The 57,671-nt window shown below is 50.9% G+C and carries 57 protein-coding genes (1 of these 57 only partly in view); 7 read left to right on the forward strand and 50 right to left on the reverse strand.

Annotation, left to right across the window (positions count from 1 at the left end):
* Positions 1 to 41: 41 nt before the first annotated feature.
* On the reverse strand, positions 42 to 1,685 hold the full coding sequence (locus C2I18_RS29300) for a hypothetical protein (RefSeq protein WP_249899202.1): 1,644 nt from the start codon (positions 1,683 to 1,685) through the stop codon (positions 42 to 44).
* Positions 1,686 to 1,970: 285 nt separating this feature from the next.
* Here C2I18_RS29300 and kduI point away from each other — a divergent pair, with 285 nt between their 5' ends.
* The 3 genes from kduI (at position 1,971) to kduD (ending at position 4,419) form a co-directional block, all read left to right on the forward strand.
* Entirely contained in the window at positions 1,971 to 2,804 is an 834-nt protein-coding gene (gene kduI, locus C2I18_RS29305; protein WP_249899203.1) for a 5-dehydro-4-deoxy-D-glucuronate isomerase, read from the forward strand.
* Between the two features lie 35 nt (positions 2,805 to 2,839).
* The gene (locus tag C2I18_RS29310; RefSeq protein ID WP_249899204.1) at positions 2,840 to 3,595 is read left to right on the forward strand and encodes a DeoR/GlpR family DNA-binding transcription regulator; all 756 of its coding nucleotides are present in this window, start codon (positions 2,840 to 2,842) and stop codon (positions 3,593 to 3,595) included.
* A 68-nt stretch (positions 3,596 to 3,663) separates the two neighbouring features.
* Positions 3,664 to 4,419, forward strand: a complete 756-nt coding sequence (gene kduD, locus C2I18_RS29315) for a 2-dehydro-3-deoxy-D-gluconate 5-dehydrogenase KduD (RefSeq protein WP_249899205.1) — start codon at positions 3,664 to 3,666, stop codon at positions 4,417 to 4,419.
* 95 nt (positions 4,420 to 4,514) lie between these two features.
* On the opposite strand, the gene C2I18_RS29320 is transcribed toward kduD, so the two are convergent.
* Positions 4,515 to 5,036, reverse strand: a complete 522-nt coding sequence (locus C2I18_RS29320; RefSeq protein WP_249899206.1) for a hypothetical protein — start codon at positions 5,034 to 5,036, stop codon at positions 4,515 to 4,517.
* 108 nt (positions 5,037 to 5,144) lie between these two features.
* The gene (locus C2I18_RS29325) at positions 5,145 to 6,236 is read right to left on the reverse strand and encodes a stalk domain-containing protein (protein WP_249899207.1); all 1,092 of its coding nucleotides are present in this window, start codon (positions 6,234 to 6,236) and stop codon (positions 5,145 to 5,147) included.
* A 164-nt stretch (positions 6,237 to 6,400) separates the two neighbouring features.
* On the opposite strand from C2I18_RS29325, the gene C2I18_RS29330 reads away from it, so the two are divergent.
* A complete protein-coding gene (locus C2I18_RS29330) occupies positions 6,401 to 7,024 on the forward strand; it encodes an NUDIX hydrolase (protein ID WP_249899208.1) in 624 nt (207 codons plus the stop codon).
* Here the strand turns inward: C2I18_RS29330 and C2I18_RS29335 are convergent.
* Positions 7,021 to 7,695 (reverse strand): HAD family hydrolase, encoded by a 675-nt coding sequence (locus C2I18_RS29335; RefSeq protein WP_249899209.1) that lies wholly within the window; start codon positions 7,693 to 7,695, stop codon positions 7,021 to 7,023. The two genes, C2I18_RS29330 and C2I18_RS29335, sit on opposite strands and share 4 nt — an antisense overlap.
* Before the next feature lie 110 nt (positions 7,696 to 7,805).
* Positions 7,806 to 9,881 (reverse strand): beta-galactosidase, encoded by a 2,076-nt coding sequence (locus C2I18_RS29340; RefSeq protein WP_275100949.1) that lies wholly within the window; start codon positions 9,879 to 9,881, stop codon positions 7,806 to 7,808.
* Positions 9,882 to 10,070: 189 nt separating this feature from the next.
* Between C2I18_RS29340 and C2I18_RS29345 the strand changes: the two genes are divergently transcribed.
* Positions 10,071 to 10,940: a helix-turn-helix domain-containing protein gene (locus tag C2I18_RS29345; protein WP_249899210.1), complete on the forward strand. Its 870-nt coding sequence runs from the start codon at positions 10,071 to 10,073 to the stop codon at positions 10,938 to 10,940.
* 45 nt (positions 10,941 to 10,985) lie between these two features.
* Here the strand turns inward: C2I18_RS29345 and C2I18_RS29350 are convergent, their stop codons facing one another.
* The 5 genes from C2I18_RS29350 to C2I18_RS29370 form a co-directional block, all read right to left on the reverse strand.
* A complete protein-coding gene (locus tag C2I18_RS29350; protein WP_249899211.1) occupies positions 10,986 to 11,327 on the reverse strand; it encodes a DMT family transporter in 342 nt (113 codons plus the stop codon).
* Positions 11,324 to 11,653, reverse strand: a complete 330-nt coding sequence (locus C2I18_RS29355; protein ID WP_249899212.1) for a DMT family transporter — start codon at positions 11,651 to 11,653, stop codon at positions 11,324 to 11,326. Before C2I18_RS29355 ends, C2I18_RS29350 begins: the two co-directional genes overlap by 4 nt.
* Positions 11,650 to 12,201: a TetR/AcrR family transcriptional regulator gene (locus C2I18_RS29360; RefSeq protein ID WP_249899213.1), complete on the reverse strand. Its 552-nt coding sequence runs from the start codon at positions 12,199 to 12,201 to the stop codon at positions 11,650 to 11,652. Before C2I18_RS29360 ends, C2I18_RS29355 begins: the two co-directional genes overlap by 4 nt.
* Positions 12,202 to 12,344: 143 nt before the next feature.
* Positions 12,345 to 14,084, reverse strand: a complete 1,740-nt coding sequence (locus tag C2I18_RS29365; protein ID WP_249899214.1) for an ABC transporter ATP-binding protein — start codon at positions 14,082 to 14,084, stop codon at positions 12,345 to 12,347.
* On the reverse strand, positions 14,081 to 15,817 hold the full coding sequence (locus C2I18_RS29370; protein ID WP_249899215.1) for an ABC transporter ATP-binding protein: 1,737 nt from the start codon (positions 15,815 to 15,817) through the stop codon (positions 14,081 to 14,083). Before C2I18_RS29370 ends, C2I18_RS29365 begins: the two co-directional genes overlap by 4 nt.
* Before the next feature lie 151 nt (positions 15,818 to 15,968).
* Here C2I18_RS29370 and C2I18_RS29375 point away from each other — a divergent pair, with 151 nt between their 5' ends.
* Positions 15,969 to 16,841 carry a LysR family transcriptional regulator gene (locus C2I18_RS29375; protein WP_249899216.1) on the forward strand — a complete coding sequence of 291 codons (873 nt, stop codon included), beginning with the start codon at positions 15,969 to 15,971 and terminating at the stop codon, positions 16,839 to 16,841.
* A 106-nt stretch (positions 16,842 to 16,947) separates the two neighbouring features.
* Here C2I18_RS29375 and C2I18_RS29380 read toward each other — a convergent pair whose 3' ends face one another.
* From C2I18_RS29380 to C2I18_RS29410, 7 genes are all read right to left on the reverse strand, one after another.
* Positions 16,948 to 17,868 carry an NAD(P)-dependent alcohol dehydrogenase gene (locus tag C2I18_RS29380; protein WP_249899217.1) on the reverse strand — a complete coding sequence of 307 codons (921 nt, stop codon included), beginning with the start codon at positions 17,866 to 17,868 and terminating at the stop codon, positions 16,948 to 16,950.
* Between the two features lie 91 nt (positions 17,869 to 17,959).
* Complete coding sequence (locus C2I18_RS29385; RefSeq protein WP_249899218.1) at positions 17,960 to 18,181, reverse strand: helix-turn-helix transcriptional regulator; 222 nt, start codon at positions 18,179 to 18,181, stop codon at positions 17,960 to 17,962.
* Position 18,182: 1 nt separating this feature from the next.
* The gene (locus C2I18_RS29390; protein ID WP_249899219.1) at positions 18,183 to 18,629 is read right to left on the reverse strand and encodes a hypothetical protein; all 447 of its coding nucleotides are present in this window, start codon (positions 18,627 to 18,629) and stop codon (positions 18,183 to 18,185) included.
* 191 nt (positions 18,630 to 18,820) lie between these two features.
* Entirely contained in the window at positions 18,821 to 20,695 is a 1,875-nt protein-coding gene (gene htpG / locus C2I18_RS29395) for a molecular chaperone HtpG (protein ID WP_249899220.1), read from the reverse strand.
* Positions 20,696 to 20,869: 174 nt separating this feature from the next.
* A complete protein-coding gene (locus C2I18_RS29400; RefSeq protein ID WP_249899221.1) occupies positions 20,870 to 21,562 on the reverse strand; it encodes an MBL fold metallo-hydrolase in 693 nt (230 codons plus the stop codon).
* Between the two features lie 36 nt (positions 21,563 to 21,598).
* A complete protein-coding gene (locus tag C2I18_RS29405) occupies positions 21,599 to 22,051 on the reverse strand; it encodes a GNAT family N-acetyltransferase (RefSeq protein ID WP_249899222.1) in 453 nt (150 codons plus the stop codon).
* Entirely contained in the window at positions 22,020 to 22,970 is a 951-nt protein-coding gene (locus tag C2I18_RS29410; protein ID WP_249899223.1) for a LysR family transcriptional regulator, read from the reverse strand. The genes C2I18_RS29405 and C2I18_RS29410 overlap by 32 nt, the downstream gene beginning before the upstream one ends.
* A 121-nt stretch (positions 22,971 to 23,091) precedes the next feature.
* Between C2I18_RS29410 and dapA (C2I18_RS29415) the strand changes: the two genes are divergently transcribed.
* On the forward strand, positions 23,092 to 23,967 hold the full coding sequence (dapA, locus tag C2I18_RS29415; RefSeq protein ID WP_249899224.1) for a 4-hydroxy-tetrahydrodipicolinate synthase: 876 nt from the start codon (positions 23,092 to 23,094) through the stop codon (positions 23,965 to 23,967).
* Between the two features lie 95 nt (positions 23,968 to 24,062).
* On the opposite strand, the gene C2I18_RS29420 is transcribed toward dapA (C2I18_RS29415), so the two are convergent.
* From C2I18_RS29420 to C2I18_RS29580, 33 genes are all read right to left on the reverse strand, one after another.
* Complete coding sequence (locus C2I18_RS29420) at positions 24,063 to 24,632, reverse strand: YdeI/OmpD-associated family protein (protein WP_249899225.1); 570 nt, start codon at positions 24,630 to 24,632, stop codon at positions 24,063 to 24,065.
* A gap of 10 nt (positions 24,633 to 24,642) precedes the next feature.
* Positions 24,643 to 25,164: a DinB family protein gene (locus C2I18_RS29425; protein WP_249899226.1), complete on the reverse strand. Its 522-nt coding sequence runs from the start codon at positions 25,162 to 25,164 to the stop codon at positions 24,643 to 24,645.
* Between the two features lie 78 nt (positions 25,165 to 25,242).
* Positions 25,243 to 26,160, reverse strand: a complete 918-nt coding sequence (locus tag C2I18_RS29430; protein WP_249899227.1) for a helix-turn-helix transcriptional regulator — start codon at positions 26,158 to 26,160, stop codon at positions 25,243 to 25,245.
* A gap of 133 nt (positions 26,161 to 26,293) precedes the next feature.
* The gene (locus tag C2I18_RS29435) at positions 26,294 to 27,799 is read right to left on the reverse strand and encodes a DEAD/DEAH box helicase (RefSeq protein ID WP_249899228.1); all 1,506 of its coding nucleotides are present in this window, start codon (positions 27,797 to 27,799) and stop codon (positions 26,294 to 26,296) included.
* 206 nt (positions 27,800 to 28,005) lie between these two features.
* Complete coding sequence (pduL, locus tag C2I18_RS29440) at positions 28,006 to 28,578, reverse strand: phosphate propanoyltransferase (RefSeq protein WP_249899229.1); 573 nt, start codon at positions 28,576 to 28,578, stop codon at positions 28,006 to 28,008.
* Between the two features lie 175 nt (positions 28,579 to 28,753).
* The gene (locus C2I18_RS29445; protein ID WP_249899230.1) at positions 28,754 to 29,722 is read right to left on the reverse strand and encodes a dipeptidase; all 969 of its coding nucleotides are present in this window, start codon (positions 29,720 to 29,722) and stop codon (positions 28,754 to 28,756) included.
* A 211-nt stretch (positions 29,723 to 29,933) separates the two neighbouring features.
* Positions 29,934 to 30,194, reverse strand: coding sequence for a stage V sporulation protein S (locus tag C2I18_RS29450; protein ID WP_068723905.1), 261 nt, complete (start codon positions 30,192 to 30,194; stop codon positions 29,934 to 29,936).
* A gap of 201 nt (positions 30,195 to 30,395) precedes the next feature.
* The gene (locus C2I18_RS29455) at positions 30,396 to 31,190 is read right to left on the reverse strand and encodes a TIGR00282 family metallophosphoesterase (RefSeq protein ID WP_249902295.1); all 795 of its coding nucleotides are present in this window, start codon (positions 31,188 to 31,190) and stop codon (positions 30,396 to 30,398) included.
* An 89-nt stretch (positions 31,191 to 31,279) separates the two neighbouring features.
* Positions 31,280 to 32,821, reverse strand: coding sequence for a ribonuclease Y (gene rny, locus C2I18_RS29460; RefSeq protein WP_249899231.1), 1,542 nt, complete (start codon positions 32,819 to 32,821; stop codon positions 31,280 to 31,282).
* A 309-nt stretch (positions 32,822 to 33,130) separates the two neighbouring features.
* Positions 33,131 to 33,865 (reverse strand): regulatory protein RecX, encoded by a 735-nt coding sequence (locus tag C2I18_RS29465; RefSeq protein ID WP_249899232.1) that lies wholly within the window; start codon positions 33,863 to 33,865, stop codon positions 33,131 to 33,133.
* Between the two features lie 84 nt (positions 33,866 to 33,949).
* The gene (recA, locus tag C2I18_RS29470; protein WP_275100950.1) at positions 33,950 to 35,014 is read right to left on the reverse strand and encodes a recombinase RecA; all 1,065 of its coding nucleotides are present in this window, start codon (positions 35,012 to 35,014) and stop codon (positions 33,950 to 33,952) included.
* 298 nt (positions 35,015 to 35,312) lie between these two features.
* Positions 35,313 to 36,602, reverse strand: coding sequence for a competence/damage-inducible protein A (locus C2I18_RS29475; RefSeq protein ID WP_249899233.1), 1,290 nt, complete (start codon positions 36,600 to 36,602; stop codon positions 35,313 to 35,315).
* A gap of 48 nt (positions 36,603 to 36,650) precedes the next feature.
* Positions 36,651 to 37,238 carry a CDP-diacylglycerol--glycerol-3-phosphate 3-phosphatidyltransferase gene (gene pgsA / locus C2I18_RS29480; RefSeq protein WP_249899234.1) on the reverse strand — a complete coding sequence of 196 codons (588 nt, stop codon included), beginning with the start codon at positions 37,236 to 37,238 and terminating at the stop codon, positions 36,651 to 36,653.
* Between the two features lie 89 nt (positions 37,239 to 37,327).
* Positions 37,328 to 37,819, reverse strand: coding sequence for a YajQ family cyclic di-GMP-binding protein (locus C2I18_RS29485; RefSeq protein ID WP_249899235.1), 492 nt, complete (start codon positions 37,817 to 37,819; stop codon positions 37,328 to 37,330).
* A 209-nt stretch (positions 37,820 to 38,028) separates the two neighbouring features.
* Positions 38,029 to 38,235 carry a hypothetical protein gene (locus C2I18_RS29490; protein ID WP_249902323.1) on the reverse strand — a complete coding sequence of 69 codons (207 nt, stop codon included), beginning with the start codon at positions 38,233 to 38,235 and terminating at the stop codon, positions 38,029 to 38,031.
* A gap of 39 nt (positions 38,236 to 38,274) precedes the next feature.
* Positions 38,275 to 39,258 (reverse strand): RodZ domain-containing protein, encoded by a 984-nt coding sequence (locus C2I18_RS29495; protein WP_249899236.1) that lies wholly within the window; start codon positions 39,256 to 39,258, stop codon positions 38,275 to 38,277.
* A 31-nt stretch (positions 39,259 to 39,289) separates the two neighbouring features.
* Complete coding sequence (locus C2I18_RS29500) at positions 39,290 to 40,057, reverse strand: DUF3388 domain-containing protein (RefSeq protein ID WP_249899237.1); 768 nt, start codon at positions 40,055 to 40,057, stop codon at positions 39,290 to 39,292.
* Positions 40,058 to 40,228: 171 nt separating this feature from the next.
* On the reverse strand, positions 40,229 to 40,489 hold the full coding sequence (locus C2I18_RS29505) for a DUF3243 domain-containing protein (RefSeq protein ID WP_249899238.1): 261 nt from the start codon (positions 40,487 to 40,489) through the stop codon (positions 40,229 to 40,231).
* A gap of 152 nt (positions 40,490 to 40,641) precedes the next feature.
* Entirely contained in the window at positions 40,642 to 41,409 is a 768-nt protein-coding gene (gene ymfI, locus C2I18_RS29510) for an elongation factor P 5-aminopentanone reductase (protein ID WP_249899239.1), read from the reverse strand.
* On the reverse strand, positions 41,409 to 42,689 hold the full coding sequence (gene yfmH, locus C2I18_RS29515) for an EF-P 5-aminopentanol modification-associated protein YfmH (RefSeq protein ID WP_249899240.1): 1,281 nt from the start codon (positions 42,687 to 42,689) through the stop codon (positions 41,409 to 41,411). The genes ymfI and yfmH overlap by 1 nt, the downstream gene beginning before the upstream one ends.
* Before the next feature lie 2 nt (positions 42,690 to 42,691).
* Complete coding sequence (gene yfmF / locus C2I18_RS29520) at positions 42,692 to 43,930, reverse strand: EF-P 5-aminopentanol modification-associated protein YfmF (protein WP_249902297.1); 1,239 nt, start codon at positions 43,928 to 43,930, stop codon at positions 42,692 to 42,694.
* A 188-nt stretch (positions 43,931 to 44,118) separates the two neighbouring features.
* Positions 44,119 to 44,985, reverse strand: coding sequence for a spore cortex-lytic enzyme (gene sleB, locus C2I18_RS29525; RefSeq protein ID WP_249899241.1), 867 nt, complete (start codon positions 44,983 to 44,985; stop codon positions 44,119 to 44,121).
* Between the two features lie 182 nt (positions 44,986 to 45,167).
* Positions 45,168 to 47,822 carry an FtsK/SpoIIIE family DNA translocase gene (locus tag C2I18_RS29530; protein ID WP_249899242.1) on the reverse strand — a complete coding sequence of 885 codons (2,655 nt, stop codon included), beginning with the start codon at positions 47,820 to 47,822 and terminating at the stop codon, positions 45,168 to 45,170.
* Positions 47,823 to 47,949: 127 nt separating this feature from the next.
* A complete protein-coding gene (locus C2I18_RS29535; protein ID WP_249899243.1) occupies positions 47,950 to 48,165 on the reverse strand; it encodes a YlzJ-like family protein in 216 nt (71 codons plus the stop codon).
* Positions 48,162 to 48,944, reverse strand: coding sequence for a ClpP family protease (locus tag C2I18_RS29540; RefSeq protein WP_275100951.1), 783 nt, complete (start codon positions 48,942 to 48,944; stop codon positions 48,162 to 48,164). Before C2I18_RS29540 ends, C2I18_RS29535 begins: the two co-directional genes overlap by 4 nt.
* Before the next feature lie 207 nt (positions 48,945 to 49,151).
* Positions 49,152 to 50,834 (reverse strand): ribonuclease J, encoded by a 1,683-nt coding sequence (locus C2I18_RS29545; RefSeq protein ID WP_249899244.1) that lies wholly within the window; start codon positions 50,832 to 50,834, stop codon positions 49,152 to 49,154.
* 536 nt (positions 50,835 to 51,370) lie between these two features.
* Positions 51,371 to 52,246: a 4-hydroxy-tetrahydrodipicolinate synthase gene (gene dapA, locus C2I18_RS29550; RefSeq protein WP_249899245.1), complete on the reverse strand. Its 876-nt coding sequence runs from the start codon at positions 52,244 to 52,246 to the stop codon at positions 51,371 to 51,373.
* 16 nt (positions 52,247 to 52,262) lie between these two features.
* The gene (gene dapG, locus C2I18_RS29555; protein ID WP_249899246.1) at positions 52,263 to 53,483 is read right to left on the reverse strand and encodes an aspartate kinase; all 1,221 of its coding nucleotides are present in this window, start codon (positions 53,481 to 53,483) and stop codon (positions 52,263 to 52,265) included.
* Positions 53,484 to 53,674: 191 nt separating this feature from the next.
* Positions 53,675 to 54,271 (reverse strand): dipicolinate synthase subunit B, encoded by a 597-nt coding sequence (locus tag C2I18_RS29560; protein WP_249899247.1) that lies wholly within the window; start codon positions 54,269 to 54,271, stop codon positions 53,675 to 53,677.
* Positions 54,272 to 55,168, reverse strand: a complete 897-nt coding sequence (dpsA, locus tag C2I18_RS29565) for a dipicolinate synthase subunit DpsA (RefSeq protein ID WP_249899248.1) — start codon at positions 55,166 to 55,168, stop codon at positions 54,272 to 54,274. It lies immediately after the preceding gene.
* A 199-nt stretch (positions 55,169 to 55,367) separates the two neighbouring features.
* A complete protein-coding gene (dut, locus tag C2I18_RS29570) occupies positions 55,368 to 55,814 on the reverse strand; it encodes a dUTP diphosphatase (protein ID WP_249899249.1) in 447 nt (148 codons plus the stop codon).
* Entirely contained in the window at positions 55,792 to 57,057 is a 1,266-nt protein-coding gene (locus C2I18_RS29575; protein WP_249899250.1) for a M16 family metallopeptidase, read from the reverse strand. Before C2I18_RS29575 ends, dut begins: the two co-directional genes overlap by 23 nt.
* A gap of 78 nt (positions 57,058 to 57,135) precedes the next feature.
* Positions 57,136 to 57,671, reverse strand: the 3' portion of a protein-coding gene (locus tag C2I18_RS29580; RefSeq protein ID WP_249899251.1) for a polysaccharide deacetylase family protein. It continues 448 nt past the right edge of the window; only the last 536 of its 984 coding nucleotides appear in the window; its start codon lies beyond the right edge, outside the window — the gene reads right to left on this strand; the stop codon is at positions 57,136 to 57,138.

Consider the following 57,671-nt stretch of genomic DNA (forward strand, 5'->3'; position numbering starts at 1 on the left):
GCTTCTATACTGATTCCCGCCTGCAGACTCCTCCGGATAAATTAAACCGTGTAATCCTCCAAGGAGATGCTTTGACCGTTCAAACGGGCCTGTGATTTCCCCCCAACAGCTGCATTCCCGGCATCCGTAACTGCCAGCCGCAGCTGCTCTCCTCCTACCGTATTGTAATCCACCGCAAGCAGGTCCCCCGGTGTAAATACCGGTGTCTTGGCCGCCATGGCTGCTACAAAATCATCCAGCCCGTCTATCCCTTTTTCCACTGCCTGCTCCGGCAAAACCGCCTCTACCACTACGCCACCCGGCATTCCTTTAACCTGTACCTCCAAATAATCCGCACGTTCGATCAGCTCATAGTCTTGTGACAGGTAAACTGCAAAATATACGTTACCTGCAAGTCCGAACAGCGCCTGATCTGCCTCACGCCAATCTCCTTTGGGAAGCACGCCAATCAGCGTATCTGCTTCTCCTTCGGGGACCGGATAGAGGGTCATCACTGTGCCTTTATGATACAGAACTTCCATATACGGACTCTGATGCCGCGGATCGCCTTCATGATAACCTTTGCCCGGATGGAAAAAATACAGCTGGTTGGCTCCGCCATCAGGTGTCACCGGCAGGGAATACGTCCAGCGGAGCTGCTCATTGTCGAATTCTTCCACACGTTCCCACAGGCCGCCCACAGCATAATCCGCAGTAAAATATCCGTATGAATGCAGCAAAGGCTGCGGATTCGGATCATCCGGCACAACCTTTTGCGTTAGCTTCTTCACCTCTGACGGTGCAGTACGGTCCAGCGCCGTTGTCCGCGCCTGCTGAGGTACTTCATAGAACAGGAAACCCGCATATTCCGTACGCGGCATTCCGTCCGGCAGCCCAAAATCCCCGAACTGGACATAATCATTCAGCACATTTCTGTCCCCCGGAACATCATGCGGCCAGCCTCTGGAGTGAGCGCCGGCCCAGGCACCGCGGAAATAGAATGCTGCCCGTACGCTCCACAGATGGTCCAGCATCTCCGCAAGGACAGCTTTTACCCCGCCATCCTGCTCCAGTTCCCAAGCACAGGTAAACGCCTGAACCCAATGCCAGAACCAGGGCAGACTGCCATACTCGGGCATGCCCTTCTCTCTAATATATGCAAGCGTCTTCTCCAGGCTGTCCCGCCCGTCTTCCCGCAGCTCTTCATCTTCAAAGACAGTGCCGAAAATCAGCTTCGCTGCCGTATACTTGGCCTCATGGTGACCAAACGTCACCACAGGCTTGCGGAAAAACCCGCTGCGGTATATATGGCCGATTGCTGTATGAAAGGCAATTCTGAGGCTGGCGCTGAACTGGCTGTTGTAATGTTTGCAGAACCAGACCATCAGGCTGCCCATAATCTCCACCGGGAGCTCGTGCGGCTTGGCCTCACGCGGATTTGGTCCCAGACCGAGCGGCCAGTGTCCGTACAGCTCCGTGCCCGGCTGCCTGTTCTGCAGCAGTACCGTTTCCAGCATTACCGCTTCGGCTTTGCGTTTGGCTTCCTCCCGGCTGAAAGGCACCTCAAGCGACTCATCAGATGCGGCGGCGAAGAGATAAGAAGCATAATAGAAGTTATTGCGCACATCATCATGGAACCAGAGACCGCTGTCAAGCAGCGGCCGGCGCTCCGCTTCCAGCGCTATTCTATAGATAATTTCGTTCATGCGAGCCTGATAAGAATTCAATATATGCTTGCTGTCCCCCACTTCCGTTCCCCTCCAAAAATGTTTTCTGTTGTTCTGCCTTTGCTTTCCCGCTGTACACCCGCTGTAAAATCCTTCTATCCAGCTCTATTGTGCACGCTTTCGGTTCATATGGCAATCCATAAAAACTATAAATAAACTAAAATAAACGCACTAAAAAAGATTACCTCTTGCCAAATGAACGAATATGGATTAAATTGAACTCATACGAACGAAAATACGACTACGAAGGAGATTGAATAATCAATGGAAAGACGTTTCGCATCCCACCCCAACGAAGTTAAGCAGTTTGATACCGAGCGCCTCCGCAAAGAGTTCCACATTCCTGTTATTTTTGCGCCGGATGAACTGAAGCTTGTGCTGACACACGAAGACCGCATGATCGTGGGCGGTGCCAATCCGGTTAACGGCGAGGTTGCCCTCACTACTGATCTGAAAGAGCTTGGTGTGACTTACTTCCTGGAACGCCGTGAACTGGGTGTCATCAATGTTGGCGGCAAAGGTTTGGTTGTGGTAGACGGCACAGAATATGAAATCGGCTTCAAAGAATGTCTGTATGTAGGACAAGGCGCCAAGGATGTTGTGTTCAAAAGCGCTGACAGCGCAAAACCGGCGAAGTTCTATCTGAATTCCGCTCCTGCCCACCAGTCTTACCCTACCACCAAAACTACGCTGGAAGAATCCGAATCCGGTGCACTGGGCGGTCTGGAGAATTCTAACGAACGTACCATTCACCGCTTTATTCATACTAACGGCGTTCAGAGTGCCCAGCTGGTTATGGGTATGACCCAACTGAAGCCGGGCAGCATGTGGAATACAATGCCGGCACACACGCATCCCCGCCGGATGGAAGCTTACTTCTATTTCGATCTTCCCGAAGACTCTGTGGTATTCCACCTGATGGGTGAGCCAACAGAAACACGCCACATCGTTATGCACAACGAGCAGGCTGTTATTTCCCCAAGCTGGTCGATCCACAGCGGCGTAGGCACTCATAACTATACATTCATCTGGAGTATGGCCGGAGACAACAAAAGATATGATGATATGGACCCCGTATCCATGAAGGAATTACAATAGACTTAACAACAACTACGGAAAGATGAGGCAGCCGGATGAACCCGATACGACGACACGAGATGATTATGGAAGTTATGCTGAACCAGAAGGATGTAACGGTGAATGAGCTTAGCGACAAGCTCCAGGTAACAGGAAAAACCATCCGCGAGGATCTCAGTAAGCTGGAAGAACAGGGACTTATTGTCCGTGTGCACGGCGGAGCTGTACTGGCGCAGAGCGACCAGTTTGGCATTCTGCCGTCCAAGACCCCGCTGGATAAGTATTCCGACGAGAAAACGGAGATCGCAGGGCTTGCGCTGGCCCATATCGAAGAGGAGGACATTATCGCACTGGACGGCGGAAGCACCACGCTTGAGATCGCCAGGCGGCTGGACAATATGCCTCTGACGGTAGTCACCAATGATGTTTACATCATCAGCGAGCTGGTTCCCAAAGACAACATCCGTCTGGTCGTTCCCGGGGGTTACCGTGTCCGCAATATGCTGGCCGGTCCCGAAGCTGTCTCTTATGTGCAAAAGCTAAATATACAAAAAGCATTTCTGTCGGCTACTGCCGTGCATATCGAGCATGGGCTGTCCATTTATACCGGTGATTTGATCGATTTCAAGCAGGCTTTGGTGTCCACTGCCCGTAAAGTGTTCGCCGCCTGCGATCACCACAAGTTCGGGCATACCGCCCTGCGCACCTTCGCTTCCCTTCAGGAAGTGGACGTGCTGCTGACAGACAGCGGGCTTCCGCCCGGGACGGTTGAGCAGTTCCGCCGTGCCGGTGTCAACATCGAATGCGGGTAGTTAAATACTTTTTTTGATAGATACTGCATCATCAATATATTTCATACGCTAAAGGAGCGAATTTCATTATGTCATCATTATTCAGTCTGGCAGGTAAAACAGCAATTGTAACCGGAGCAGCGCAAGGCCTTGGACAAGGCATCGCCCTGGCATTTGCCGAAGCAGGTGCGGATGTCGTTTCCGTCTCCCTTAATACCAGTGAAGAAACAGTAACTGCAGCTCAAGCTTTCGGTGTCAAAGCACTGGGTATTGAAGCGGACCTGAGTGACCACACACAGCTGCAAAGCGTGTTCGATCAAGCGCTCCAACTCACCGGCAAAGTAGACATTCTCGTTAACTGCGCAGGTATGATCCGCCGTACTCCTGCTAAAGACCACAGCGAAAAAGACTGGTTCGATGTAATCAACCTTAACCAGAACACAGTATTCCTGCTGTCGCAGATCGCTGGCCGCCACTTCCTGGAAAGAGGATCCGGTAAAATCATCAACATCTGCTCCATGCTCTCCTACCAAGGCGGTATCAATGTTCCTGGTTACACTGCCAGTAAGCATGCTGTTGCCGGCTTGACCAAAGCCTTCGCTAACGAGTGGGCACAATACGGCTTGAATGTTAACGCCATCGCTCCTGGATACATGGCCACTGAGAACACTGCACCAATCCGTGCCGACCAAAGCCGTTCCGATTCCATCCTTGACCGCATCCCTGCCGGACGCTGGGGTACTGCCGATGATGTTAAGGGACCCGCTGTATTCCTGGCATCCGAAGCTTCTGATTATCTGAACGGCCATATCCTGGCTGTTGACGGCGGATGGCTGGCAAGATAATACTTGCTGCAACCAATGATGTAAATACAACGAACCCGGATGCTATGGCATCCGGGTTTCTTTTGGTGCTATATTGAACTGGTACCCTAGTTAGGTTAATCCGTAAGCTCCACGTACTCTTCCGGATGGTTACGGATATAATCTGCGATAACAGCATGGGTAACCGGACCTGTCTGCTGAAACTGTTCGTAGAACCCGTCTATTGCCTGCCTCAGCTCCGGATCACGGTCGGGATCACTAAGGACAGCCTCTCCCCATTCCAGCCCCCGTCTGCGGTTCCTATCTTCTAAATATTTCCGTGTATCTTCCAGCAGCGGTAACATGCCGGATGTTTCAAAGAAGCGGATTCCTTCTATTACTCGGTCCCAATATCCGGGTATGGCCAGCATATAAGAAATCCAGGCATAATATTCGTTTGCAGATTTATGGCTGTGATCATACATTACCCGAAACATGCAAAGGGACTGCTGCCCTCTGCTCAGCTGCGAGATTACCTCCGCTTTTACTGCAGGTGACTTTCCGCGGATGAGCTCAAATGTTGGCTCCATGCACTCCCTGCCGAGTCTTTCATCGCTTAGTGTTAAAAAGTCCTCCCGGCTCATTGGCGGCAAACTCATTGCACAGCTCCCTTCCCTATTTATTTGGCACTATTGACGCACGCTTCCATACAAGGCTTCCCGCCTGAATCATTCCCAGCAGCAAGAAGTGCAGCATCAGCATGCCTATTATGACTGCAACAGCACCTTAATCTTCTTTGCCAGCTGCTGGTCCTGCTTATTAAGCGGATCCAGCGTAAAGCTGTCCGAAATCATGATCAGGCCTTTATAATAGAAAATCTGCTTTCCAAACACATCCATCACTGTTCTTAGCGGGACAAAGGTTCTTCCATTTACAATCTCCATCTCTTTTCTGCTCTCGCTGAATACAATCTTCCGCTCATTATATTCAACTGTAACTGCAGAAGTGGTGGAGTTGATTCCGATTGACGCATTAAACTTGTCTGAGAGAAAACGCAGGGGAACCATCGTTTTTCCTTCCCTGATGTAAGGCTCCACTTTACGGTTAGCAGGATCAACCTGCGCTTTACTGCCCTGGACTAATACATTGGCGTGTCCCACTGAGAGCACGACAGTCTTTTGCAAAATATGATCCATCCGCGTGTCTGTACCTCCGCTCTGCTCTGATCCACTCTGACACGGGCTGCCTTTGTACAGCTCCATATACTCCACAATGATCTCAACCGCTTCCTGCCGGATATCCCGATTCAGCCCCGTGTCGGCCAGAACCTTCTCGGTGTTGTTCCAGCTGCAGTCCATATTGTGCTGGGAAACGCCCAGCATATGGATCAGCGCCACGGTCCGGCTGTCGGGAAGTTCCTGCTGCGCCAGAGTCATCCAGGACAAATCAGGCTCCAGATAGCGGTCCAGTATTTTCATATAACCAATCACAAAAATCTCTTCCGGAGCAAGCTCCTTTTTATCCAGAACATCCGTCTTCTTCCCGTAAGTGAGCTGCGAATACTCTTCCGCAAGGTTCCTGTCTGACCACACCTGGCCGGAATACAGTGCATTGACTGCCGCTGCCTTCTCATCCAGTGGAGTGTAGGGGGATTGCAGGAAATCCGCAACAGCTTTGTTCAGACCGTCACTCTCAGCCTCGGCCACCATATCTACATCCAAATAAGCCCTATAAATCTGCGTTGAAGTTAACGGTGAATCTGCGTGGACACGGCTCTGTCCGATGGCAAAGCTTCCTGTAACGATCAAGAATGAGACCAGGATTACCTTGCACCAATGAGCATATTTACTTGTAAACATAATAACCCTCCCGGTTACATGCATTTTGTGTTACCTGCTGTGTCAGTGCCGCGGGACTCTTCCCATCGATTGCCTGAAAAACATGGATTATGATATATTTACCCGATAAACTTAGCATAGTGCAGTAATGAAGCCATAGCCGGATAAATAAAGGAGCATAAGAAATGAACTCAGAAATACTGACTACTTTTGATGAGCACGGTAATATTACCGGTTCCGCCCCGCGTGATGAGGTACACCGGCTGGGACTTTGGCATGAGACCTTCCACTGCTGGTTTGTCGCCAGAGAACACCATTCGCTGCAGATCTATCTTCAGCTGCGCAGCCAGCATAAAAAAGACTATGCAGGTCTTCTTGATATTACTGCTGCCGGCCACCTGCTGGAGAGTGAAAGTCCGGAAGACGGAATCCGTGAAGTGCAGGAGGAGCTGGGGATTGATGTTGCTTTTGAGGACCTCATTCCGCTGGGTATCGTCCCCTATACTATGGATAAGGCAGGATTTATGGACCGTGAGCGCGCGCATGTCTTCTTGTATGAGAACCATGCTCCGTTCAGCCAGTTTCAGCTGCAGCAGGAAGAAGTCGCTGGAATGGTCACGGCAGGCTTCAGCGAATTCCGCAGCTTTTGGCTCGGGGAGCGCAGCGATCTTCATATTCAGGGTTTCCGCGTGGAAGACAGCGGAGAGCGGAGCCGGATTGACCAATTGGTGGACATCAGCCATTTTGTGCCGCATGAGCACTCTTATTACCTGCGTATTCTGGAGGGGATTGAAGAAGCTTTTGGCTAATCCATGTTTTTTTCCAGCAATACAATATCAATTAATTCCTTTAAATCATGGATGACAGCGTCTGCTTTAACAACAGACTCCACATGACCCGTTCTTTTCCAGACCGTCTTCATTCCGGCGTCACGGCTGGCACGAATATCGTTATCAGGATGATCACCGACAAACAGGGCATTTTCGGCAGCAATATTCAGTCTGTTCAAGGCAAGCTTGAAAATGGCCGGATCAGGTTTGCGCAGCCCCTCCCATTCAGAGATCAATACTTCATCAAATAAATGGGTGATTTGCAGTGACCGGAAATTATCATATTGAAACTGCCCATACCCGTTGGAGACCAGAGCCAGCTTAATATCATGGTTCTTTAGCTCTGTAAGCATATCCAGCAGATTCGGGAAACCTATACAATGCGCTTGAAAATTATGTATGTAATCATCTAACAGCAAAGACCAGTCCATATCCGGAACCGGGAACTCCTGAAGGATCTGCTGGTAGACCTTGTCCTTCCATACATAACCGTGATTATCAAGTTCTATCAGACGTTGAATGAATCTTTCCTTGCCGATAATTTGGAGCTCAGGATACCGCTCGTATTGATTTCCTGCAAACGCTAATAGTGATGAGTCACGGTCCAGCAAGGTTCCGTCCAAATCAAACAATACCGCCTTTATGTTCACATCCATCCGCCCCTTTCACGTACATATTCGTCCTTATTGCATAAATTCCCTGCCAAAGAAATACAAAAAGCAGAACCCTGCACTCAGGGTCCTGCTTCTTTATTTCCTGCCTAAGCCTGTGCCTTGCGTTTCAGTATAGCCAGTCCGTTAACCGGAAGTGTAATCTCTGCCGGAACCTCTGCGCCCGATTCCATATCCGTGTAGGCGCGTCCGTCCAGGACAACCGTCTGCTCGCTGCCGCTGAAATTCTGTACAAAGATGTAGTCCTGTTCACCGTCTGTACGCGGCTGTGCAGTTACACCTGCCGGCAGTTCACTGTCCAGGGTGCGGATAATTCCCGCATTGGCAGTAATGGCTGCATACAGCTCCACATAGAAAGCCGGATCCTTCACGCGTGTAGCCAAATGATAAGCTTTACCTGCACCCAGCTTGTTCAGCGTCAGGGCCGGACGGCCGGCGTAGAAATCACTGCGGTAAGTTCCAAGCGCTTCTGCGCCTTCCAGGTGGATCAGTTCGGCAATCTCGTGGGCATCGTAGTCACCGGACAGGTTAAGGGCATTGCCTTTCTCAAGTACAAGGCCGTTCAGATCCCGGTCGTGCAGCCCTTCTGTCTCTTCCGCCCAGATTCCCAGCGTCTTGCGCAGCGGTCCCGGGAAGCCGCCCAGATGGCACAGATCATTCTCTCCGACAACTCCCGACCAGTAAGTAGCCAGGAAGTTTCCGCCCTGCTCCACATAGTTCTCAATGTTACGGCCGTTTTCTTCTGTAATAAGGTACTGCATCGGAGCGATAACCAGCTTATAGCGGGACAGGTCATCCCCGGAGCCGACAACATCCACCGGTATCCCCAGCTCCCACAGCGCACGGTAATGCTGAGCTACAGTCTCTTCATATTTCAGCCCGGAATTGCGGATACCCTGCGCATCCTTGATCGCCCAGCGGTTATCCCAGTCAAACAGGATCGCGGTCTCTGCAGGAGTAGAAGTGCCTACTACATCTGTCAAGCCAGCCAGTGTTTGGCCTACTTCAGCAACATCCTGGAACACACGGGTGTTCTCGTGTCCGCTGTGATCCACAACTGCACCGTGGAATTTCTCACTGGAGCCCCGGCTTTTACGCCATTGGAAGTACTGTACGGAATCCGAGCCGTGGGCCACGGCCTGAAGTGAAGACAGCTTATGCATGCCCGGGCGTTTCAGCTTGCTGACCGACTGCCAGTTCAACAGCGAAGGTGTGCTCTCCATCAGCAGGAACGGTTTGTTCTTGAAGCTGCGGAACATATCATGGTGCATGGCTGTCCAGGCGGCAAGACGGGAATCGTCATTGTCTGCGGTATAGCCCCAGTCCGGATAAGCATCCCAGGAGACCACATCCAGAATTTGGGCCAGCTTGCGGTAGTCGATGCCGTCAATATTGTGCATATTTGTCGTAATCGGCAGCTCCGGGTTGTAAGAGCGCACTGAATCCATTTCATGACGGCAGAAATCAATCGTCTGGTCGCTGACAAAACGCCGCCAGTCGAGGTTCATGCCGTGTACCTGTGTCTCGCCGTGCGGAGCCGGAGATTCAATCTGATCCCAGGAAGTATAGGTATGGCTCCAGAATGTCGCCCACCAGGCATGGTTAAGCTCATCCAGACTGCCTTTGTATTTCGCCTTCAGCCAATCTCTGAATGCATCCTGGCAGTAATCACAGTGGCATTCGCCGCCGAACTCATTGGAAATATGCCAGCCGATTACAGCCGGATGATGGGCATAACGCTCCGCGAGCTTCGTATTGATCAGCGCTGTTTTTTCCCGGTAGACCGGAGACGTAAAGCAGTGATTGTGCCGGACCCCGTGCAGATTACGCACACGGTTGCGTTCGATACGCAGCACTTCAGGATACTTTGCTGACATCCAGGCCGGACGTGCGCCGCTCGGGGTAGCCAGGAATGCATATATACCATTTTCGGCAAAGGTATCGAGCACATGGTCCAGCCATTCGAAGGTGAACACGCCTTCTTCCGGTTCAAGTGACACCCAGGAGAAAATACCGACGGACATTACATTGCAGCCCGCCAGCTTCATCATCCGGATATCCTCATTGAACACTTCAGGGTACTTCAGCCATTGCTCGGGATTATAGTCGGCACCGTGCAGCATTACAGGGGCCTTGCTGCTGATTGCAGGGGATTTGAGACTCATAAGGGTAGATTCATCCTCTCATTATCTGTCCGTGTCAGGATGGGACTTTTCTCTGATTATACTTCTCCAGAAGTCCTGTCCATATTGCGGATTATCATTTATACTATTTATAATAAAGGATAATTGTTTGTTAACAGTAGGAATATTCTCGCGACTGCATAGCACTAAATGAACATGAGGTGAATTACTTTGCTGCCCTTTTCCCTGGTTGAGCTGCCCCGCAAGGCTGATGCCTTTCCGCTCTACCCTTATTCGGTAGGCCACCATATCCAGTATCATCATGTCCGGCCGACCGGCTTTCCCGTGCACCAGGTATTTCTGATCCGCAGCGGCAGCGGCCTGTTCCGCGATCTGGCGGACGGTACCGAAACTGTACTGGCTCCGGGCATGGTATTTGCTTTTCCGCCTGACCGGGGCCATGAATATTATCCGCTGTCCCATGAGCCCTGGCATGTGGCCTTTATCGGCTTCTACGGCAGCCAGTCCGGTCCGTTGCTCGAAGGATTGCGTCTCCTGCCCTACGCCCCGTTCAAAGTGGATCAATTCGAAGAGTGCTGGGATCTCATCTCCGGGATCTGGCATACCGTTGACAGGCATAATGCTGCCCGGCTGGATGAAAACACGATGCAGGAGCTGTCCATCACCCTGTACCGGCTGCTGCTCATGCTCCGCAGGGGAGATTCTGCCTTTAGCCCGGCTGAGCGCCCGGAGACCGAAACGGTCCGGAATGATGCGCTGCAAAAAGCAGTCAGCCTGATCAATGAGCATTTCACCGAACCGCTCCTGATCGCTAACCTGGCGGCAGCCGTGGGTTATTCCGTCCAGCATTTTCAGCGGCTGTTCCTGCAGGAATTCGGTGTCACTCCGCATAAATATCTCCAGAATCTGCGGCTGCAGCGGGCGATGCAGATGATTACCGAGAGCCCTGAACGGCCGGTGCAGGATCTCGCGCTGAACGTGGGCATGGAGACGAATTATTTTATCAGAGTCTTCCGCAAAACCTATGGCTGTACACCGGGGGTTATGGGACAACGCCTGCGCAGCGGCAGCAGTATGTAGTACTTTTCAGCAAAGTGTCAGACCGTGTATGATCAAAAGCTCCTGTCAGACCGGCGGAGCTTTTTCCGGCTGGTTGGAGGCGTTCAGCAGTACCACACCGGCGATGATTGCGGCAATAGCGATAAATGAAACCACAGTAAAATGATCCTTCCATATCACCACGCCAAGCAGTGCCGTAACCGCCGTCCCTACTCCTGACCAGACCGCATAAGCGAGACTTAACGGAATGACCTTGAGACTCATCGACAAGCAATAAAAGGATAACCCCATGCCAAAAACAACGCCTACCCCCGGCAGGAGATTGCTAAAGCCGTCCGATAATTTAAGCATGGTTGTGCCGAAAATTTCAAAACAGATAGCCAGTGCCAGATAAATATAACTTTTCATAGCGTCCCCCCGGATGCAAGCTTCAGTGCAATTACACCGCCGATAATCAGCAGCAGACCGAGTATTTTTTTGGCATTCATCCGTTCTTTATAAAAGAATACCCCCACCATTGCCGTTAACGCCGTACCTGCTCCCGACCATATGGCATAGGCCGTGCCGAGTGAAATGGATTGAAGCGCCAAAGACAAAAAATAAAAAGCTGAACCCAGGCCGGCGATTACACCAAGGGAGGGATACAGCCGTTTAAATCCGTCCGATAATTTCAGCAGCGAGCTGCCGCATACCTCGGATACAATGGCAATAGCCAATAATACAAAAGGATTCACAGTCCCTTTTCCTCCTTATCCGTCATTTTGAGCAGTTCCCGGATCACTTGTTCACGCAGCGCCGGTTCCAGCTTCCCGAAGCCGAACATTTCCGAGAACCAGAGGCCGTCAGCCGCCAGCCGGACAATGGTTGAACGCACAGGATCTATTCCGTCGTTTTCGATATTTTTCTGCCATAAGGTATACTGCTCCTGCAGCTTTTCAAGCAGTTCAGGCTTGCTGAAAAGGGCTGCGGTAAGCGCTGTACTGATCCCGTTACCCTCCTGTATATCATAAGCCACCGATTCCGTGTAAGCCCTGCTCCACCTGCCCTGCTCGACCGCGGATTGTGCCGCCCTTCCCTGCACATCTGCAACAAAACCATCCGTCAGCTCTTCGACCAGTCCCTGAATCAATGCATTTTTGTTCGGAAAATGGTGCAGCAAGCCGCCTTTGCTGACGCCTGCTTCCCGGGCTGCTGCTTCAAGAGTAAGCTTCTCCACGCCCTGATTTCTGATAATTTCAGAAGCTGCGGCTAATATAAGCTGCCGTTTCGAATTGCTGTTCAAATTCATCACCCCCGAATTTACTATACCGTCTGGACGGTTTTTATGTCAAAATCATTTTTCCGTGCAACATAAACGGCAGCCGCCGGAACCTGATCGCTCAAGTTCCGGCGGCTGCCGCTCTTATTGTAAGGCTATTGTACTGACTATACTGCAGCAAACTGGCTGTTATACAGCCGGGCATAATATCCGCCTTGTTCCAGCAGGCCTTCATGCGTACCGCTCTCGACGATATCCCCGTCTTTCATGTACAGGATCATGTCTGCCTCACGGATGGTAGACAGCCGGTGGGCGATGACAAAGCTGGTGCGGCCGGACATCATGGTCAGGAAGGCCTTCTGGATGCGGATTTCCGTCAGTGTGTCGATACTGCTCGTCGCTTCATCCAGAATCAGCATCGGCGGATCCGCCAGCATAACCCGGGCAATGGTCAAGAGCTGCTTCTGGCCCTGGGAGAGGCTGTCTCCCGAGCCGGAAATTCGGGTATTATAGCCTTCAGGCAGCCGCCTGATAAAGCTGTGCGCATTGGCTGCTTTTGCCGCGGCAATGACCTCCTCTTCCGTAGCCTCCGGCTTTCCGTAGGCAATATTGTCACGGATGGAGCCGCCGGTCAGCCACGTATCCTGCAGCACCATGCCAAAGTTCCGGCGCAGGCTGTCACGGGTGATCTCCTTGATATTTCTGCCGTCAATTCTGATCTCGCCGCTGCCCACATCGTAAAAGCGCATCAGCAGGTTGACCAGTGTTGTTTTTCCCGCCCCGGTCTGTCCGACAATTGCTACCCGGGTGCCCGGCTTCACCTCCAGGCTGAAGCTCTTGATCAGCGGGCGTTCCGGGTTATAGGCAAAGCTGATCCGGTCAAAAACAATCGTACCGGGCTCCGTGCCCAGGATATGTGCCTGAGGGCTGTCCGGCGTTTCCTGCGGCAGATCGAGTATGGCAAAGATCCGCTGTGCGGAAGCCGTTGCAGACTGCAGCTGTGTGATCACTCCGGTAATCTCGTTGAACGGCTTCGCGAACAAATTGGAGTAGATCAGAAAGCTGGATAAATCCCCTACAGACAGATGCCCCCCGATGACAATCGCACTGCCGATCATCGCAATAACCGAGAAGGTAATGTTGTTCACGAGTCTTGTCGTCGGATTAGCCAGGGAACCGTAGAACTGTGATTTGACTCCTGTACGGTATAATTGATCGTTGTGTTCCGAGAAGCGGGCGAATGAACGCTCTTCATAATGAAAAGCCTGAACCACCTTTTGCCCGCCGACAATTTCTTCTGCATAGCCGTTCAAACTGCCTACAATTTTCGCCTGCTCCCTGAACATCTGCTGGGAACGGGTAGTGATGAACCGGGCTACATAGTATGTAACCGGCGCCGAGAGCAGGACGACCAGTGTCATCACCGGACTAATGTAGAGCATCAGGCCGATGGCTCCAACTATCGTAACGATGCCGGTCAGCAGCGTGGAGAAGCCCTGCAGCAGCCCGTCTGACACGGCATCCATATCATTGACAAAGCGGCTGATGCTGTCTCCCTGCGGATGGTTGTCGTGGAACTTCAGGGGCAGAGCATCCAGCTTGTCAAACAGCTCACGGCGCAGTTCATACACTGTGCGATAAGCCATCCGGTTGGTGTAGTAAGTCAGCAGCCAGCCGAAGAAGCTCCCGGCAAGATACACTGCTCCCAGAATGAGCAGCAGCCGGAGAACGGCAGGAAAGTCGACGTTCCCCGGACCAATCATCTGATCAATCGCCCGCCCGATAAGCAGCGGGCCAATCAGGCTGGATATCACACTAAGCACGGCGCTGACCGCTGCGGCTACGGCAATTCCTTTATGCTGCCTTGTATATGTGATTATTCTTTTCCAGGTTGCTGTACTGGTCATTGTCCTGCCTCCTTACCTGACAGCTGGGACTTGCAGATCTCCTGATACACACTGCAGCTCTCCAGCAGCTCGTCATGACTGCCGGTGCCGGCAATCCGCCCTTCATCAAAAACAATAATCCGGTCTGCCTGCTGCACCGTGCTTACCCGCTGCGAGACGAGCAGTACGGTCGTATTCCCGCTGTACGCCTTCAGCGCACGGCGCAGCGCGGCGTCAGTGGCGAAATCCAGCGCGCTGGAGGAATCATCAAGGATAAGGATAGGCGGCTTCCCGACCACAGCACGGGCAATCGTCAGCCGCTGCTTTTGCCCGCCGGACAAATTTCTGCCGCCGCGGGCTACAGCGGTATCGAGTCCCTCCGGCAGCTTGGCAATAAACTCCTCCGCCTGGGCCACTGCAGCAGCCTGCATAAGCTCATCCACGGATGCATCCGCCTTGCCCCAGCGGATATTATCGGCAATGGTTCCGCTGAACAGCAGCGCCTTCTGGGGAACCATACCGATTCTGCCCCGCAGCTGTTCCAGCGGAAACTGCTTTACGTTCACGCCGTCAATTCTGACTTCTCCTGCGGCAGCATCATAAAAGCGGGAAATCAGGTTCACGAATGTGGACTTGCCCGAGCCGGTGCTGCCGATCAGTCCGACCGTTTCCCCGCGGTTAATCGTCACCGAAATATCATTCAGTGCCAGTTCACCCGTAGCATGATATCTGAAGGACACATGCTCAAAGGCAACAGCCGGCGCATTCCTGTCTTCCTGCGGGAGTGCAGGATTGCCGGCATCAGCGATCGAGGTCACCGCAGCCAGCACTTCATTTACCCGGTTTGCCGAGGAAGACGCTTTGGTGAACAGGATGACCAGATTGGACACCACGATCAGGGCAAGCAGAATTTGAGTGACATAGTTGATAAAAGCAATAATCTCGCCCTGGGACAGCCTTCCTGCATTGATTTGGAACCCGCCTGCCCAGAGAATGGCGATAATTGCCGCATTCACTACTAGGGTAGTCAACGGTCCCAGCCAGGCGGCAATCCGTCCGACCCGGATCGCCGTTGCCGTCAAATCCTCCGAAGCCGCATCAAAACGCTGCTTTTCGCGCCTGGACTTGGCAAAGGCGCGGATGACCCGGATGCCGGACAGATTCTCGCTGAGCACCAGCGCCAGGCTATCCAGCTTCTGCTGGTATTTGCGGTACAGCGGCGCGCTGCGGGTGATTATATAATACAAAATGATCCCGAACACCGGAGTCGCCGCAAGCAAAATAAGCGACAGCCGGAAATCAAGAATCATCGACATGATTATCGCCCCGATGCAGATGAACGGCGCACGGACAACGAGCCGGATCAGCATGGCCACGGCAACCTGCAGCTGATTCACATCGTTCGTCAGCCGGTTGATAAGCGAAGGGGTACCGAACGTGTCCAGTTCAGCATAAGACAGCGAAGAAATATGCTTGAACATCTTGTTGCGCAGCGAAGTTCCAAAACCCTGGGAGGCCCTGGCCGCATAATACTGGCAGATCATGGAGCAGCCGAAGCCGAGCAATGTCATGACGATCATCAGCGCACCCATCCGGTATACATATCCGCTGTCACGGTTACCGATCCCGTGATTAACGATCAGGGCCACTACAGTAGGCAGCAGCAGTTCCAGGATCGCCTCCAGCAGCTTGAAGATCGGCCCCAGGACCGTTTCTTTCCTGTAGGGCTTAAGAAATACAGCAATTTTAAACACAGCAATCCTCACCTAACTTCTTGAATTATGTAACAGCTATGAATCCTGTAAAAGACACGTTATGATTATGTCATATCTGTTATCATATTAATAATATTGGTTTCGTATCCCTGCGATACGAATTACATATGTTATGACCCGGAGGTTAGCTATGGACATAAGACAGCTCAAATATTTTTTGGCTATTGCCGAGGAAGGACAAATCACTTCAGCAGCACGCAAGCTGCAGATGGCACAGCCGCCGCTCAGCCAGCAGTTGAAGCTGCTGGAGGAAGAGCTTGGCGTCAAGCTGGTGGAGCGGGGACCGCGCAGTATTCAGCTGACTGATGCCGGAATTATTCTGCGGGAACGGGCTCAGCAGATTCTGGAGCTGACCGATTCTACTGCACGGGAGCTTAAAGATTATGTAAAGGGCGTATCGGGCACGCTTTCTCTCGGCACCGTCTCTTCTTCGGCATCGACTTTGCTTCAGGAGCGGCTGCTGGAGTTCCATCACCGCTATTCCGATGTGAAGTTCGAGATTCATGAGGGCAACACTTACCGGATCCTGGATCTGCTGCACAAAGGCATAATAGAGGTCGGAATCGTCCGTACACCTTTCAGCAGTGCGGGCCTGGATTGTATCTATACGGCAACGGAACCTATGATTGCCGTAATGTCTCCAGAGTATGACTGGACCGGGGAACGGACAGTCATTGACATCAGTGAGCTGCAGCATCAGCCGCTGATCATTTACCGGCGGTTCGAGCGGCTTATCCGTGAGACCTGTCTGGAGCACGGCTTTGACCCGCAGTTCTTCTGCATGAATGATGATGCCCGCACCACCCTGCTGTGGGCCAATGCCGGCTTTGGTGTCGGTATTATTCCAAGATCTGCTTACAGACTTGCTGACAACAGCAACCTGGCCGCCAAAGAAATCCGCAGCGACTCGCTGAACACCCGGATCGCTGCCGTCTGGCTCAAAGACAAATACCTGTCCGCTCTGGCGGTGAAATTTATCGGGATTTTTCAGCCTAAGCATTAGCTGAGCGATCCTCTATAAATGAAACAGCGACAGCAAAGGACTGGAGAATAAAGTCCTGAACCGTCGCTGTTTCATTTAACTAACTTGTGAGTGAAGGACGTTTATATTAAGTGCCGTCCATTCGTGTTACAGTTATAACCACATTGCCCTTCTTATGTTTTTGCTCGACATAACGATGGGCATCTGGAATTTGTTCTAACGAATAGCGTCTATCAATGACGGGTTTAATATGTCCCGCTTCAAGCTGCTCCTGCAGAAAGATAAGGTCTTCTACGCGGGGCTTTTGTGACATATGCACACTAACATAATTTCCGTCCGGACGCAGTGCTTTTTTGAATGTTGATTTATTGATATTCGATACCGGTTTCCCGACGGCATCAAAGATTAAATCATAGGTTTCTTCAAGCGCCAAGAAATCCTGCTTCGTATAATCTACGACCCGGTTCGCTCCTATAGAGCTTACCATCTCAAGATTGGCAGTACTGCATACCGCTGTTACATCTGCCCCGTAATATTTGGCAAGCTGCACCGCATAAGTACCCACACTTCCAGAGGCTCCATAAATAAGAACCTTCTTTCCGCTCGCGATATTCCCTTGCCTTAGAAAGTTCAATGCAGTTGTTCCCCCGACAGGAACAGCCGCAGCCTCCTCAAAGCTCACATTGGCCGGTTTGATGGCCACCATACCATCTTCAGGCAAACATTTGTACTCGGCATAGGCACCGAACCCAAAACCGCACGACGCAAATACTTGATCACCGGCTTTAAATCTTGATACATCTTTGCCTGCAGCTTCCACTTCCCCAGCTAACTCAAACCCCAATATGGTAACTTTTTTGGGTCTTAAGAGACCATTGTACAATCTTGCAAGGTAGGGTTCGGCCTTACGCATGCGCCAGTCACCCGCTGATACCGTTGTTGCATATATTCTGACCAGTATTTCATGATCTCCGGGTGCGGGTTTCTCCAGCTCCTTCAGATGAAGAACATCGGGCGGCCCGTATTTGGCATATACAATTGCTCTCATCCTTTCCCCTCCTTGATTGTACTTTTTCCATATTACAAGAGCGGGAACATCGCGGCAGCAGTGTCGCTGAACAACCCTTTTCTCTCCTTTGCTAATCTATGCTATCTCCATAAAAGAATATTTCTTCCAAAGGCAAGCTAAAGGCATGGGCAATGCGAAAGGCCAGTTCCAGTGAGGGGGAGTAGTTTCCTTTTTCAAGAGCCACGATCGTTTGCCTGGTTACACCCACCTTGTCGGCCAGCTGCTGCTGGGTCATTTCATCATGATTGAATCGCAGTTTTCTGATGTGATTGCCAACAAGAACTTTACCCATCTTAGACTCCTTTCCTGTAGTAATACAGTCTCGATATTGAACCCGTTACGTCTGAAAAAAATCCGGAGACGATTAGGACGATGAACATCACCTTTAAGGGCTGGTCTATCACCAATGAGCCCATAGCCAGCAGAAAGCCAGTGACAAAGATGGCAAATGAATTCCGGAAGGCCAGCAAGCCGATGCGCTCATCCAGTTCATCCGCAAATGCAGGTTCCTTTTCACCCGTAGTAATCCGGAAGACGATATTAAAAATAATACTGATCACAATATGTGCAGCGACGGAAATAAGGGTCAATACAAGAACGAAGGATCCCCAGTAATGGAAGGTTACTTTAGAATCCAACATTTCATTGGGGTACTCAGGGTACTTGAACAAGCAATACACAGTAAAAATGAGAATGGTGCTGATCAGCGATACGATGCTCTTCTTTTCTTGGTAAGTCATGGATTACACCGCCTTCGACAAGGTAAAGTATACTAAACATAATGTATACCAAACTATACATCATGTCAATTTTATTATACAAAAAAAGGCGATTCACCTTTTCCTCTGAACAACACCAAAAACCCGCCCCGGTCAGCACCGGAGGCGGGTTCTTTCGGTTCAGAAGTCCACACGGCACCTAGCCGCCGACCTCACACCATGATTTTACAAATGTCGTTAGTAAATTGTACAGGATCACTGACCTGCAATCCTTCGATCAGCAGCGCCTGATTATACAGCAGGTTCGTGTACAGGCCCAGCTTTTCCTGGTCGCCTGAGGCAGCCTTCAGCGCTTTGAACACGTCATGATTGATGTTGATTTCCAGCACCTTGTCCGCCTGCACCTCCTGGCCGTTCGGCATGGCCTTGAGGATTTTTTCCATCTCGATCGTCAGCTCGCCTTCTGTGGAGAGACATACCGGATGGGACTTCAGCCGTTTGGAGGCTTTGACTGATTTTACTTTGCCGGCCAGAACGCCCTGCATTGCATCGAACAGTCCTTTGTTTTCGTTCTCTTCCTCTTCAGACGGTTTGTCTGCAGCATCCTCAATGCCGAGGTCACCGCTGGAGACGTTTTTGAATTCTTTTTCCTTATAAGACATGATCATCTTGATCGCGAACTCATCGATATCGTCGGTGAAGTAGAGAATTTCGTACCCCTTGTCCAGAACAAGCTCGGTTTGCGGCAGCTTCTCGATCCGTTCAGCCGATTCACCGGATGCATAGTAGATATACTTCTGGTCTTCCGGCATTCTTTCCACGTATTCAGCCAGTGTCACCAGTTTCTTCTCTTTGGAAGAGGTGAACATCAGCAGATCCTGCAGCGTGTCTTTTTCCATACCGTAGTCATTGTACACACCGAATTTCAGCTGTCTGCCAAAAGCTTTATAGAACGTTTCATACTTCTCTCTCTCATCCTTAAGCAGGCTCAGGAGCTGGCTCTTGATCTTGCTCTTGATGTTCTTGGCAATCAGCGTCAGCTGGCGGTCATGCTGCAGCAGCTCGCGGGAGATGTTAAGCGACAGATCCTCGGAATCCACCATCCCTTTGACAAAGCTGAAGTAGTCAGGCAGCAGATCGCCGCATTTGTTCATGATCAGCACACCGTTGGAATAGAGCTCCAGACCTTTTTCATATTCCTTGGTGTAGTAGTCGAACGGAGTATTCTCAGGGATAAACAGAATCGCATTATAAACCACGGCGCCGTCGGCACTGATATGGATATGCTTCAAAGGCTTATCAAAGCCGTAGCGCTTCTCGTTGTAGAAGTTGTTGTAATCCTCTTCAGTCAGTTCATTTTTGTTCTTGCGCCAGATCGGCACCATGCTGTTGACGGTTTGCTCTTCAGTGGTTTGTTCAAACTCGCCCTCGCTGCCTTCCTTAGGCTTGCTGCTGGTAATATCCATCTTGATCGGGAAACGGATAAAATCGGAATACTTCTTGATGATGGATTTCAGGCGGTATTCTTCCAGGAACTCATCGTAGTTGTCCTCTTCGGAGTTCGCTTTAATCTTAAGAATAATATCCGTACCTACGGTTTCCTTCTCGTAAGGCTCAATTGTATATCCGTCTGCACCCTGGGATTCCCATTTGAACGCCTGGTCGCTGCCCAGCGCTTTACTGATTACGGTAACATCGTCAGCCACCATAAAAGCGGAATAGAAGCCGACCCCGAACTGCCCGATAATGTTGTGGCCGTCCTTCGCTTCGTTATCCTTCTTGAAGGCAAAAGATCCGCTGTTCGCAATAATCCCGAGGTTGTTCTCCAGCTCCTCCTGGGTCATCCCGATCCCTGTATCAGAGATGGTCAGCGTGCGGCTGTCCTTATCGGCAGTGACTTTAATGAAATAGTCCTCTTTATTGAACACCAGGCTGTCGTCGGCCAGTGCTTTGTAATAGATTTTGTCGATGGCATCGCTTGCATTGGAAATCAGCTCCCGCAGGAAAATCTCCCGCTGTGTGTAAATGGAGTTAATCATCATTTCCAGCAGTCGTTTGGATTCGGCTTTAAACTCTTTTTTGACCATGGATAACATAATCTCCTTTCAAAAATAACCCTCTGATATCTTCCGGATGGTTTAGCACTCCAATAAGGTGAGTGCTAACACTCCCTTTTATATATCATATTACCGTTTTTGGTGTCAATATCTTGCTGCATAGCTGTATCCTTTCGACAATAAAAATGCACGGCATTCCGGCCTTTATATATGTAGTGATCCGCCATGGTAGCAGTAATAGTGTCTGGCCTGCAGGCTTTTCAGCAGCTCCAGGGACTTTGCAGCTTCCTGCAGATCCAGGCAGAATTGCGGATTGGCCACCAGCAGCTCCGTACCTCCATCCTCTATGTAAGCCGCATCACCTGTAATGACGCTGCCGAGTTCAGGCAGGTGTAATGAGATATGCCCTGACGTATGGCCTGGTGTAGCCATAATCCGGAAGGCTCCGTCCAGCAGCCAATCCCCGTCCCGTACGGTCCGGTCAACCGGAACATGCCGCAGGCTTTTTAACGTATCCACAAAGGATTGTCCGAATTCCTTCTGCTCTTCCGGCATATCCGCGAGCAAATTCTCCGCCTGCACTAACCGTTCGGATTTCACCTCACCGCTGATAAAGCCAGCCTCCCGTTCACCTGCTATAATTGTTACTCCGGGATACTTCTGTTTAAAATCATAAAGGGACCCGATATGGTCGTCATCATAATGGGTAATTACGATATGCTTCAGCTGCCCGAGATCATATCCCTGCTCCTTTACCGCACTTTCAATCAGAGGCAGAAATCCGGGATACCCCGTATCAACCAGGGTTAGTTCATTATTCATTTCGATCAGGCTCGGATAAATATAGTACGTCTGTCCTTCATACATAAATTGAACCGGAAGCTCAATAATTTTCATAGGTTCTCCTCCCATTTGTGACGCTGTTGTACGGAATTACAATTTCATTTTCAGCCCGGTATGCGTCGCTTCAAATCCCAAATGCTCATAGAAACGCAAGGCATCCTCCCGCTGCTTATCCGTCGTCAGCTGAATCATCCGGCAGCCGCGTTCTTTGGCCCGCTGGACCGCCCGCCGGATCAGCTTGCTGCCGATCCCTTTACCTCTTTCTGCAGCTGCCGTCCGAACTCCTTCTATTGTTGCTCTCCAGCTGCCTTGATGGGTCAGATAAGGTGTAAAAGTAAGCTGCAGCACACCAACTACTGCATCATCCCGGCAGGCCACAATCAATTCATTATTCGGGTCCGCATCAATAGCTTCAAAAGCTGTGAAGTAGCTTTCAGGCAGGGGTGTTTCGTAACGCTCTCTGGCCCGGCCCAATTCGTCGTCTGCAAGCATTTGAACAACAGCATTTAAATCATGTACTGTGGCGTTTCTGAAAAGGATCATGTTCCCTCCTGAATTCCTCATACAACCGCCTGCTCTGCTTTGCCTTGCCATCCTCCAGCAGCATCTGAATCAGGGATTGCAGCGGCAGTGATTTCCACTTCTTGGGGTGGATCAGCAGCTGAAGATCGAAATGAATCTCCGGATGGGCAAAAGAAAGCTCGGAGAGCGTCCCCCGCTCAATCTCCTCCTCAGCGACAATTCTCGGCAGCAGGGCTATGCCCAGACCGTTGCGGACGCAGCGCTTGATCGCTTCCAGATTGGACAGCTCAAAGCCGATGCGGAAAATAATCCCGTGCTCCCGCAGCAGGTTCTCAAACAGGCTCCGGTAAATGCAGCTTTCTTCGGAAACAATCAGCTCGCAGTTATTCAAATCCTGTAAAGTTACGTTCGTAAGCCGGGCCAGCGGATGATCAGCCGGAGCCACCAGCACCAGCGGTTCATTGCGGATGATCGTGCGCTGCAGTACAGAATCACTGCTGTTCCTGTCCAGCATCAGGCCGATATCCACCTCACCGTCCCTGATTTTGGCCACCAGATTGGCCTCCTGCTCTGTCTGCAGTGAAATATTGAGGCCGGGGAACGTGGTGCGCAGCTGCTGCAAAAACGGCGGCAGATAAAAAGCGGCCAGCGAATCGATCGTCCCGATCGTCAGCGTTCCGCCGATCTGCTGGGCAATTGTTTCTTTGGAGCGGTCATATAAATCAAGAATTTCCACGAACAGCTTCAGCAGCTCTTCCCCGGGAGGCGTTAAACGCAAGGCGCGTCCATGCCGCTCCATCAAAGGTACTCCATACTCTTTCTCGATCTTTTGAATTTGCATCGTCACACTCGACTGGGCATAACCAAGCTCTTCTGCCGCACGGGTAAAGCTCTGCCGTTTGGCTACTTCACGGAAAGTCCGCATATATGTTAAATCCATTGTTTTCACCCTAACATCAATAATAATGATGACCCATATCATTTATTATAGATAACGCCGATGAAATATTCCATGCTAAAGTATAATAAAAGAGGATTTATACACTTGGAGGACGATATTCATGTTAACAGCAGAACAGATTTATGGAATTTATGTTCCCGTGGTTACTCCGTTCAATGCTGCAGGCGAAATTGATTTGGATTCGTATCAGCGTTATGTGAACAACATCATCAAGAACAATATTCATGGTCTGGTCGTTAATGGAACCACTGGAGAATCGCCAACAGTAAACATACAAGAGCTGCAGACACTCGTTGATGCATCACGGGAGCTGCTGAAAGGCAGCACCATTCCGCTTGTGATCGGCACAGGCACCAATGACACGGCTTCCACCGTTGCCCGGACGGAGCTTGCCGCAAATTCCGGAGCCGACGCCGCCCTGGTAGTCGTACCTTATTACAGCCGCCCTTCCCAGCAGGGAATTATCGCGCATTTCCGCAAGGCTGCTGAAGTCGGCATTCCGATTATGGCTTATGATATTCCCGGCCGTGCCGGTGTCGGCATGTCTGTAGAAACCGCCCGTACCATCCTCGAAATGGACAACGTCGTCGGACTGAAGGACTGCTCCGGTTCTCCGCTGCTCGTCTCCGAGCTGACACGTCTCGGCTCCAAGCCGGTGCTATGCGGCGATGATCTGAACTTCTTCGATATGCTGGGCTGCGGAGCAGCCGGGGGCATGCTGGCTTCCGCCAATGTCCACACTGCGAAATTCCTCAGTATTTATGAACAGTATAAAGCGGGCCGGGTGGATGCTGCCAGAGCCGACTTCGAGCGGATGGTGCCGCTGATGAAGCTGCTGTTCAAGGAGTCCAATCCAGCACCGATCAAATGGCTGCTTAGCGCAACCGGAGAAATCTCCTCCGACACCCTCCGCCTGCCGATGACCTCCATCAGTGATGAGCTGCGTGTGGAACTGAACTCTTATCTGGCCGGATAATTTACGCTTAATAGATATAAAACCCGCACAACACAAGTTCATGTGTCATGCGGGTTTTTAGCGCTGCCTGTTCCGTTTTTTCCAATCAGCCAACCTCAATACTCCAGCAGCCGCCCATGATCATGCCAAGCGCCGTACATTTTATTCTCCTTAGTGTTGGCTATAAATTTATCCAACCTGCTGTTATATAACGCCGGCTGGCTTCTGCAGCTCTGGATCGTGTCGATCCGCACCCTTGTATAAAGACCGGGGAATCCCAAATAATTGGCATAGACTGCTCTATCCGCCTTCAGCCGTTCCTCAATCCTACTATCGGTTACAAAAGCATCCGGCCTCATATCAGGAAGCACCCTTCTTCCTTCCTCACGCATAAGTCCCAGTTTTTCCAGACGGCGGACCCGTTCCTTATTCAGCTCAGTCCATGAGCTTTTTGGGCTCCGGGGGGATAATCGCTGGGCAAGCTCTGTTTCAGATATTTTCTTTTTGACACCATCGATCCATCCGAAGCATAAAGCTTCCTCGACCGCATCCAGATACAGCAGCTTATCCGGGACGGGCAGCATACTGACTATGATCCAGCAGCATGGTTCAGTGCCGCCATTCTCCTCCAGCCAAGCCCTGAGCGCAGCGCGGGTTGATAGGGTAAGCAGATTGTCCACTTTCATAGCCGGCCATTCATAAATTCCTTTCAACAGCAGGCTGCTGGTACCAGAAAAGTGAATAGTCATTCATGACCGACGCATGACCCAGCTGGCGCAGCATGGTTGATATGTTGCCTCTATGATAGGTTCCGTGATTCACCGTATGCAGGACAATTTCCGCAAAGCTTGTTTCACGGTGTCCGGCAAAAGGATTGTCGAGCGGAATGCGCTGCTCCAGATCGCCCTGGTTCTGCAGCCATTCCCTGAACTGGCCTGTTAACCGGGTATAGCTGCTCTCATACTCCTCCACCGACTGCAGAAGGCTTGTGTTCAGCGGAATGGAGGACTCCAGCGCTTCCGGCATGCCGGTGCCTGTTACAACGAGGTACCACATTTTATCCACCGCATAGATATGGCTCAGGGCATGGGCAAGGGTCGGAAATGAGCTGTTCACCTCCTGGCTCAGTACAGCTGGCGGCAGCTCCTTTATTCTCCCCATGATCATTCCGTTCGCCCAAACGTGATAGTTGTACATTTCCAGTGCATGATTTGTCATTAGATCTTCTCCTTATAGTGCAAGTGGTAGTGAAAGTTTCTAATGTCATCATAAAAGAAGAAGTATGACAACAGACCGTCATACTTCTTCATAAAGTTTGAGTGTTTTTTGCAGCTGTTCCTTCAAAATCACGCGCAGCTCCTGAGGCTCAAGCACTTCCGCCCCGCTGCCAAAACCAAGCAGAATACTCCTCAGCCATCCGGCTTGCAGAGGCTGGTATACTGAAAGGGTCAACGTCATGCTGCCGTCCTCATGAAATTGTTTATCATACGTGTTGAAGTGATCGATGACCTCAGCCAGAGCCTCCGGCCTGACCCGGATCACTACCTTCTCCAATTGGCCTGCCCGTTCTGTTCCTGCAGCCGCAGCCTCATCCGCCGCCGCCTGATGATTCTCAAACGTCTCCGGAGTCAGCAGCAGATTTAGCATCCGCGACAGCCGGAATTCCCGGTAATCCCTCCTGCTCCGGCAGTACCCGTAGACATACCAGTTGCTGAATTTAAAGTCAAGCCGGACCGGTTCCAGCTTGCGGACCGACCGCTCGCTCTTGGCATTGATATATTCAAAGGTGACTACTTTATGCCCGGTGACGGCCGTCCGCAGTAGACGAAGTGCCTCAGGTGCCGTACGGCGGGTCTCAAAATCCACCGACAGGCTGGAGGCCTGATGCTCAGGTCCAAGACTTTGCAGCCTTTCAATCGTTCCCTGGGCACGCTCATCTTCAAATACGGTAGACAAGCTGTGCAGCACAGTAACCAATGAATTCACATCATAGGTACCGAGCAGGCTTTTATCCATTTTGTAACCGTCCATCATTCCGTATCCGCCCTTTGTCCCCTGATACGAAACGACCGGAAAGCCTGCGGCACAGATCACATCGATATCCCTGTAAATCGTTCTTGGTGACACCTGATACTCCTCAGCAAGTACAGCAGCCGACAGAACCTCGTGATTTAACAGCTTGTAGATGATGGAGATCAGCCGTTCCAGTTTCATCGTTATCCCCGCCCTGTAATTTCATTTCATAAAAATGCCCCTTCCTAAAGACAGTACCACAGCTGGCTCTCTCTGTCTTTATGAAGGGGATCGTATTCACCGTTATAAGCTTGTACGGCCGGTCAGCTGCTGATTATCTGGTTCTGCCTGCAGGTGCAGCAGATTTACCGCCCGTCCTGGCGGACTGGCTTCTGTCTCTCATCTGATTGCCGTTCTGCCGTCCGGATGAATGGGAACCGTCTCTGGCACCGGCTGTACTCTTCCGGTTCCCGCCAGTCCCAGCAGTTCCCGCCGGTTTGCCTGGCCGCTCTTGTCTGCCTGCAGAATTACCGGCTGGCCGGCGGCCTTCCTTGCCGTCTGTTCCCGCTTTAGGCAGATTGCCTTGCGTGAACCACTCGGATTTCGGCTTGCGCGGAGGATTCTTTTTGGCCTTGGATTGTGCCGCCGGTTTGGAAGAAGGCTTTGCAGACCGGTCTTCCAGCAGCGCTCTTGAGCTTGCCGGCATCGGATACGGATGCTCCGTGATTTCCGGAATGATCTTGCCGATTACCTTCTGGATATCCTTCAGGTACGGAATCTCCTCTGCTTCACACAGGGATATGGCCGTTCCGCTTAACCCTGCCCGGCCCGTACGTCCGATACGGTGAACATAGGTTTCCGGAATATTCGGCAGATTGAAATTGATCACATGGGACAGCTCATCGATATCAATGCCGCGGGCGGCAATATCGGTCGCTACAAGCACCCTTGTCGCTCCGCTTTTGAAGTTTCTCAGTGCATTCTGGCGGTCATTCTGTGATTTATTGCCGTGAATGGCCTGAGCCGTAATGTTCACTTTCGCGAGGTCACGGGTAACCCGGTCTGCGCCGCGTTTGGTGCGGGTGAATACCAGGGCGGATACAATCGACTGGTCCTGGAGCAGACGGTTCAGCTGCTTCTGCTTGTTGCCGTTCTCCAGTAAATACACCGACTGCTCAATCCGGTCCACCGTTGAAGATACCGGAGTAATCTCGATTTTCACCGGATCCACCAGCAGTGTTTTGACCAGCTGGGAGATTTCCGGCGGCATGGTTGCCGAGAAGAACAGGGTTTGCCGTTTGGCAGGCATTTTGGCAATAATCCGTTTAACGTCATGGATAAAGCCCATATCCAGCATCCGGTCGGCTTCGTCCAGGACCAGAATCTGCACATGCTGCAGATCGACTTTCTTTTGGCTGATCAGGTCGATAAGTCTGCCTGGTGTAGCAATCAGAATGTCTGCCCCTTGGCTGAGTGCCCGTTCCTGAACTCTTTGCGAGACGCCTCCTACAATGGCTGTACAGCGCAGCGGAGTAAACTGGGCGTAGGCCGTAATGTTCTCGGCAATCTGCAGGGCCAGCTCTCTGGTCGGACTGAGAATCAGCGAACGGATCCGCCGGGTGCCGCCACCGGCAGTGTTCTTCTGGGCACTCAGCAGCTGGATCATCGGGACAGAAAAGGCTGCCGTCTTCCCGGTTCCTGTCTGGGCGCAACCCAGCAGATCCCTTCCGGCCAGTACGGCCGGTATCGACTGCTCCTGTATAGGCGTTGGTGTTGTATAATTCTCTTTGCTTAAGGCTTTCAGTATTGCCGGGGTTATATTTAAATCGTTAAATGTCATTTGTTCTCCTTAATTATGAATACATGTAATATTGATCAGACTGCTTTGTGGACTTCAATGCCGCGTCTCCACATACCGCGTTTAAAAGTCATAACAAATAATGATAACACAACTTGTGACAGATGAGAACTAAATTTAGTGCTTACACCAATAACACAAACAAAAGCAGCGGAGGAATCATCCCCCGCTGCTTCATGTTATTTAACCTAGTCAACAATTTCAGCTGTATCGCCGTTATTGGCACCAGCAGCATTTGCTTCGTCGGTGTCGATGTGCATATCAAGCTTAAAATTGTCGGATACACGTGCCAGTACATTTTCCAGTACCAGACCGCGTTCGCCGCCAAGGCGCACTTTGAGCATTTGCTTGTCAGCGATGCCCCAAGCTTCTGCTTCGGAAGTGTGGAAATGGATGTGACGCGCTGCAATAATTACGCCGGTCTCCAGTTCAACTTCACCTGCTGGTCCTTTAAGTGTAATGCCTGGTGTGCCGTCAATATGTCCGGATTCACGGACAGGGGCCTTCACGCCGAGGCTGAAAGAGTCGGTGCGGGAAATTTCCAGCTGGGAGGCCGGACGGACAGGTCCAAGAATTCTGACCTTGTCGAATTTTCCTTTGGTGCCGATTACGGCTACCTGCTCGTTTGCTGCGAATTGTCCTGGTTGGGAGAGCGGTTTGAACTCGGTCAATTGATAACCTGGGCCAAATAATGCTTCCACATGCTCCTGCGTAAGGTGAATATGCCGGGCCGACACACCTACGGGTACAGTCTTGCTCATTGTAAGTCACTCCTTGTATTTTCTCTAGTATCTGTACAAGCCATTGACCATTATACCTCTTATTACCCGAAAATAAAAAGACCCCCGTCACATTGATCAGCTTTTTTTCGACATTTACCGCTTTCACGGCCAGGATCGTCACGGATTTGCCATTTTAATTTTATATGGAGATGGGTTAAGGCATGGAAGCTTTTGACGGTAAATATGTACACAAAAAGCTCTGTGCATTACCGTACAGCCACCCTCTAACCTCTTGCTCAGGATAATACCGCAGCAGAAGCTCCGCGAATTCAGGATATTTTCCGGGATGCTCAAGGCCAGTGATCCAGCGGTCAATGCCGTCAAAATCCGATCCGAACACCAGATGCCCTGCCCCGCCAAGGCTGCATACATGTTCGATATGCTTCAGCAAGTGTTCTGCCTTCACCTCGTTCACATCACTGACAAACCATGGTACAAAGGTTAACCCCATCCGCCCGTCGATGGCGATTAAAGCCTTGATCTGCTCATCACTTAGATTACGCGGATGGCTGCAGACCGCTGCTGCATTGGAATGAGAGGCAATGAACGGCAGCCTGCTGCGCTCTGTCAGTTCCCAGAATCCCGCAGGTGACAAATGGGATACATCCATCAGCATTCCGCTTGTGTTGCACCAGGAGATCAGCTCCCGGCCCTTTTCTGTAAAACCGCCATTCCGCGTTTCCAATACTCCGTCCGCCGCCCAATTGGCATAATTCCAGGTAATCCCGAGAAAGCGTACGCCTAACTGAAAGCACAGCTCTGCATAGTATAGATTGCCTTCCAGGCCGTCTGCGCCCTCCAGAGAGAGCAGTCCGCGGTGCGCTGCAGCTGCCGCTTGGTCTTCCGCCTCTTCCCGCCAACGCAGCCACTGCAGCCCGCCTGTGCCCGCAATTTTGTCCCGGAACAGTTCAATTTGGCCGAGAACATCCTCGAATTTTGCTCTGCCCCTGACAGCAGATAAATAAATCGCAAAGACCTGAAGTTTGACATTTCCGGCAGCCAGTCTGCCTGCAGTGACATCAAGACCTGCTCCCGCTTCAAAATCAAGATCAGGTGATGCCTGCAGCTTGCTCAGTACATCACAATGAAAGTCCGCCACCTCCAGCCGTTTTGCCCCGCCCATTGAACAACCCCCGCTTTCTGGTCCAGTATAATTAATCCGCATATTCTTTTACTCATACTCTATTCAGCTTATGCCGTAAGCCTTATGTAAATCTTTCTTAAGCTGCCGATGTGCGGATTTATACCGGATATACTGGAAATAGCGCATAAACCGCTGCACAGCAAAAAACCTGTTTACACAAGTAAACAGGCCCATTCACAAATTTATTCCCTTATCTGGGTTCTACAATGAGTTTAATCGCTGTCCGGTCCTCACCGTCGATCACAATGTCTGTGAAAGCCGGAATGCAGACCAGGTCCACACCGCTTGGCGCAACAAATCCCCGGGCGATAGCTACAGCTTTTACTGCCTGGTTCAGTGCTCCTGCTCCAATTGCTTGTAACTCGGCCGATCCACGTTCACGAAGAACACCCGCTAATGCGCCGGCAACGGAATTCGGATTGGATTTAGCTGATACTTTTAATACATCCATAGTAAGTACCTCCCCTGGGAAAAATAATGGTGTTCTTCCACTACTGTAGATGTTATTCGCGAGAGAAGAAATAATTCCTTCTTTTTGCGGACTACTCTGGAGAAATTGGTGCAAAAGATACTCTTTTTCGATATAAAAAATATCACACTTTACCCTAAAACAGCGCTTATTCCCGAAATACCTATTTTACTGTATCCCGGACTAACTCATGACCCATTCGTCTTCACGCATCCGGATCTTTTCCATGCGCGTTGCCTTACCCGTAGCCTCGTCAATCTCCGCGAATAACCCGTGCAGCTGCCATTTGCCTTCGTCTACCACAAATCTGGCCGGAAGCTGGGTAGTGAATTTGTAGAGAACCGCATCCTTTTCCATACCCAGAATCCCTTCCCTTGAACCAACCATGCCTGCATCGGTCAAATAAGCGGTCCCTCCGGGCAGAATCACATCATCGTTGCTCTGCACATGGGTATGAGTACCTACTACGATAGAAGCACGTCCATCCATAAAATAGCCCATGGCAATTTTCTCTGAAGTAGCTTCAGCGTGAAAATCTACAAGAATACACTTATAGTCCCGCCGCAGCTCGTCCACAATGTCTTCGCCGATCCGGAACGGATCATCAATCGCCGGCAAAAAGGTGCGGCCCTGCAAATTGACGATAGCCAGCTGTTTGCCGTTGCCCTTAACCACCGTATATCCTCTGCCAGGCGTTCCCGGAGGGAAATTGGCCGGACGGATCATGCGCGGCTCGTCATCGATAAAGTCGAAAATATCCTTATTGTCCCAGGTATGGTTCCCGAGTGTAATGCCATGAACACCCCAATTGAAAAATTCATTGGCGATCGCCGACGTAATCCCCCGGCCTGCCGCTGCATTTTCACCGTTCACAATAATAATATGCGGCTGATATTTGCTTTTCAGCGAAGGCAGCATTTCGCGAAGCGCTTTTCTGCCTGTATTGCCTACGATGTCACCGATAAATAAAACTTTAATGTTGTTCTCCTCCTCAATTTATCCCCGCAACGATATGCTTTCTGATAGGTTGAATAGAAAAAGGCCCCGCAAGGGGGGCCGTTTCCTTCTTATTTAGCGTATTCCACTGCCCGTGTCTCGCGGATAACGGTAACCTTGATATGACCTGGATAATCCAGCTCACTCTCGATCATCTTCGTAATGTCGCGGGCCAGACGGAAGGATTCCGCATCATCAATCTTCTCAGGCTGTACCATTACGCGAACCTCACGGCCCGCTTGAATAGCGTAAGATTTCTCAACACCTTCAAAGCTTTCAGAGATTTCTTCCAGCTTCTCCAGACGTTTGATATAGGTCTCCAGAGTCTCACGGCGTGCGCCTGGACGTGCAGCCGACAATGCGTCAGCAGCGCCAACCAGCATCGCAATAACCGATGTAGCTTCGCAGTCCCCGTGGTGGGAAGCGATACTGTTAATAACCACTGGATGTTCCTTGTACTTCTTCGCCAGCTCCACGCCGATTTCAACGTGTGAACCTTCGACTTCATGGTCAAGCGCTTTACCAATGTCATGAAGCAATCCGGCACGTTTTGCAAGCACGATGTCTTCCCCAAGCTCACCGGCCATAAGTCCAGTCAAATATGCAACTTCCATGGAGTGCTTGAGTACATTCTGCCCGTAACTTGTACGGAATTTCAGACGGCCCAGAATTTTGATCAGATCCGGATGCAATCCGTGAACGCCAACCTCGAAGGTAGCTTGTTCACCGTATTCACGAATCCGCTCATCCACTTCTTTGCGGGATTTCTCGACCATCTCTTCGATCCGCGCCGGATGGATACGTCCATCTGCAACCAGCTTCTCAAGTGCCGTACGGGCCACTTCACGGCGGATCGGATCAAAGCCCGACAAAATAACGGCTTCCGGCGTATCATCGATAATGAGATCAATACCAGTAAGAGTTTCGAGTGCACGGATATTGCGGCCTTCGCGGCCGATAATCCGGCCTTTCATCTCTTCATTCGGCAGTGTAACTACCGACACGGTTGTCTCCGCAACATGATCAGCTGCACAGCGTTGAATAGCCAATGTAATGATTTCGCGTGCTTTCTTGTCTGCTTCCTCTTTGGCCTGCTGTTCGATTTCCTTGATCATTTGAGCGGTTTCGTGGCGAACTTCCTGCTCTACATTGCTTAGAATGATGCTTCTTGCATCATCGATGCTCAAATTGGAGATACGCTCCAATTCTGTAACCTGATTTCTGTAAATCACATCAATTTGCTGTTGTGTTTCGTCAATTCGTTTCTCTTTGTTAGCTACTTGTTCTTCTTTTCGTTCAAGCGATTCCATTTTTTTATCCAGGGACTCTTCCTTTTGCAGCAAACGTCTCTCTTGCCGTTGGATTTCATTCCGGCGTTCACGAGTTTCTTTCTCAGCTTCAGTACGGATTCTGTGGACTTCGTCCTTAGCTTCGAGTACCGTTTCCTTCTTCAGCGCCTCCGCCTCTTTCCTCGCGTTATCCACGATGACTACAGCTTCTCTCTCAGCGCTTTGAATCTTAGCTTCTGCAAGGGATTTACGAATAAAATAACCGAATCCAAAGAATAATGCAGCTACAACGAGAACGATTATGACCCAGATCCAAGCTTGCATCTGTTCACCTCCTCGTTGGTTATTCCATGGCATAAGTCCATGGGAAATTGTGCAGTTGTCAAACTATCCGTTCATCACCATACAAAAAACCGGTAATACACCGATTGCCATACTGCACATGCTGCACATGCACACTGCCCGCCTTATCCGGCGATTACATTTCATATGAGTTGTACGCGAACCGGTTCATAAGTTTCTGCTTTTTGGGAAGGAAAAAGGATTCTTATTTCGTGCCGATTCATGTTATATTTTATTATTTATAAAAAGACATTGTCAAGAGAGTCGATATAGTCATTAAAGTCAAGACATTCAGTCAGGATAGTACAGTTCCTCGTCTTCACCGTCAAAATCTTCTTCTTCACGCAGGATGTTCAGCACCTGTCTTACCATTTCGCCGGTATATCCCCGCCGCATGAGAAAAGCACCTGTCTTTCTGCGCTTGTCATTAACATCCCCGCGGATCAGATTCCACTTCTTCCTGCCTGTCTGCAGGGCGCTCTCCAGTTCCTGTTCAGGTGTAATATTCTCCAGCGCTTCCGTGATCAGCGCCTTGTCAATGCCCTTCTCCCGCAGCTCCTGTCTGATCCACATCTTGCCCTTGCGCTGGTTCATAATGCGCTGCTCGGCCCACTGCTGGGCGTACAGAGGGTCATCTATGAAGCGTTCCTGCTGGAGACGCTGCACGACCTCGGCAATTATAGTCTCTCCTATTTCCTTCTCGCGTAAACGGCGGGTAATCTCATGGGCTGTACGCGGCTTGCGCTCCAGATAACGCAGTCCTTCCACATATGCCCGCTGACGTTCATCAGCGACCACAATTTCTGTCAGTTCTTCTTTCATAAAAGAATTGCCGCTTATCATCCGGTATTTGATCATGACATCCTCATGGACAGTCATATTATACGATCCGAAATGGATGATATAGCGGTGATCCGATTTCTTCAGCCGTTCCACCTTCGTGATCACAAGCTGCTCATTATCAGGGAAATCTGCCAGAACCTGCTCGTCCTGCTCTTCCGGCTCCTCATTCAGTTGGATTACCATTGCTCTCTGTCACCTCAATACTTGCTGATATGTTGAAAAAACGCCCTGCACAATCAATCACAGGGCGCTATATTACGTTATATATTATTCAATTTCAAGCAGCAGGTTTTCTTCTTCCTCTTTCTCAGCTGCAATCTCGGAATCACTTGGTGCAGCCACAATGGTAGTCAGATTGCTGGCTTCACGGATTTTGTTCTCAATCAGAAGGGCAATATCCTGATGTTCCTTCAGGAACTGCTTGGCGTTCTCACGGCCTTGACCCAAACGCTCTCCTTCGTAGGAATACCAGGCGCCGCTCTTGTTGACGATATCCATTTCGGTACCGATATCCACAAGGCTGCCTTCTCTGGAAATCCCTTCGCCGTACATGATATCAACATCAGCCTGCTTGAACGGAGGTGCAACCTTGTTCTTCACGACTTTGATCTTTGTACGGTTACCTACTACATCGTTACCCATCTTGATACTTTCTACACGGCGTACATCAAGCCGCACGGAAGAGTAGAACTTTAGTGCCCGGCCGCCTGGAGTGGTTTCCGGGTTACCGAACATAACACCGATCTTCTCACGAAGCTGGTTGATGAAGATCGCAATGGTGTTGGACTTGTTGATGGCTCCGGACAGCTTACGCAAAGCCTGGGACATCAGGCGGGCTTGCAGACCCACGTGGGAATCCCCCATATCGCCTTCAATTTCCGCTTTAGGTACCAGTGCTGCTACAGAGTCGACAACAATGATGTCTACCGCGCCGCTGCGCACGAGTGCTTCGGCAATTTCAAGCGCCTGCTCGCCGGTATCCGGCTGGGACAGGAGCAATTCATCAATATTAACACCAAGCGCGTTGGCATATTTAGGATCAAGTGCATGCTCTGCATCAATAAAGGCAGCTTGTCCGCCAACCTTTTGAACCTCAGCAATAGCATGAAGAGCAACCGTTGTCTTACCGGAAGACTCCGGTCCGTATACTTCAATGATCCGTCCTTTGGGAAGTCCGCCGATACCTAGTGCAATATCCAGTGCCAAGGCTCCGCTAGGAACAACTTCCACCTTCATGTGATTGGATTCGCCAAGCTTCATGACAGAACCTTTACCAAATTGTTTTTCTATTTGACGAAGCGCCATATCAAGCGCTGCACGACGATCTGACAATCAGACCACTTCCTTCACTGTTTATATTTATATAATACCGTGTTTTGGGGCTCTTGCCAAGCTTTTTTTCGAACATACATTCGTTTTTTTATTGTTTCGGGATAAATCTCCCTTTTATTGTAAGCCTCCTCCCGCATACAGATCTTAAGTCATATTTAACCATAACGAAAGTCCATGCACACAGTCACCAAAGAGCTTGCAGCGGGCGATTCCTGAATATTACAAACAAAAAACCGCAGCAAAGATATCTCAGTGCTACGGTTCTTCCGTATAAATAATTATATACTGTTACGGATTATTATTGCAAGTTCGATCCTTCAAGCGGGGTTGCGATTTTGCGTTCCTCCAGCCTGCGCCACAGACGGTACAGCAGCGCTTTGACCGTACGCAGGCGGATGTTCTCGCGCGTACCCTTGAGATTAAGCTCGAATACCTCTGTAGGGTATCCCCGCTCCGCCAGACCGACGAAGACAAGCCCTACCGGCTTGCGTTCGGAATACCCCGGTCCCGCTACCCCGGTAACAGACAGTCCAAAGTCGGTGTCAGCCGTCATCCTTACCTGATCAGCCAGTACCTCAGCCACTTCACGGCTCACTGCACCAACCGCATCCGGTCCTTCGAGATAGGAAGCTGGCACATTGAGCAGCTTTTTCTTGATCTCATTCGAGTAACACACAATTCCGCCCTTGAACATGGACGCGCTGCCGGGAATACTGGTGATACTCTCCATAAGCAGTCCGCCTGTGCAGCTTTCCGCAGCGCTCAGCGTAAGCCCCGCATCCGCCATCCAGTCCACAATCAGCTGCTCCAGCGGCATGTCTATGTTGGCATACATGTGCTCCGGCAGAATCTCCTGGATTTTTTTCTCCAGCACATCCAGCTTCTCCATCGCCTCACGCTCGGAAGGCGCTTTGGTAGAGATGCGGACCGTAACTTCTCCCTCCTTCGCATAAGGAGCAATGGTCGGATCAGTCTGGTTACGGATAAGATCAATCAGTTTATCTTCCAGAAGCGACTCGCCGATACCGGCAAATTTGAGCATTTTGGAGTAAATCGGCATTTCATTCGTCAGCGCATGATGCTGCAGCCAAGGCTTCGCCTTTTCGGTGAACATCGGCTTCATTTCCCGCGGCGGCCCCGGAAGAACGATATAATACTTGCCTTTATCTGCGAATGCAATGCCCACAGCCAGCCCGATCTCATTAGCAAGCGGTGTGGTTCCTTCAATGATAAGCGCCTGCTTGCGGTTGTTCTCGGTCATGACAATCTTGCGCTCGTCAAAAAACCGCTGTACGTGATCCATAGCAAACTGGTCAATATGAAGCGAACGTCCAAGTGCAGCAGCAAGTGCTTCCTTGGTAAGATCATCCTCAGTCGGACCGATACCGCCGGTGAACAAAATGACATCCGCACGGCTTTGCGCAATTTCTATGGCTTGCTGAAGCCGGCTGCTGTTGTCTCCTACTACTGTCTGAAAATAGACGTCAATTCCCAGGGCGGCAAGCTCTACCGACAAAAACTGGGCATTGCTGTTAACGATTTGTCCAAGTAATAGTTCTGTACCTACGGCAATAATTTCTGCTTTCATAGCTGGCTTCCCCTCCTGGCAGTAGAAATAATGGATTCGTTAATAAGTTTAAGAATTATTAAGCTGCAGCAATTCCTTGTTCTTCACAAAGTAATCAATTCCCGAGTAGATCGTAATAATAGCCGCAGCCCAGATCGCGATATCGTCCAACGGAATGCTTACGAACTGGAACGGGAAGTTGTTGAGCAGCAGAAGCGAGATGGCTACAATCTGCACTATTGTCTTTATCTTACCCCATTTACTGGCTGCAACAACTTTGCCTTCAAGAAGAGCCACCTGGCGCAGTCCGGTTACTGCAAATTCACGGCTGATAATTACGATAGCGATCCAGGAATCGCATCTTCCCAGCTCCACAAGAGAGATCAGCACCGCCGAGACGAGCAGCTTGTCCGCAAGCGGATCAAGCAGTTTACCCAAATTGGTAACCATGTTATATTTCCGGGCGATATAGCCGTCAATCCCGTCTGTGCTGGCCGCAAGCAGGAAAATCACAGCTGCGATAAGATGATTAACCGAGAGCTGGAAAGACCCCCAGTGTATAGGTTCAGGAAAAAAACTGAAATCCATAAGCAGAAAAATCATCATTATCGGGATAAGACAAATGCGCGCAAGCGTGATGCGGTTGGGCAAATTCACTGAAGTTCCTCCCTTGCCATATGTAGGTGTTCAAAATAACAGAAAGCACCCCGCAAGATAGGTGCGTAAGCACTGCGGGGTACGTAAGCCTACTTAAAATTGTTAAACTGCAAATCCAGCGGCAAATCGGCTTTCCGCAAAATCTGGATAATTTGCTGCAGATCATCACGGCTTTTGCCTGTAACACGGATCTGATCGCCCTGGATTTGACTTTTGACCTTCAGTTTCGAATCCCTGATCAAAACGTTGATCTTTTTGGCATTCTCCTGATCGATTCCCTGCTTCAGGCCAAGACGCTGGCGCACCGTTCCGAGAGATGCCGGTTCCACTTTGCCGAAATCCAGGTTTTTGAGGGTAATTCCGCGTTTGACCATCTTTGATTGTAAAATATCAATGACAGCATTCAGCTTAAATTCATCCTCTGAAGCGATAATCAGTGCGTCTTTCTCCAGCTTCAGGCTGCTTTTGCTGTTCTTGAAGTCAAACCGGTTGTCAATTTCCCGCTCGGTCTGATGAACGGCATTGGTCAACTCCTGCATATCCATTTTGGATACAATGTCAAATGAACTTTCCGAACTCATGACTCCACTTCCTTTGTTTACAATTATTCTGTTCCTATTATATGAGAAAGGTGTTATTAAGTCTAATTATGGAAGAACACACAGTCCCGGCATACAAAACAGCCCCACTGGAGTGGAGCCATATGCATCCCGGATCAGCTTCCGGCAGCATTCCCCGCAAAGGGCCTCCCGGCGGCCAAGCCTTCCGGGAGACTTCCTGCCAGCGGCCTCTATCTGCTTCTTGCAGGAGCCCGGAACATATCCAGAATTCCCAGCACAACATGTGCAAGCCCGAATCCCAGAATTCCATAGCCCCAGGCGCTTGGGGTCAAATAGTAACCAAGCAGGCTGACGATGATGCCCAGCCCTGTTACGATCCAGCTGACGGTCATGAGTGTATACACCTCACTTTGGCGTAAGAACTGTAAATCAACCATAGGTTCTCCATATTGCCAAAGTCTATACATAAAGCCAGCTTATTCTTCTGTTCCGCTATCCTGGCTTTCGTCACCGTCATCCGTACTGCCGGTATCATTCCCTCCGCCGGCGGAAGCCCCTGTATTATCAAGCTCCAGCAGCAGGCGGGATGAAGTCTTGCCGTCCGTGACCGTCTCCCCGTTCACTGTAATATCCGTTGCCGGAGAGTACCCGGATTTGATATACATCCCCTCGGCATCAAGCGTAAAGCTCATGGATTGGCCGGCTTCGGTATTGCCGAAGCTCAGCTTCTCTCCCTTGGAGTTTTCGCCTTTGTAAACCTCAAGCCAGCTGACACCGGTAGCCACAATTTTGACCTCCACCGGAGTTCCGGAAGGCGCGGATACTTTGTAGATTGTCGTCTTGCCGGATTTGCGGTCCTGAGTCACCGTAACCGCCTGCGGAGCAGGAGACGGTGACGGAGTAGGCACTGCCGTAGGAGCGGCAGTTGGCGCAGCAGTGGCTTCAGCAGTTCCAGCCGGTTCAGACGGTGCGGCAACTCCGCCACCGACCGCAGTCGGAGAAGGCTGCTGTGTCGCCGGATCCTGCTGCTCGGAAGTCACATCCGCCGAGTCCACTGTCGGGGATTCCGGCTTATTCAAGGAATTGGATGCATACAGATAAATGACCACAAGGATCAGCACCGGGAACGTCCACATTAGTACTGTAGGCAGCCATTTGGCATTCCGTTCTGTTTCAGGCTTGCGGCTGCGCTTCTGGATCACCGTCTCCATTGTAGTGTCGACCGGTGCAGCCGGAACATTGCCGTGCTCCTCCATTAGCTCGTCCGGATTTACTCCTACAGCCTCCGCGTAGGTTTTGATAAATGCCCGGACATAAAAGCTCCCGGGTAACACTTTATAATCCCCCGCCTCGATGGCTTCCAAATATTTTTTGCGGATCTTCGTTACTTCCTGGACATCATCAAGGCTCATCCCTTTTTGCAGGCGTGCCTCTTTTAAGTGCCGGCCCAGTTCCGACATACCATCACCTCCTATAAGTAATTATTTATTCTCAAAGATCATCACTGTAGCTCGTCGTAAACGATTCATACAAGATCTCTTCGTTCGGTGTATTGCGCAGCTCGATAATGATATCAAAGTCATCAAAGCTGTACTCGGATTCGCGTACAAAGATATCCGGGTGCTCTATCACTTTGGTGCTTGGCATGCTCATGACCTGCTGCAGCAGATTATAGTGCTTTTCGTTGGAACGGATGGTGCTTACAATCCCGTCAATAATAAAGACGTTATGCGGATTCATCTCATCCTCAGCAAGCTGGCTCCGGACCGTCTGACGCAAAAGAGTCGAAGATACGAAGGTCCACCGTTTCTGTGCACAGACACTGCCGGCGATGATGGATTCTGTCTTCCCGACCCGGGGCATACCCCGTAGTCCTATAACCTGATTCCCTTCCCTTTTAAACAGCTCGCCGAGAAAATCAACCAGCAGCCCCAGCTCATCCCTTGTAAAGCGGAAGGTTTTGCGGTCGTCAGAATCCCGGTCAATATATCGTCCATGACGGACGGCCAGCTTATCCACCAGCCGCGGAGAGCGCAGGGCCGTAACCGTTATATTATCCACTTTCTTGAGCATTTCGCCCATCAGCATAATCTTTTCATCGTCGCTCGTTTCGAGCAGCATACCGCGGGTTTTGCCTTCCACACCGTTGATTGTCAGGATGTTAACTTCCAGCATTCCGAGCATTGAAGCGATATCTCCAAGCAGACCAGGTCTGTTCTTATGTATCTTGTACTCCATATACCACTGTTTATATTCCACTGATTTGCACCTCATAAGATTCCTTTTCCCTGTTAACATCAAAAAAGCCGGCTTCGGCAAGTCATCTGAAACACGGGTCATGTTAATGATATATAAAATGAAAATGAAAGGCAAGGTCACCCTTGTAATAATTGCAGAAAAGCTCCCACGAGGGGAGCTTCTTCCGCATGCCTATGCGTTCTTTTTCGCCAGCTTGACCATAAGGGAAGCAATGGTATGCTTCTCTTCGTCGGTGCCGACATCCCACAGCTCTTTGATCGCCCGGTTGGAATAGTTGCCCGGATCGACTTTTTTATCGAGGAATTCCCCGATTTCAAAAGCCAGCTTGGAAATGGTGTCATCACTCATCCCCAGTTTTTCAGCCTGAATGACCCGCTGTCCCAAAAAGCTTTTCCAGGTATCAAAGTTCTTCACTACGTTGTCTGTTGACATCTTAAATCCTCCTTCATGTTTACGGTCTGCCCGCCTTATTCAGGAGACAGCCGCCTTACGTGAGATTTAAAATCAACAGTACTAATATGTCTCGGCGCCAGTGATCTTATGCTGGAGCATTTCACCATTGGGCATTTCCCGAGCAGGAATGCTCAGGTTATCCATCCCCCGTTGGGACTGATCACCTGGCCCGTAATATAACCGGACTCAGGCAGGGCCAGGAAATAGACAAGTGAAGCAATTTCATCTGCGGATGCCAGGCGCCCTACGGGAATCTCCTCTTCAAGCATACGGATTTCCTCTTCCTGCAGATTGGCCAGCATCGCTGTGTTAACAGCCCCAGGAGCCACAGCGTTCACCGTAACTCCGGAGGGCGCCAGCTCTTTGGCCAGCGCCTTGGTAAAGGCATTTACCCCGCCTTTGCTGGCGGAATAGGCTACTTCACAGGAGGCACCGGAAATTCCCCACACTGAAGAAACGTTGAGAATCCGTCCGAAGCGCTGGGAGATCATGTACGGCATGAAAATCTGGCTGCACAAAAAGGTGCCCTTCAGATTAACCGCCATAATATCATCCCACTCTTCCTCCGTCACATCGGCAAGCATCCCGTAATGGGCTTTTCCGGCATTATTAACCAGAATATCCGGCTGCATTCCGCTGTTCTCCAGCCGTTCAGCCATCCGCACCAGCTGGCTCCGGTCCCGCATATCCGCAGTCACCGTCATCACCTTGGCCCCAAGCGCCATACAGCGCCGGGCCACGTCATTGGCCGCTTCATGCGAATTCATATAATGAATAACAATGTTCATTCCTACAGAAGCAAAACGTTCGGCTATGGCTCCGCCGATTCCCCCGCTGCCCCCTGTAATTAGCACTGTCATTTCTCCTATCGGCTTGCTGTTCTCTCCCCCAGATGACATTAAGGACTCACCACAAGCGACACTGCAAGCTGCTCCCAGTCTACATGATCACGCAGACGGGCATTCACCTCATCCAAAGTAATCGATTCATATACAGGCAGCACTTTGAACAGATCGCCTCCGCGGAACTGGTAACGGGTAAATTCATGGGCAATATTCTCGGGAGAGTTCAGCATGCGCAGATAGCCGCCGATTTTCTTTTTACGGGCACGTTCAAAATCCTTCTCCGTGAATCCCGACGCAAGAATAGCATTGATCTCTTCCTTAATCCGCTTCAGGAGCAGATCCGGATCCTTCGTATCTCCGCCGATCGCAGAGAACGCATATTGCGGCGAGCTGTTGAATTCATGCCCGAAGCTGTCGGAGATCAATTCTTCGTCATAGAGCTTCTGGTAGAGGGCCGTACTGCTTCCAAGCAGCAGATCAAGCATCAGCTTGGTTGTAAGATCGCGGCGGACGGCAGCTTCTCCGGTCAGACCCGGATTCTTCTCTTTGAACCCGAACATGATTTTGGGCATAGATACAGCAAGTCTGCTCTCCTGATGCTTCTCTGCGACTTCTACAGGCTCTTCATCGAAGATCCGGGTGATTTCCCCCTGCTTGTCGTAGGATTTACCGGCCTGATTGCTGCGGATCAGCGAAAATACCTTTTCCGGCTCCACACCGCCGACTACAAACAGCAGCATGTTGCTTGGATGGTAAAAAGAATTGTAGCAAGTATACAGCGTTTCTTTGGTGATTGTAGAAATGGATTCAATGGTTCCGGCAATATCGATATGCACCGGATGTTTGGCGTACATGGCCTCAATCAGACCGAAATACACCCGCCAATCGGGATTATCGGCATACATGTTGATTTCCTGCCCGATGATGCCTTTTTCCTTCTCCACATTCTCATCCGTGAAATAAGGACGCTGGACAAAATCCACCAAAGTGCTGAGATTGGTCTCAATATTCTCGGTAGCCGAGAAAAGATATACTGTCTGGTCAAAGCTGGTAAAAGCATTGGCTGATGCCCCGTTGGAAGCAAACGTAGCGAAAATGTCGCCTTCCGGCTCCTCGAACATTTTATGCTCCAGGAAGTGGGCGATCCCGTCGGGAACAGTAGTCTCTTCACCGCCGGCTACTTTGAAATGATTGTCTACCGAACCGTATTTGGTGGCAAAAGTGGCATAGGTTTTCTTAAAGGTTGGCTTAGGCAGCACATAAACCTGCAGCCCGTTGTCCATAACCTCGTAATAGAGTGTCTCTTGGAGTCTTTCGTAATGAATCTGTTCCACGGCTATTCCCCCTTCCCTGTCAGGAAATAAATCGTATCGAGCTGGAAGGTGCCTGCCGCGGCCTGCACATCTTCCGCCCCTGTAGCGTCCACCTGGACAAGCAGCTCTTCGGCTGAACGGTCTTTTCCGGACAATTGGCGGTTAAAATCAAAAGAAATCATCTCAAAAGCGGAATCCTGGATTTCGGAAAGCAGATTACGGATCATCGCTTTCGTCTGGCTAAGTTCCAGATCGCTGATCTTGCCGGCTTTCATCTCCTCCAGCTGCTTGCGGATGATATCGACGGCTTTGCCGTAATTCTGGGTTTCGATGCCGGATTGGATCGTGCCGATTCCCTTATGCCCGTCATAACGGGAGGAAGCGTAGTAAGCAAGGCTCTCCTTCTCACGCACGTTAACAAACAGCTTGGAGTGCGGATAACCGCCCAGAATGCCGTTATACATCAGCGCCGACGCATAGCTGTCATCCTTATACGTAATAGATGTACGCAGCCCCATGTTCAGCTTGCCCTGATTGACATCAAGCTTCTCTTCCACTGTACGGACCTCATTTACAGCGGCCGGCTTGAAATTGGACGAGTATCCGGCAGGTTCAGACCGGTCACGGCCGAAATGGCGGATCACCAGCTTTTCAACTTCCTCAGGGGTAGTATCCCCTACCACATACAAATCCAGAATAGCCCCGTCCAGCCAGCTGTTATAGGACTGATATAATGACTCAGGCGTAATGCTGTCCAAATCGGCTCTTTGGCCGAGCGGATGCAGGCGGTAAGGCTCCTGGCGGCACATTTCTTCAATACAGCGCTCGGCCGCATAGCGGATTTTATCGTTGACGATCGCTTCCAGCTTCTTGCGCACCGTCTCCCGCTCTGTGGCCACATAGGAAGCCCGGAAGCTTCCGTCAGCGAGCGCCGGTTTGGTCAGTACCTCTCCCAGGAAGGCAAAGGACTCGCCAAGAAGGCTTTCCTTGCTCTGTACAAAGGAATCGTTAATGGTATCCATGCGGAACTGGACAATCTGATAGTCGCCTCTTTTGTAAATGTCAAAACCAAAACCTGCACCGTACAGCTCTTCGAGACGTTCGCGGAACTGGGTTGTTTCCGGATAGGAAGCTGTACCTCTGCGGAGTACAAAAGGGACCAGCGCAGTGGGGGTAACTGTGCTCTCATCAAGCGGCACACCTGCATAAAGCGAGATGGCGAAAGTCTTGAACGCTTTGGTCGGCAGGACATGAATCCGCATGCCGGCAGCGTTGCCATGTTGAAATCCGTTGTTTGTCACGTCTAAAACTCCTTTACCGCTTGGATAGTTGCTATACAACAAGTTTATGAAGTATTATCCATTCTAAACCATTCCAAAGTAAGGAAGCAACCGGAATGACCTTACCGGTTGCTCTTGGCTGATTTATAGTGAATGTTATTCCCGGAGGGCTACATGCAGAAGATATGCTCCCCGATCGTCTTGACCTGAGGACGGGTCCAGATCCACTTGGAGGTTGCCGTCTTCGGATTAAAATAATACAGGCAGCCTCCCGAAGGGTCCCAGCCGTTGAGCGCCTGCTGCACGGCCTTGCGGGCCTGCTCATTGGGCTCCAGATAAATTTGCCCGTCAGCTACTGCCGTAAATGCCCCCGGCTGAAAAATCACGCCGGATGGCGTGTTCGGAAAGCTCGGCGATTTAACCCGGTTGAGGATAACCGCTGCCACGGCAACCTGTCCCTCAAAAGGTTCACCTCGGGCCTCACCATAAACGGCATTTGCCATGATTTTCAAATCATTTTCCGATAAGCCCATCGTATTGCCTGAAGACAGCTCCGCCGTATTCGTGTTTTTGGTGTTGGCCGCTGTGTTGGTTGTGTTGGTTGTATTCTTCTTGCCTGCGGTACTGGTTGGAGGTTCTGTTGGTTTCCAGGCTTTGGTGGCATTGTACAGCTTCAGCTTTGTTTTGGCGCCGACGACTCCGTCTACCTTCATCCCGAATTTCCACTGGAACCACGTAACCGCATTTTTTGTTTTTGGACCAAACTGGCTGTCTATTTTGCCTCCGTAATATCCGAGGTGCTTAAGCCTTCCTTGAAGCTCATAGACATCCTGGCCGGATGATCCGACTTTTAACAGTGTTGTTCCGAAGGCAGGCAATGACTCCTCTGCAGGAACAGCGGTGTCCTTCACCACAGATGGATCGTGATACGGGCTGGCATGAATGGTGCCATTACGTTCAATAAGCTCTCCTGCGAAAGGCGCGGCGGCCAGTGCGAGGGTCATTACGGCAAATATCCACTGCTTATGTTTGTTCATAGGGGTTCGCTCTACCTTTCTATTGTAAGTTCAACATGGATGGCTAAAGTTATTATGACGACTGGCAGGAGATCCTATGCATGCCTTCACAGCAGAGCCGCAAAATCCGCTGTAAATGAGAATGATGGAGCAGCCAAAATAAAAAAGAGATGGCCCGTACTTCCGGGTCATCTCTTTTTGGGTCAAGAGCTCATTCGGTTATGCTGGTACTGCTCAAGAGACATCAGCACCTCACGCGGCTTGCTGCCTTCGTAAGGCCCGATCACTCCCCGTGCCTCCATAGAGTCAATCAGGCGCGCTGCACGGGTATAACCTACCCTCATGCGCCGCTGAAGCAGCGATACGGACGCCTGCTTCGCTTCCAGCACAATCTGGACTGCCTGTTCGTATAGCTCATCCTGCGGCTCCTCGTCCTCTGTTACAGTATCATCCACTTCTGGAACAAGACTTTCATCATATTCCGCTTCACCCTGGCTGCTGACAAACTGAACAATGCTCTCTACTTCCTGGTCGCTCATAAAAGCACCCTGAACGCGGACCGGCTTGGAAGCGCCCATCGGCAGGAAGAGCATGTCCCCTCTGCCCAGCAGCTTTTCTGCCCCCGGCATATCCAAAATTGTTCTGGAGTCCACATTGGAGGATACACCGAACGCGATCCGGGAAGGAATATTGGCTTTAATTAATCCTGTAATAACATCTACGGATGGGCGCTGGGTGGCTATGATCAGATGGATTCCTGCCGCCCGGGCCATCTGGGCCAGCCGGCAAATCGCATCCTCGACATCGTTCGCAGCAACCATCATCAGATCCGCAAGCTCGTCCACAATAACTACGATGTAGGGCAGCACTGCAGCCGGATTGTCTTTCATGAGGTTGTTGTATCCTTCGACATTCCGTGTACCTGATTTGGAGAAGAGCTCATAGCGTTTCTCCATCTCCACTACAATCTTCTTAAGTGCGAGGCTCGCCCGCTTGGGATCGGTGACCACGGGAGCAAGCAGATGCGGTATGCCGTTATATACATTCAGTTCGACCATTTTGGGGTCAACCATCAGGAATTTGACTTCATCAGGCTTGGCCTTATAAAGAATACTTGTAATAATCCCGTTAATGCAGACCGATTTACCCGAGCCAGTAGCACCGGCAACAAGCAGATGGGGCATCTTGGCCAGATTTCCGATAATCGTCTGCCCGGAAATATCCCGGCCAAAGGCAATGGATAACCGGGATTCGGCATCCTGAAAAATCTGGGTCTCCATCACTTCACGCATGGTTACAACAGAGACCTCAGGGTTAGGCACTTCAATCCCGATGGCTGATTTGCCCGGAATTGGAGCTTCCATCCGGATATCCTTCGCTGCAAGCGCAAGGGCGATATCATCCGTCAAATTGACAATCCGGCTGACCTTCACGCCAATGTCCGGCTGAATTTCATACCGGGTGACCGCAGGGCCCCGGACAACCTCAAGCACCTTGGCCCGGACGCCAAAGCTTTCGAGCGTAGCCTCCAGCTTGCGGGCAGTCTGCATGTAATCATTCTGGTCTCCGCCCTTGGCCCCGTTATTGGGCTTTGACAGCAGCCGGAAAGGCGGCAGCTTGTAAGGCTTCGGCGGCGGCGGAAGCGGAGCAGCCGGCACTGCCTCTGCGTTCTCACCCTGACCTAGCAGGCCATCGAGCTCGATCGTTACATCCTCATCACTCTGGGCGCCGTCATCAGCGGCACGAGCAGTCTCGGGTGCTTGTCCCTTGGGACTGCCTCCCCTAGCAGCCGGAGAGAACTCCCCCCATTCTTCCCGGTCCTCTTCATTCAGCCCTTCTGCACGGATATGCTCGAAGAAATCACGGATAATCGGAGTAACAGGCTCCAGGTCATCAGCTTCAGGGAAGTCCGGTTCCGGTTCAGTTAGCGGGGTGTTGCCCCTGCGGGCATTCATTCCGGTGATGATCGGTCCGTTGCCCTGAGGAGTAAACACAAGATCCGGACCATTGTCCGTCTCGTCCTCCAAAACCGGATTCTCACTCTGCTGATTTCCGCTCAGCCAGTCGCCAATCCTGCGGAAGAACAGCGGCTGGCTGCGTCTTGGAAGCAAATCCCCGTCGTCCAGCTCCTCATCGTCATCGTCTTCATATTGGGCAGGCTGAGGCTCCCTGGCCCTGGACGTTCTGGAAGAACGGGCCGATACCGGAACAGCTGCAGGCCGGTTCGCAGCCTTGACCTTGATTCCTTCGAACAGCTTCACCGCCCGGACACGCAGCAGCGAGAACAGCTCCACATATGACAGATTCGTAACCAGCATGAAGCTGATAGCCAGCATGACAATCATGATAAGCTTGGCTCCAAGGCTGCCGAACAGCCAGAGCAGAGCGGCGAATTCCAGAGCGCCTATATATCCGCCGCTTATATCCTTGCCCAGCAAATACACGCTGCTGTCGCTGGAGCCCGGTGAAAGCGCACCTGAAAGATCATTATGTATTTGTCCAAGCACATTGCCCGGATGCAGCAGTCCGATCGGGGCAAGCTTCTGCTCCATCGATGAAATTGAACTCATAAGACACAGCGACATTACAAGCAGCAGAGCCCCTGTATACCGGCTGTTCCAGTTCGCAGGCCATTTTCTGTGAATCATGACCATAAGACCGTAAATAATGCCGATCAGCGGCAGCACAAAATAAAACCGCCCAAGTAAATACCCCGACATGCTGGACAGCGAACGTCCAACCGCCGCTTCTCCTGATAGGGCAATCACGGATATGGTAATCAGCATAATGCCGTAAATTTCATATTTTAAAAAGCTGCCGATCAGCACTTTTTTCTTTTTCTTTCTTCGTTTAGCCACACCAGCCACCCCCGGAACAATATTATACCATATAATGGCGTGGCGTACCTATGTTCTCTTTTGTCAGAAAATGCATTTTCCGATAATATGTTCGCATTTTCTTAAAAGAGGCTCCGGGGATAACTTGTCAAAGGGTGTAACTAATTGTTGCTCCAGGCATAAATGCCGGGTCCAGATACTTATCCAGCGGGCAGTGCAGCAGCCTTACAATCCGCGCCTGTCCGCCTTCCAAAGGTTCGACCTGCATCAGCATTCCTTTGATGTTCACCTCTTGCAAAAGCCCGGTCACTTGTATAGCTCCTTCGAACACCTGCTCCATAGGGAGTACGGTATGGAATGTCATTGTTTCAGTCCTCCCTGCGCTACAGAGCCTTGAATAAGGGTGTCGCCTCCTGCAATCATTGCATTCAGGCGCGCCAGCGCTGCTCCAATACCGCCGACCTCATCCATTAGACCATACTTGACTGCGTCAGAGCCTCCTACAGCCGTTCCAATATCTCGGTTCAGCTCCCCTGTCTTAAACATGAGATCCTTGAACAATTCCTCGGAAATCCGTGAATGCGAAGTCACAAATTTAACCATCCGCTCCTGCATCCGCTCCATATATTCAAACGTCTGCGGAACACCGATCACCAGTCCGTTCATACGGATGGGGTGGATGGTCATCGTTGCACTTTCGGCAATGATGGAATAGCTGGAGGACACGGCAATCGGTACTCCGATACTGTGGCCGCCGCCGATCACAACGGTTACTGTCGGTTTGGACAGGGATGCAATCATCTCGGCTATAGCCAGCCCTGCTTCCACATCGCCTCCGACCGTATTCAGGATAATCAGCAGGCCTTTGATATTCTTGTTCTGTTCCGCAGCTACAAGCTGGGGAATGATATGCTCATATTTGGTCGTTTTATTATGCGGCGGCAGCACAAAATGCCCTTCAATCTGGCCGATAATGGTCATGCAGAAAATATCCGGCTCTCCGGCCGGGATTACCGTCTGTCCCAGCTCTTTAATTACACTTGCAGGTCCGGGAGGGACCGGTTCATGAACGGCCGGTTTCGTCTCTTCCGGGACCATCTCTCCATTGTTATTGCCGGTACTGATTCCTGGTATAAAATCCATCGTTCGCAGCTCTCCCTTTCCGCTTGCAGCTTTACGCACTGCAGCCAGCCATACTATTCTCTTCCGTAGTATGACATTTTGAGGGACTTCATTATTCAAGGTGCATTAAAAATGCAAAAACCCCTTTCTCCCTGGAAACCGTCCAATATTTCCGGGAAAAAGGGGCTTTTGGCCCAACATTGTATTGTAAATTAAGATTGTCTCTTCTTATACTTCCATAATGATCGGCAGGATCATCGGTCTGCGGCGGGTCTGCTCGTAAAGGAAACGGCCAAGGGAATCCTTGACGCTGGTCTTCAGGGAAGCCCACTCGTTAACCTTCTCGCTCATCAGACGCTGCAGCGTTCCGGATACGATCCGGTTGGCCTCATCCAGAAGCCCTTCCGATTCCCGCACATATACAAATCCGCGGGAGATAATGTCCGGTCCGGACACGATCGCACCATTCTGCTTGCTTAGTGTAACTACAACTACCAGAATACCATCCTGCGACAAAAGCTTACGGTCACGCAGTACGATGTTACCAACGTCACCCACGCCCAGACCGTCGATCAGCACATTGCCGGCAGTAACTTTGCCTGCTCTGCGTGCTGCACCGCCAGTAATCTCGATCACTTCACCGAGTTCAGTAATGTAGATGTTGCTTGGATCTACTCCGACGGATTCGGCCAGCAGCGCGTGCTTGCGCTGCATACGGTATTCACCGTGGATCGGCAGGAAATATTTCGGCTTCATCAGGTTAAGCATCAGCTTCAGCTCTTCCTGGCTGCCGTGACCGGATACGTGAACGCCGGAGTTGGAGCCGCTGTAAATAACATTAGCGCCAAGACGGAACAATTCATCAATCGTACGGCCCACATATTTCTCGTTACCCGGAACCGGAGTTGCTGCAATAATTACAGTGTCGCCCGGAAGGATGTCCACTTTGCGGTGGCTGGAGCGTGCCATGCGGGTAAGCGCAGACATCGGCTCGCCTTGGCTGCCTGTGCACAGAACAACCACACGGTTGCCGGCCATTCTGTTCATTTCTTCAGGCTCGATCAGCATACCGTCCGGAACATGAAGATATCCCAGTTCGGAAGCGATAGATACCACATTGACCATGCTGCGGCCGATAACGGTAATCTTGCGTCCTGTAGATTCAGCTGCGTTAACTACCTGCTGGATCCGGTGTACGTTGGAAGCAAAAGTCGCTACAACGACACGCTGCTCAGCTTTGCGGAAAATATCTTCGAGCACGATGCCGACATTTTTCTCCGATGGCGTAAAGCCTGGCTTTTCAGCATTAGTACTGTCTGACAGAAGTGCCAGCACGCCTTTTTGTCCGATTTCGGCCATCCGGTGCAGGTTCGCATATTGACCGTTGACTGGGGTATGGTCAAATTTGAAGTCACCCGTATGAACGACATTGCCTTCCGGCGTTTCGATGCATATACCGACCGAGTCGGGAATACTATGGTTAGTTCTGAAGAATGTAGCTTTCAGTGTGCTGCCAAGCTCCAGTTCGGAATCCTCATGGATGAGAATCCGTTTGGTATCGCCAAGCAGGTTCGCTTCCTTAAGCTTGTTCTCCACGAGCCCCAGGGTAAGTCTTGTTCCGTATACAGGAACGTTCAAATTCTTAAGCACATACGGCAAGCCGCCGATGTGATCCTCGTGTCCGTGAGTCAGCAGAATCCCTCTGACTTTGTCACGGTTCTCGGTAAGGTATGAAATGTCAGGAATAACAATATCAATCCCAAGCATATCCTCTTCCGGGAATTTCAGGCCGGCATCTACGACAACGATGTCGTTGGCGTATTGTACGACATACATATTTTTCCCGATTTCTCCGACTCCGCCCAATGCGAAAATCGTTAATTTATCATTGTTGTTGTTTTTTTTGGACAAATGAATCTAACCCTCCTATGATGTTGGACGTCATACTATTATTGTTAAACAATAAGCTTCATTATTTCAGCGGCGCTGAACACTTGATTCAAATTGCCGTTAGCTTCCATATTCAACAGGGAATTCCGTAAGTCTGCTTCTTTGCAAAGCGCGGAATACTCCCGGACCCGGGCAGTGAACGTTTACTTGAAGCGGACATAAGCCGTCAATTCTCACCGCCGCGCCCCTTGCGCGAAAAATCCGGCAGCAATTGCACAGACTTATACAAGGACCTATCCTGTCTTACAATGTAAAAATACATTGCCGGAAGATTACCGCATATTTAATTTTAACCGCACCCAGTCACTTAAGAACATTATACATGATTTTTTTGGCAAAAGACAAGTCATAGGCCCTGTATGCCTATTCTTTCCTTGACCAGCCTGCATTATTTGAGGAAAAGACAAGCAGTGTGACTGTAAAAAAACAAAAAAACCGGCTCCCTCGGAAAGGGATACCGGTTCAAAACAATTCGTGTATTAAATATAATACGGGACTTATTTTAACAATGCTGTGATAAAAGCAGCCTCGTCTTCACTCGGTGATACCAGGGGCAGGCGGACAGAACCGACGTCCATTCCGCGCAGATTAAGCGCAAACTTGACGGCTGAAGGGTTCGGCAGCGGCTGAGGGCACTCGAACAATCCTTTGAATACCGGAAAAAGCTTCCGGTGCAGCTCCCCAGCCCGCTGGACATTCCCCGCAACAAACGCTTCAATCATTTCTGACATCTGATCCCCGATCACATGACTGGCGACACTGATTATGCCATGCCCGCCAACCGCCAGTGTAGCCAGACCCGCTGAGTCATCGCCTGTATATACATGAAAATCATCAGGACAAGCGGTCGCGATCATGGTAATCTGGTCCACGGATGCACATTCCTTAATTGCCACGATGTTAGGAATTTCAGCCAGCCGCAGGGTGGTAGCTGCACTCATGCTTACGCTGGTACGGCCGGGAACGTTATACAGAATGCAGGGCAGGGATGTCTCAGCTGCTATTGCCGCAAAATGCTGATACAGCCCTTCCTGGTTAGGCTTGTTATAATACGGAACGACCAGAAGGACACCGTCAACACCGATTTTCTCGGCTTCCTTTGTCAGCTGGATCGTATGTCTGGTGCTGTTCGTCCCGGTGCCGGCAATCACCTTGCAGCGGCCGTCCGCCTTCTTCAGGACAAAAGAAAACAGCTCCAGCTTCTCTTCTTCCGTCAGAGTTGGGGATTCTCCCGTTGTTCCGCAGACCACCAGCGCTTCGGATTTCTGCTGTTCAATCAAATAATCTACAAGCTTTGAAGTTGCTTCCCAGTTGATTTCTCCGTCCCCGTGAAACGGGGTAACCATGGCAGTGATTAATCTTCCGAAATCCACTTAGAATTCCTCCTTGTCAGCGGTGCAGTTCAAATTTGGTATGCAGCGCACGCAGCGACTGCACCATATCTTCTTTCTTCACAAGAACCCAGATGGTTGTATTGGAATCCGCCGACTGCAAAATCTGAATGTTCTGCGAGCTGAGCGCTTCTACAATACGGGCCATAATCCCCGGTACGCCGTTGATGCCTCCGCCGATCACGGATACCTTGGCACAGCCCGACAGGCTCTTCGGACGCAGCCCCAGCTCCTGCAGCGCGGAAATAGCCTGCTCTGACTTGTCATCGTTAACAGTATACAGCGCTTCTGTCGGTGTGACATTGATAAAATCCACACTGATGCCGTTGTCGGCCATGCTCTTGAAAATTTGCAGCTGCATGCCGGTTCCGTTGCCTTCCGGACATTCTACAGAAATTTGGGTAACATTGCTGACATAAGCGATACCGGTAACAAAACGGTCTACGATTCCATGCGAAACATCACTGAACCCCTCAGGATGAGTGACCAGTGTGCCTTCGGTTTCCGAGAACGTGGAGCGTACTCGAACCGGGATATTCGCCTGCATGGCAATCTCAACAGCACGGGGGTGAATCACCTTGGCCCCCTGATAAGCCATATTGCAGATTTCGGTATAACTTACATAGGTTAACGGCTTGGCATCTTCCACAATCCGCGGATCAGCGGTAAGAATACCATCCACATCTGTATAAATATCGACCATATCGGCACGCAGTGCCGCGCCGAGAGCGGTTGCCGAGGTATCGCTGCCCCCGCGGCCGAGAGTCGTGAAATCTCCGGCCTCTGTCTGGCCCTGGAATCCGGTGACGATCACTACCTTCTGCTCGCGAAGTTCACGCAGAATACGGTCTGTCCGGACATCCAGAATCCGGGCATTTCCATAATTGTTATCGGTGATAAATCCGGCCTGTGCACCTGTCAGCACGGTAGAACGGATCCCCTCCTGCTCCAGCAGTCCACACAGTGTAGTTGCCGAAATGATCTCACCGCAGCACATCAAAAGATCCTTCTCGCGGTCCGGAAGGGAGTTGCCGTTCTGAACAGCCCAGTCCAGCAATGTGTCGGTAGCGTAAGGCTCCCCTTTACGGCCCATTGCAGACACTACAACAACCAGGCTGAAGCCGGCGGCCAGTTCCCGTTTCACATGACTGATGACATGCTCTCTTGCCATAGGTGTGGACATTGAAGTCCCGCCAAATTTTTGAACCAGAATACCCATGTATAATTCCTCCATTGCTTCTCTGAGCAAGCACACGCATCGCTGCGCCGGGGAGTGCCCCATTTGACGGAACGGTTCCTGCAGCGCCAGGTCAATCTTGTAAGACCAAAAAAGTGTTGAACCGCCCTCAGGGATGAGGACGGCAGCAATTGACCTGTATTTGTGTACTATGCTGTAACATGAACTGAATGTTATGCTGAATGAAACCGTTCGATAATCATAGGCTGCAGCTGCTGTCCCTGCAGCGCGGCGTAGCAGGTCTCTGGAATGAGATCCATCCGCGCCACAAGCGAGTTGGGCTTGCCTTCCGGATTATCCTGGCCGAACGGCACAAAATAAATATGTTTGGCTACAAGCAGCTTCGCAATATTGGCCGCATTCAGACCCAGCCCGTCATTGGTGGAAATTGCCAGCACGAGCGGACGTCCGTTGCGCATTTGCGACTTTGCCGCCATCAGCACAGGACTGTCTGTCATCGCATTGGCCAGTTTGCTCGTCGTGTTCCCCGTGCAGGGAGCAATCGTAAGCACATCCAGCAACTTGGCAGGACCCAGCGGTTCCGCTTCAACAATTGTAGAAATGATATCATTACCTGTTATATCTTTCAACTGTTTTAACCAATTTTTCGACGTACCGAACCGGGTGTCCGTATTCAGAACCGAAGAGGACACAATCGGCACGACGTTCGCCCCGCCGTCCATAAACCGCTGAATCTGCGGCATCACCTCCGCAAATGTGCAGTGGGATCCGGTTATCGCATAACCTACTGTTTTTCCGTGCCAATCCATCTATTCGTCCCCCCTGATAATAGTCTCGCCTGATATCGACTGTACCAAAGCATTAGCCATGATAATTCCGGCGCTCTTCGGGGCAACGATCCCGGGCAATCCGGGTGCCAGCATTGCTTTGATCCCCCGCTTCTCTGCATAGCGGAAATCGCATCCTCCCGGAGCGGAAGCCAAATCTATGATTACACAATGCTTGGGAAGGCGTGAAAGCACCTGTGCTGTAATGATCATGCCGGGTATAGTATTGAATATAAGGTCAACATCCTGGATGTGCGCAAGCAGCTCTCCGGTCATGAAGGGCATCCAGCCCATCTCCTCCGCACGCGCATAATGCTCCTGCTTTCTGACCCCCACCTTCACCTTTGAACCCAATCCCTGAAGCGTTCTCGCCATAGTAAAACCTGTTCTTCCCATCCCGAGCACCATCGATATGGAACCGTGTATGGTAAAGTCAGTGTTCTGAATGGCCATGACAAGCGCGCCTTCCGCTGTAGGTATAGAGTTATAAATCGCCACATCATCCCGGTTCAAGAGCTCTACCAGCTTCAGTGAGTATTTGGCGCATAAGCTGCGCAAATAAGGTTTGGCCATTCCGGTATACACGATGCAGCCTTTGGGAAGTGCTGCAAAATGCTCTTCCAGCAGCTGCAGGCGTTCAGAGGAAAAAATCGCGCTGATGTTTCCCTCATCGTCACAGCCCACGGTAGGGAGCACGAGCACATCCGCATTGCCAAGCAGTTCAGCTGACAGCAGTTCCAGGTTGACCCCCGGGCTTGGGGCATCCCACTTATCGAAGCCTGCCGCGCTTACCGACGCATCCATTTCCACACATTTCCGAATCACTTCAATTTGCCTCGCGTCCCCGCCCAGGAACACGATCCTGATGCCAGTAAGCATAGGGATGACGCTCCTTTCCACATACACAATCGAATATAAGGCATCTTATGCCGGCAGCAGCGGATAGGTGAAAAGCGGGGCAGAAATATCCCTGGAAACCGCCCGGGCAGCCTCATCAGGTTGTGATGAAATTTCGGATATAAAAAAAGCTTGCAGAACAGGCGCTGAGTCAGCGCGTTCCGCAAGCTTTTCCGTTTTATTATTTGCCTGTGTGACCGAAGCCTCCTGCGCCGCGTTCCGTCTCAGACAGCTCTTCCACTTCAACCAATGCCACGGATGGCACGGTCTGGAAGACCATTTGGGCGATACGCTCATTGCGGGCGATCGTAAAAGGCTCCTGTCCAAGGTTAATTAGCAGCACCTTAATCTCCCCGCGGTAATCCGCATCTATGGTTCCGGGGGTGTTCAGGCAGGTAATGCCGGCTTTCAGGGCCAGCCCGCTGCGCGGGCGGATCTGTGCTTCCAGCCCGTCCGGCATCGCCAGGGAAATCCCGGTAGGAATCAGTGCCCGCTCACCCGGAGCAAGCACAACCTCCCCGGTAACAGAGGCATGCAGGTCATAGCCCGATGCCTGCTCCGACATTTTGCGGGGCAGCTGGACATCCTCGTTGCCGGGAAGTTTTTTAATTTGAACGTAATGCGACAAGATCATCTCTCCTAACATTTGCAATAGCTTTATCTGAAGAGCCTACCATCGCCAAAGCGAGCGGCTCAGCAAACATATGGTCCAGCAGCCGGTTCACGTCATCCATCGTTACCTGCTGGATTTTGGCAATCATATCATCAAGCGTATCATGTCTGCCAAGCATCAGCTCATTTTTGCCGATCCGGTTCATCCGGCTGCTGGTGCTCTCGAGGCTGAGAATCAGGCTTCCCTTGAGCTGCTCCTTGCCTTTTCTCAATTCGTCTTCACTAAGCCCCTTATCAGCGAGATCGTACATCATCTCTTTGATCAGCTCTGTAACCTCTTTGGTCTGTTTGGGGGCGGTACCCGCATATACAGTGAACAGCCCGCTGTCCGCCTGGGAACTGTGGTACGAATAGACCGAGTACGCCAGTCCCCGTTTTTCCCGGATCTCCTGGAACATCCGTGAGCTCATGCCGCCGCCGATCGCATTGTTCAGCAGCACCATAGGATACTGCAGCGGTCCTCCGCTCTGCACGCCCGGAAGGGACAGACAGATATGGTTTTGCTCCGTTTTTTTGCGGTGGAACAGCAGCTCTCCATGGAATTCGGGTGCGGTCAGCACGGCTTGGGAGCCATGGTTGTCAAAAGAGCCGAAGTGACGCTCCAGCAGCCCGGTCAGGCTGTCATCAATATTCCCCGCCACACTGATTACAATATTCTCAATGGTATACTGCTCTTTCATGTAAGCACGAAGATCATCGGAGGTCATCTCCTGAAGGCGTTCCTTCAATCCGAGGATGGTATAACCGAGCGGATGCTGGCCGTAGGCCGCGGCGCACATCAGATCATGCACCAGATCATCCGGGGTATCCTCGCACATGGCGATTTCTTCTAAAATCACATTTTTTTCCTTCGCCAGCTCTTCGGGATCAAAACGTGAACGGAAGAACATATCAGACAATACATCCACCGCAATCGGCAGATGCTCATCCAGCACTTTTGCATAATAACAGGTATATTCCTTCGAGGTGAACGCATTAACATTGCCGCCAATGGCATCGAACTGCTCGGCAATGTCCTTGGCGCTGAACCGGTCTGTACCTTTAAACAGCATATGTTCAATAAAATGCGAAATCCCGTTATTGAGCGGATTCTCATTACGGGAGCCGGTTTTGACCCAGATTCCAAAGGAAACGGACCGGCCGGTAGAAATAGTCTCTGTGACCACCCGCAGGCCGTTTGATAATACGATTTTTTCCAATGATATATCCTCCTGGCATAGCCCTGATTCTGATAACTATTGTTACATGCGCCTATAATCCTACCAGAAATAAAGGGTTCACTCAACTTCCGGAGCCATCAGGCGCTCCGCAGACAGCGTTTGACTGACCGTCCCGAGCTGCAGCCCTTTGGCCCTGATCCCCTGGATCATGCCTCTGAGCGCCTTGGATGAAGATGCTGTAGGATGCATTAAAATCAGCGTTCCCGGTTCAGCCTTTGTGCTGATTTTTTGGACGACCGACTCCGGTGACGGATTGCGCCAATCGACGGTATCGAGCGTCCAGAGTACGGTTTTGAGTCCCAGGGATGCCGCAATCTCCACAGTCTCCTGATCAAAATCACCGGAAGGCGGTGCAAACCATTTGTTGTCTGCCCCAAGGCTTTCCTTCAGCAGCAGCTTGGTCTTCTCGATCTCGGCAGTTGCCCGGGCACGGCTTAGCGTACTCATATTTGGATGGGTATACGCATGGTTTTCCATTTCATGCCCCCGCCTCATCATCTCGGCAGCCAGCTCGCGGTTTTTGCTCAGCCAGCTCCCGTCCAGAAAAAAGGTCACCTTCACCTTCTCTTCGTCGAGAATATCCAGCATAGGCA

It is taken from the genome of Paenibacillus sp. PK3_47 (genome assembly GCF_023520895.1).
Lineage (GTDB): Bacteria > Bacillota > Bacilli > Paenibacillales > Paenibacillaceae > Paenibacillus_AQ.

What these genes read in the sequence shown, in the direction of transcription:
- C2I18_RS29310 (WP_249899204.1), top strand. Translation starts at nt 2,840, where the DNA reads ATGAACCCGATACGACGACACGAGATGATTATGGAAGTTATGCTGAAC.
- C2I18_RS29400 (WP_249899221.1), bottom strand. Translation starts at nt 21,562, where the DNA reads ATGAAAATTATTGAGCTTCCGGTTCAATTTATGTATGAAGGACAGACG.
- C2I18_RS29390 (WP_249899219.1), bottom strand. Translation starts at nt 18,629, where the DNA reads ATGACTTACCAAGAAAAGAAGAGCATCGTATCGCTGATCAGCACCATT.
- C2I18_RS29540 (WP_275100951.1), bottom strand. Translation starts at nt 48,944, where the DNA reads ATGGATTTTATACCAGGAATCAGTACCGGCAATAACAATGGAGAGATG.
- C2I18_RS29350 (WP_249899211.1), bottom strand. Translation starts at nt 11,327, where the DNA reads ATGAAAAGTTATATTTATCTGGCACTGGCTATCTGTTTTGAAATTTTC.
- C2I18_RS29420 (WP_249899225.1), bottom strand. Translation starts at nt 24,632, where the DNA reads ATGAAAGTGGACAATCTGCTTACCCTATCAACCCGCGCTGCGCTCAGG.
- C2I18_RS29450 (WP_068723905.1), bottom strand. Translation starts at nt 30,194, where the DNA reads ATGGATGTATTAAAAGTATCAGCTAAATCCAATCCGAATTCCGTTGCC.
- C2I18_RS29320 (WP_249899206.1), bottom strand. Translation starts at nt 5,036, where the DNA reads ATGAGTTTGCCGCCAATGAGCCGGGAGGACTTTTTAACACTAAGCGAT.
- pduL (WP_249899229.1), bottom strand. Translation starts at nt 28,578, where the DNA reads ATGAGCAAGACTGTACCCGTAGGTGTGTCGGCCCGGCATATTCACCTT.
- C2I18_RS29300 (WP_249899202.1), bottom strand. Translation starts at nt 1,685, where the DNA reads ATGAACGAAATTATCTATAGAATAGCGCTGGAAGCGGAGCGCCGGCCG.
- C2I18_RS29405 (WP_249899222.1), bottom strand. Translation starts at nt 22,051, where the DNA reads ATGATCCTTTTCAGAAACGCCACAGTACATGATTTAAATGCTGTTGTT.
- dapA (WP_249899224.1), top strand. Translation starts at nt 23,092, where the DNA reads ATGTTAACAGCAGAACAGATTTATGGAATTTATGTTCCCGTGGTTACT.
- C2I18_RS29430 (WP_249899227.1), bottom strand. Translation starts at nt 26,160, where the DNA reads ATGAAACTGGAACGGCTGATCTCCATCATCTACAAGCTGTTAAATCAC.
- C2I18_RS29485 (WP_249899235.1), bottom strand. Translation starts at nt 37,819, where the DNA reads ATGAGTTCGGAAAGTTCATTTGACATTGTATCCAAAATGGATATGCAG.
- C2I18_RS29560 (WP_249899247.1), bottom strand. Translation starts at nt 54,271, where the DNA reads ATGGATTGGCACGGAAAAACAGTAGGTTATGCGATAACCGGATCCCAC.
- dpsA (WP_249899248.1), bottom strand. Translation starts at nt 55,168, where the DNA reads ATGCTTACTGGCATCAGGATCGTGTTCCTGGGCGGGGACGCGAGGCAA.
- C2I18_RS29325 (WP_249899207.1), bottom strand. Translation starts at nt 6,236, where the DNA reads ATGTTTACAAGTAAATATGCTCATTGGTGCAAGGTAATCCTGGTCTCA.
- C2I18_RS29375 (WP_249899216.1), top strand. Translation starts at nt 15,969, where the DNA reads ATGGACATAAGACAGCTCAAATATTTTTTGGCTATTGCCGAGGAAGGA.
- C2I18_RS29495 (WP_249899236.1), bottom strand. Translation starts at nt 39,258, where the DNA reads ATGTCGGAACTGGGCCGGCACTTAAAAGAGGCACGCCTGCAAAAAGGG.
- htpG (WP_249899220.1), bottom strand. Translation starts at nt 20,695, where the DNA reads ATGGTCAAAAAAGAGTTTAAAGCCGAATCCAAACGACTGCTGGAAATG.
- dapG (WP_249899246.1), bottom strand. Translation starts at nt 53,483, where the DNA reads ATGGGTATTCTGGTTCAAAAATTTGGCGGGACTTCAATGTCCACACCT.
- sleB (WP_249899241.1), bottom strand. Translation starts at nt 44,985, where the DNA reads ATGAACAAACATAAGCAGTGGATATTTGCCGTAATGACCCTCGCACTG.
- C2I18_RS29490 (WP_249902323.1), bottom strand. Translation starts at nt 38,235, where the DNA reads ATGGTTGATTTACAGTTCTTACGCCAAAGTGAGGTGTATACACTCATG.
- C2I18_RS29465 (WP_249899232.1), bottom strand. Translation starts at nt 33,865, where the DNA reads ATGGTAATCCAACTGAATGAGGAGCCGGAAGAGCAGGACGAGCAGGTT.
- C2I18_RS29385 (WP_249899218.1), bottom strand. Translation starts at nt 18,181, where the DNA reads ATGGGTAAAGTTCTTGTTGGCAATCACATCAGAAAACTGCGATTCAAT.
- ymfI (WP_249899239.1), bottom strand. Translation starts at nt 41,409, where the DNA reads ATGTCATCTGGGGGAGAGAACAGCAAGCCGATAGGAGAAATGACAGTG.
- C2I18_RS29365 (WP_249899214.1), bottom strand. Translation starts at nt 14,084, where the DNA reads ATGACCAGTACAGCAACCTGGAAAAGAATAATCACATATACAAGGCAG.
- C2I18_RS29425 (WP_249899226.1), bottom strand. Translation starts at nt 25,164, where the DNA reads ATGACAAATCATGCACTGGAAATGTACAACTATCACGTTTGGGCGAAC.
- rny (WP_249899231.1), bottom strand. Translation starts at nt 32,821, where the DNA reads ATGCAAGCTTGGATCTGGGTCATAATCGTTCTCGTTGTAGCTGCATTA.
- C2I18_RS29340 (WP_275100949.1), bottom strand. Translation starts at nt 9,881, where the DNA reads ATGAGTCTCAAATCCCCTGCAATCAGCAGCAAGGCCCCTGTAATGCTG.
- C2I18_RS29330 (WP_249899208.1), top strand. Translation starts at nt 6,401, where the DNA reads ATGAACTCAGAAATACTGACTACTTTTGATGAGCACGGTAATATTACC.
- C2I18_RS29445 (WP_249899230.1), bottom strand. Translation starts at nt 29,722, where the DNA reads ATGGGCGGGGCAAAACGGCTGGAGGTGGCGGACTTTCATTGTGATGTA.
- C2I18_RS29380 (WP_249899217.1), bottom strand. Translation starts at nt 17,868, where the DNA reads ATGAGAGCAATTGTATATGCCAAATACGGGCCGCCCGATGTTCTTCAT.
- C2I18_RS29475 (WP_249899233.1), bottom strand. Translation starts at nt 36,602, where the DNA reads ATGAAAGCAGAAATTATTGCCGTAGGTACAGAACTATTACTTGGACAA.
- kduI (WP_249899203.1), top strand. Translation starts at nt 1,971, where the DNA reads ATGGAAAGACGTTTCGCATCCCACCCCAACGAAGTTAAGCAGTTTGAT.
- C2I18_RS29435 (WP_249899228.1), bottom strand. Translation starts at nt 27,799, where the DNA reads ATGACATTTAACGATTTAAATATAACCCCGGCAATACTGAAAGCCTTA.
- yfmF (WP_249902297.1), bottom strand. Translation starts at nt 43,930, where the DNA reads ATGCGGATTCATGTCCTGCCGACCAAAGCGTTCAAGACTTTCGCCATC.
- C2I18_RS29410 (WP_249899223.1), bottom strand. Translation starts at nt 22,970, where the DNA reads ATGGATTTAACATATATGCGGACTTTCCGTGAAGTAGCCAAACGGCAG.
- C2I18_RS29505 (WP_249899238.1), bottom strand. Translation starts at nt 40,489, where the DNA reads ATGTCAACAGACAACGTAGTGAAGAACTTTGATACCTGGAAAAGCTTT.
- C2I18_RS29535 (WP_249899243.1), bottom strand. Translation starts at nt 48,165, where the DNA reads ATGACATTCCATACCGTACTCCCTATGGAGCAGGTGTTCGAAGGAGCT.
- kduD (WP_249899205.1), top strand. Translation starts at nt 3,664, where the DNA reads ATGTCATCATTATTCAGTCTGGCAGGTAAAACAGCAATTGTAACCGGA.